55 protein-coding genes, 3 pseudogenes and 1 riboswitch (1 of these 59 cut by a window edge) are annotated in these 57,671 nt (G+C 41.3%); of the genes and pseudogenes, 11 read left to right on the top strand and 47 right to left on the bottom strand.

Translation table 11 applies throughout. From position 1 onward, the window contains the following. Nucleotides 1-463: the 3' portion of a tRNA preQ1(34) S-adenosylmethionine ribosyltransferase-isomerase QueA gene (queA, locus tag ACFSN5_RS02825; protein ID WP_165329179.1), read on the top strand. 566 nt of this gene lie to the left of the window's left edge; the window shows 463 of its 1,029 coding nt (coding positions 567-1,029); the start codon falls outside the window, past its left edge; its stop codon occupies nt 461-463. 585 nt (nt 464-1,048) lie between these two features. Here queA and ACFSN5_RS02820 read toward each other — a convergent pair. From ACFSN5_RS02820 to ACFSN5_RS02775, 10 genes are all read right to left on the bottom strand, one after another. Further along, on the bottom strand, nt 1,049-1,876 hold the full coding sequence (locus ACFSN5_RS02820) for a hypothetical protein (protein WP_165329180.1): 828 nt from the start codon (nt 1,874-1,876) through the stop codon (nt 1,049-1,051). 269 nt (nt 1,877-2,145) lie between these two features. Next, nucleotides 2,146-3,192, bottom strand: a complete 1,047-nt coding sequence (locus ACFSN5_RS02815) for a serine hydrolase (RefSeq protein ID WP_165329181.1) — start codon at nt 3,190-3,192, stop codon at nt 2,146-2,148. A 183-nt stretch (nt 3,193-3,375) separates the two neighbouring features. Further along, nucleotides 3,376-3,984 (bottom strand): superoxide dismutase SodA, encoded by a 609-nt coding sequence (gene sodA / locus ACFSN5_RS02810; RefSeq protein WP_165209274.1) that lies wholly within the window; start codon nt 3,982-3,984, stop codon nt 3,376-3,378. Nucleotides 3,985-4,151: 167 nt separating this feature from the next. Continuing rightward, nucleotides 4,152-5,192, bottom strand: coding sequence for a DNA polymerase III subunit delta (holA, locus tag ACFSN5_RS02805; RefSeq protein WP_165329182.1), 1,041 nt, complete (start codon nt 5,190-5,192; stop codon nt 4,152-4,154). A 91-nt stretch (nt 5,193-5,283) separates the two neighbouring features. Then, nucleotides 5,284-5,967: a DUF805 domain-containing protein gene (locus tag ACFSN5_RS02800; protein ID WP_165329183.1), complete on the bottom strand. Its 684-nt coding sequence runs from the start codon at nt 5,965-5,967 to the stop codon at nt 5,284-5,286. Between the two features lie 73 nt (nt 5,968-6,040). Beyond that, on the bottom strand, nt 6,041-6,952 hold the full coding sequence (locus ACFSN5_RS02795; protein WP_165329184.1) for a DUF805 domain-containing protein: 912 nt from the start codon (nt 6,950-6,952) through the stop codon (nt 6,041-6,043). 116 nt (nt 6,953-7,068) lie between these two features. After that, nucleotides 7,069-9,300 (bottom strand): DNA internalization-related competence protein ComEC/Rec2, encoded by a 2,232-nt coding sequence (locus ACFSN5_RS02790; RefSeq protein ID WP_165329185.1) that lies wholly within the window; start codon nt 9,298-9,300, stop codon nt 7,069-7,071. Beyond that, entirely contained in the window at nt 9,297-9,947 is a 651-nt protein-coding gene (locus ACFSN5_RS02785) for a helix-hairpin-helix domain-containing protein (RefSeq protein ID WP_165329186.1), read from the bottom strand. Before ACFSN5_RS02785 ends, ACFSN5_RS02790 begins: the two co-directional genes overlap by 4 nt. Before the next feature lie 622 nt (nt 9,948-10,569). Further along, complete coding sequence (locus ACFSN5_RS02780; protein ID WP_165209259.1) at nt 10,570-11,310, bottom strand: lysophospholipid acyltransferase family protein; 741 nt, start codon at nt 11,308-11,310, stop codon at nt 10,570-10,572. Between the two features lie 11 nt (nt 11,311-11,321). Next, nucleotides 11,322-12,251: a peptidase U32 family protein gene (locus tag ACFSN5_RS02775; RefSeq protein WP_165329187.1), complete on the bottom strand. Its 930-nt coding sequence runs from the start codon at nt 12,249-12,251 to the stop codon at nt 11,322-11,324. 204 nt (nt 12,252-12,455) lie between these two features. On the opposite strand from ACFSN5_RS02775, the gene ACFSN5_RS02770 reads away from it, so the two are divergent. Then, nucleotides 12,456-12,764 (top strand): DUF3270 family protein, encoded by a 309-nt coding sequence (locus ACFSN5_RS02770; RefSeq protein ID WP_165209253.1) that lies wholly within the window; start codon nt 12,456-12,458, stop codon nt 12,762-12,764. Nucleotides 12,765-13,130: 366 nt separating this feature from the next. Here the strand turns inward: ACFSN5_RS02770 and ACFSN5_RS02765 are convergent, their stop codons facing one another. From ACFSN5_RS02765 to miaA, 9 genes are all read right to left on the bottom strand, one after another. After that, nucleotides 13,131-13,958, bottom strand: a complete 828-nt coding sequence (locus ACFSN5_RS02765) for a DUF6612 family protein (protein WP_165329188.1) — start codon at nt 13,956-13,958, stop codon at nt 13,131-13,133. A gap of 206 nt (nt 13,959-14,164) precedes the next feature. Continuing rightward, nucleotides 14,165-14,593: a YtxH domain-containing protein gene (locus ACFSN5_RS02760; RefSeq protein ID WP_165329189.1), complete on the bottom strand. Its 429-nt coding sequence runs from the start codon at nt 14,591-14,593 to the stop codon at nt 14,165-14,167. Further along, a complete protein-coding gene (locus ACFSN5_RS02755) occupies nt 14,593-14,994 on the bottom strand; it encodes a DUF948 domain-containing protein (protein ID WP_165329190.1) in 402 nt (133 codons plus the stop codon). The genes ACFSN5_RS02760 and ACFSN5_RS02755 overlap by 1 nt, the downstream gene beginning before the upstream one ends. 17 nt (nt 14,995-15,011) lie before the next feature. Further along, on the bottom strand, nt 15,012-15,809 hold the full coding sequence (gene lgt / locus ACFSN5_RS02750) for a prolipoprotein diacylglyceryl transferase (RefSeq protein WP_165329191.1): 798 nt from the start codon (nt 15,807-15,809) through the stop codon (nt 15,012-15,014). Then, nucleotides 15,809-16,738, bottom strand: coding sequence for an HPr(Ser) kinase/phosphatase (gene hprK / locus ACFSN5_RS02745; protein WP_165209242.1), 930 nt, complete (start codon nt 16,736-16,738; stop codon nt 15,809-15,811). The genes lgt and hprK overlap by 1 nt, the downstream gene beginning before the upstream one ends. Nucleotides 16,739-16,837: 99 nt before the next feature. After that, on the bottom strand, nt 16,838-17,104 hold the full coding sequence (locus tag ACFSN5_RS02740; RefSeq protein ID WP_206221343.1) for a PspC domain-containing protein: 267 nt from the start codon (nt 17,102-17,104) through the stop codon (nt 16,838-16,840). Nucleotides 17,105-17,255: 151 nt separating this feature from the next. After that, entirely contained in the window at nt 17,256-17,693 is a 438-nt protein-coding gene (locus ACFSN5_RS02735) for a SprT family protein (protein WP_165329192.1), read from the bottom strand. Beyond that, complete coding sequence (locus ACFSN5_RS02730; RefSeq protein WP_165329193.1) at nt 17,680-19,812, bottom strand: Tex family protein; 2,133 nt, start codon at nt 19,810-19,812, stop codon at nt 17,680-17,682. Before ACFSN5_RS02730 ends, ACFSN5_RS02735 begins: the two co-directional genes overlap by 14 nt. Nucleotides 19,813-19,934: 122 nt before the next feature. Beyond that, complete coding sequence (miaA, locus tag ACFSN5_RS02725) at nt 19,935-20,822, bottom strand: tRNA (adenosine(37)-N6)-dimethylallyltransferase MiaA (protein WP_165209234.1); 888 nt, start codon at nt 20,820-20,822, stop codon at nt 19,935-19,937. A gap of 69 nt (nt 20,823-20,891) precedes the next feature. Between miaA and ACFSN5_RS02720 the strand changes: the two genes are divergently transcribed. Continuing rightward, nucleotides 20,892-21,068, top strand: coding sequence for a DUF3042 family protein (locus tag ACFSN5_RS02720; RefSeq protein ID WP_002962393.1), 177 nt, complete (start codon nt 20,892-20,894; stop codon nt 21,066-21,068). 136 nt (nt 21,069-21,204) lie between these two features. Continuing rightward, on the top strand, nt 21,205-21,849 hold the full coding sequence (locus ACFSN5_RS02715) for a DUF6287 domain-containing protein (RefSeq protein ID WP_165329194.1): 645 nt from the start codon (nt 21,205-21,207) through the stop codon (nt 21,847-21,849). 193 nt (nt 21,850-22,042) lie between these two features. Here the strand turns inward: ACFSN5_RS02715 and ACFSN5_RS02710 are convergent, their stop codons facing one another. From ACFSN5_RS02710 to ACFSN5_RS02700, 3 genes are read right to left on the bottom strand one after another with little or no spacing between them, the layout of a single operon-like run. Continuing rightward, nucleotides 22,043-22,747 carry a Bax inhibitor-1/YccA family protein gene (locus tag ACFSN5_RS02710; RefSeq protein WP_398600978.1) on the bottom strand — a complete coding sequence of 235 codons (705 nt, stop codon included), beginning with the start codon at nt 22,745-22,747 and terminating at the stop codon, nt 22,043-22,045. Between the two features lie 48 nt (nt 22,748-22,795). Further along, complete coding sequence (locus tag ACFSN5_RS02705; protein ID WP_165329195.1) at nt 22,796-23,299, bottom strand: HDIG domain-containing metalloprotein; 504 nt, start codon at nt 23,297-23,299, stop codon at nt 22,796-22,798. 36 nt (nt 23,300-23,335) lie between these two features. Next, nucleotides 23,336-24,076 (bottom strand): TrmH family RNA methyltransferase, encoded by a 741-nt coding sequence (locus ACFSN5_RS02700; protein ID WP_165329196.1) that lies wholly within the window; start codon nt 24,074-24,076, stop codon nt 23,336-23,338. A 56-nt stretch (nt 24,077-24,132) separates the two neighbouring features. Here ACFSN5_RS02700 and ACFSN5_RS02695 point away from each other — a divergent pair, with 56 nt between their 5' ends. From ACFSN5_RS02695 to ACFSN5_RS02685, 3 genes and pseudogenes are all read left to right on the top strand, one after another. After that, on the top strand, nt 24,133-24,411 hold the full coding sequence (locus tag ACFSN5_RS02695) for an acylphosphatase (protein ID WP_165209224.1): 279 nt from the start codon (nt 24,133-24,135) through the stop codon (nt 24,409-24,411). Between the two features lie 299 nt (nt 24,412-24,710). Further along, on the top strand, nt 24,711-25,637 hold the full coding sequence (gene yidC / locus ACFSN5_RS02690; RefSeq protein WP_165209221.1) for a membrane protein insertase YidC: 927 nt from the start codon (nt 24,711-24,713) through the stop codon (nt 25,635-25,637). 255 nt (nt 25,638-25,892) lie between these two features. Then, nucleotides 25,893-26,156: pseudogene (locus ACFSN5_RS02685) on the top strand (hypothetical protein); the annotation flags it as partial. A gap of 86 nt (nt 26,157-26,242) precedes the next feature. Here ACFSN5_RS02685 and greA read toward each other — a convergent pair. The 7 genes and pseudogenes from greA to ACFSN5_RS02650 form a co-directional block, all read right to left on the bottom strand. Further along, entirely contained in the window at nt 26,243-26,725 is a 483-nt protein-coding gene (gene greA / locus ACFSN5_RS02680) for a transcription elongation factor GreA (protein ID WP_165329197.1), read from the bottom strand. Nucleotides 26,726-26,820: 95 nt separating this feature from the next. Further along, nucleotides 26,821-28,149: pseudogene (gene mltG / locus ACFSN5_RS02675) on the bottom strand (endolytic transglycosylase MltG); the annotation flags it as partial. Between the two features lie 80 nt (nt 28,150-28,229). Next, nucleotides 28,230-28,731: pseudogene (locus ACFSN5_RS02670) on the bottom strand (endolytic transglycosylase MltG); the annotation flags it as partial. Between the two features lie 103 nt (nt 28,732-28,834). Then, complete coding sequence (locus tag ACFSN5_RS02665; protein ID WP_165209212.1) at nt 28,835-29,320, bottom strand: GNAT family N-acetyltransferase; 486 nt, start codon at nt 29,318-29,320, stop codon at nt 28,835-28,837. Nucleotides 29,321-29,381: 61 nt separating this feature from the next. After that, nucleotides 29,382-30,713: a UDP-N-acetylmuramate--L-alanine ligase gene (gene murC, locus ACFSN5_RS02660; protein WP_165329199.1), complete on the bottom strand. Its 1,332-nt coding sequence runs from the start codon at nt 30,711-30,713 to the stop codon at nt 29,382-29,384. 20 nt (nt 30,714-30,733) lie between these two features. Further along, entirely contained in the window at nt 30,734-31,378 is a 645-nt protein-coding gene (locus tag ACFSN5_RS02655; protein ID WP_165329200.1) for a hypothetical protein, read from the bottom strand. An 80-nt stretch (nt 31,379-31,458) separates the two neighbouring features. Further along, a complete protein-coding gene (locus tag ACFSN5_RS02650; protein ID WP_165209203.1) occupies nt 31,459-34,551 on the bottom strand; it encodes a DEAD/DEAH box helicase in 3,093 nt (1,030 codons plus the stop codon). Between the two features lie 125 nt (nt 34,552-34,676). Between ACFSN5_RS02650 and ACFSN5_RS02645 the strand changes: the two genes are divergently transcribed. Next, nucleotides 34,677-35,264, top strand: a complete 588-nt coding sequence (locus tag ACFSN5_RS02645) for a GNAT family N-acetyltransferase (protein WP_165329201.1) — start codon at nt 34,677-34,679, stop codon at nt 35,262-35,264. A 117-nt stretch (nt 35,265-35,381) separates the two neighbouring features. Here the strand turns inward: ACFSN5_RS02645 and ACFSN5_RS02640 are convergent, their stop codons facing one another. From ACFSN5_RS02640 to ACFSN5_RS02595, 10 genes are all read right to left on the bottom strand, one after another. Beyond that, nucleotides 35,382-36,056 (bottom strand): endonuclease III domain-containing protein, encoded by a 675-nt coding sequence (locus ACFSN5_RS02640; protein WP_165209197.1) that lies wholly within the window; start codon nt 36,054-36,056, stop codon nt 35,382-35,384. A gap of 4 nt (nt 36,057-36,060) precedes the next feature. After that, on the bottom strand, nt 36,061-37,053 hold the full coding sequence (locus ACFSN5_RS02635) for an aldo/keto reductase (RefSeq protein ID WP_165329202.1): 993 nt from the start codon (nt 37,051-37,053) through the stop codon (nt 36,061-36,063). A gap of 790 nt (nt 37,054-37,843) precedes the next feature. Next, the gene (gene der / locus ACFSN5_RS02630) at nt 37,844-39,154 is read right to left on the bottom strand and encodes a ribosome biogenesis GTPase Der (RefSeq protein ID WP_165329203.1); all 1,311 of its coding nucleotides are present in this window, start codon (nt 39,152-39,154) and stop codon (nt 37,844-37,846) included. 161 nt (nt 39,155-39,315) lie between these two features. Next, nucleotides 39,316-40,215 (bottom strand): primosomal protein DnaI, encoded by a 900-nt coding sequence (dnaI, locus tag ACFSN5_RS02625; protein WP_165329204.1) that lies wholly within the window; start codon nt 40,213-40,215, stop codon nt 39,316-39,318. Next, complete coding sequence (locus ACFSN5_RS02620) at nt 40,216-41,385, bottom strand: helicase DnaB (RefSeq protein WP_165329205.1); 1,170 nt, start codon at nt 41,383-41,385, stop codon at nt 40,216-40,218. It abuts the gene before it with no gap. Further along, complete coding sequence (gene nrdR, locus ACFSN5_RS02615; protein ID WP_004225597.1) at nt 41,372-41,869, bottom strand: transcriptional regulator NrdR; 498 nt, start codon at nt 41,867-41,869, stop codon at nt 41,372-41,374. Before nrdR ends, ACFSN5_RS02620 begins: the two co-directional genes overlap by 14 nt. 143 nt (nt 41,870-42,012) lie before the next feature. Beyond that, nucleotides 42,013-42,699, bottom strand: coding sequence for a response regulator transcription factor (locus ACFSN5_RS02610; RefSeq protein ID WP_165329206.1), 687 nt, complete (start codon nt 42,697-42,699; stop codon nt 42,013-42,015). A 90-nt stretch (nt 42,700-42,789) separates the two neighbouring features. Then, nucleotides 42,790-43,326, bottom strand: a complete 537-nt coding sequence (locus ACFSN5_RS02605; protein WP_165329207.1) for a YceD family protein — start codon at nt 43,324-43,326, stop codon at nt 42,790-42,792. A gap of 501 nt (nt 43,327-43,827) precedes the next feature. Continuing rightward, entirely contained in the window at nt 43,828-44,724 is an 897-nt protein-coding gene (gene htpX / locus ACFSN5_RS02600) for a zinc metalloprotease HtpX (protein ID WP_165329208.1), read from the bottom strand. 9 nt (nt 44,725-44,733) lie between these two features. Next, nucleotides 44,734-45,285: a LemA family protein gene (locus tag ACFSN5_RS02595; RefSeq protein ID WP_165329209.1), complete on the bottom strand. Its 552-nt coding sequence runs from the start codon at nt 45,283-45,285 to the stop codon at nt 44,734-44,736. A gap of 287 nt (nt 45,286-45,572) precedes the next feature. On the opposite strand from ACFSN5_RS02595, the gene rsmG reads away from it, so the two are divergent. The 3 genes from rsmG to ACFSN5_RS02580 all read left to right on the top strand — a co-directional run bounded on the left by rsmG (nt 45,573) and on the right by ACFSN5_RS02580 (nt 48,434). Beyond that, the gene (rsmG, locus tag ACFSN5_RS02590) at nt 45,573-46,286 is read left to right on the top strand and encodes a 16S rRNA (guanine(527)-N(7))-methyltransferase RsmG (protein WP_165209179.1); all 714 of its coding nucleotides are present in this window, start codon (nt 45,573-45,575) and stop codon (nt 46,284-46,286) included. A 17-nt stretch (nt 46,287-46,303) separates the two neighbouring features. Then, nucleotides 46,304-47,683, top strand: a complete 1,380-nt coding sequence (locus tag ACFSN5_RS02585) for a TrkH family potassium uptake protein (RefSeq protein WP_165209176.1) — start codon at nt 46,304-46,306, stop codon at nt 47,681-47,683. Between the two features lie 79 nt (nt 47,684-47,762). Then, on the top strand, nt 47,763-48,434 hold the full coding sequence (locus ACFSN5_RS02580; protein WP_165209173.1) for a potassium channel family protein: 672 nt from the start codon (nt 47,763-47,765) through the stop codon (nt 48,432-48,434). A gap of 778 nt (nt 48,435-49,212) precedes the next feature. Here ACFSN5_RS02580 and ACFSN5_RS02575 read toward each other — a convergent pair. From ACFSN5_RS02575 to ACFSN5_RS02540, 8 genes are all read right to left on the bottom strand, one after another. After that, complete coding sequence (locus tag ACFSN5_RS02575) at nt 49,213-50,043, bottom strand: energy-coupling factor transporter transmembrane component T family protein (RefSeq protein ID WP_165209170.1); 831 nt, start codon at nt 50,041-50,043, stop codon at nt 49,213-49,215. Next, complete coding sequence (locus tag ACFSN5_RS02570) at nt 50,033-51,715, bottom strand: ABC transporter ATP-binding protein (protein ID WP_165329210.1); 1,683 nt, start codon at nt 51,713-51,715, stop codon at nt 50,033-50,035. The genes ACFSN5_RS02575 and ACFSN5_RS02570 overlap by 11 nt, the downstream gene beginning before the upstream one ends. A 2-nt stretch (nt 51,716-51,717) precedes the next feature. Then, nucleotides 51,718-52,263, bottom strand: a complete 546-nt coding sequence (locus tag ACFSN5_RS02565) for an ECF-type riboflavin transporter substrate-binding protein (RefSeq protein ID WP_165329211.1) — start codon at nt 52,261-52,263, stop codon at nt 51,718-51,720. 15 nt (nt 52,264-52,278) lie between these two features. Next, entirely contained in the window at nt 52,279-53,121 is an 843-nt protein-coding gene (locus tag ACFSN5_RS02560; protein ID WP_165329212.1) for an SAM hydrolase/SAM-dependent halogenase family protein, read from the bottom strand. Nucleotides 53,122-53,301: 180 nt separating this feature from the next. Next, nucleotides 53,302-54,549 carry a serine/threonine transporter SstT gene (gene sstT / locus ACFSN5_RS02555; protein ID WP_165329213.1) on the bottom strand — a complete coding sequence of 416 codons (1,248 nt, stop codon included), beginning with the start codon at nt 54,547-54,549 and terminating at the stop codon, nt 53,302-53,304. Between the two features lie 126 nt (nt 54,550-54,675). Next, nucleotides 54,676-55,317: a phosphatase PAP2 family protein gene (locus ACFSN5_RS02550; protein ID WP_165209162.1), complete on the bottom strand. Its 642-nt coding sequence runs from the start codon at nt 55,315-55,317 to the stop codon at nt 54,676-54,678. 21 nt (nt 55,318-55,338) lie between these two features. Beyond that, nucleotides 55,339-55,908, bottom strand: coding sequence for an ECF transporter S component (locus ACFSN5_RS02545; RefSeq protein ID WP_165209159.1), 570 nt, complete (start codon nt 55,906-55,908; stop codon nt 55,339-55,341). A 120-nt stretch (nt 55,909-56,028) separates the two neighbouring features. Continuing rightward, nucleotides 56,029-56,163: riboswitch (FMN riboswitch) on the bottom strand. Nucleotides 56,164-56,705: 542 nt separating this feature from the next. Next, complete coding sequence (locus tag ACFSN5_RS02540; protein ID WP_165209782.1) at nt 56,706-57,254, bottom strand: tRNA (cytidine(34)-2'-O)-methyltransferase; 549 nt, start codon at nt 57,252-57,254, stop codon at nt 56,706-56,708. Nucleotides 57,255-57,671: the final 417 nt, after the last annotated feature.

The raw sequence follows: 57,671 nt of genomic DNA, 5'->3' as shown, positions 1-57,671 counted from the left end.
AGAAAAAATTGAGGCCAAGGGGGTAAAACTGATCTACCTGACTCTCCATGTTGGTCTGGGCACCTTCCGACCTGTTTCTGTCGATAATATTGAAGACCATGAGATGCACTCAGAATTTTACCAGCTCTCCGAAGAAGCTGCACAGACTCTGCGTCAGGTCAAAGCTTCCGGCGGTCGTATCGTTGCTGTCGGGACTACCTCCATCCGGACCTTGGAAACTATCGGTAATAAGTTTAGTGGAGATATTCAGGCTGATTCTGGCTGGACCAATATCTTTATTAAGCCTGGTTACGAGTTTAAGATTGTCGATGCTTTCTCAACCAATTTCCACCTACCAAAATCGACCCTTGTTATGTTGGTCTCAGCCTTTGCCGGACGGGAATTTGTCCTCGAGGCTTATAAACACGCCGTTGATAAGCACTACCGATTTTTTAGCTTCGGTGATGCCATGTTTGTAAAATAAGTTGGCAAAATGCGACCGAACAATTCAAAAATTTAGAAAAGAGAGTGGGACCAACTCTAAAATTGAAAATTTTAGTTCTCACCACTTCCTAATTTCTAGGCGGTGATCTGAAACGGTCTCTCCCCAGACCGTTTTTGACACTTGCTTTGCAAGCTTCATTTCCCGATTAAAAGGTCTCCCAGACCTTTTTAACTCACCCCTGCACAGCACAAAAGGTCCTCTGGACCTTTTGTGGCTGGAAATAAGAAGAACAATGGTCATCACATTGTTTAGGTTTCCCACTTTGGCCTTGTGACAAAAGGAAAATAAACCACTGTGTCAAACCGCTCTATCTAAATTAGTTAATAAGAGGCAGGACCTTTTTTCATCCTCTTGTTCCCAACCACTGTACCAAGTATTTATTCCAAAACAGAAAGATTGGACAAGTTTTTATCCAACCTCATTGTGCCTTAAATTTGAGTTAAAATTCTATCAAGCTACTTTTCGTATTTGAATAAGAAGGAACAAAACTGCTGGACTTGTACCTGCTTATGCTTACGCTTCCGCATTTTCAAGAGCATTTAAAAAGACCTCGCAGGGTCTTTTTTATTTCATCTTTTTCAAACTCCCCTTAGCTTTTTCAACCACAAAGAGAGAACTCTCTGCTTGTGATACAAGCTTAAAGAGCTTCTTGGCTAGGGCCTTATCTCCAGCTAAACGAGCATTTTCAGCTAAGAAGTAGTCACGCAGGACTTCTTCCAATTTATTGCTAGCTTGTATGTCCTCAGGGTCTTCCAAAGCTTCTCCTTTACCGACAACAGCTTCAATTAACGAAAGAAGTTGCTGGCTGTAACGTTTTTGCACCTGTTCCATATCATTTTGTACAACCAGATTATGGATAGCTTCCAAATTAGCCTCTAGATCATAGTCTTTTTTGCTAAAAGCCTTGTTGGCAAAATCGACAACATAATAGGTTAGAAGGAGCGGTGTCCGTTCCTTAGGAGATAGCTGAGCTTTCACAGGATTGACCATTTCAATAAATTCAGCCGACTTATTAAAGTTACCCCGTAAAAAAGCCAATTCTGCCTGACGGATAATGGTGCGATCCCAATTAGTCTTAAGAGCAACTTGCGATTCATAACTCAGCACTTCTTCATACTTGTCCAAGGCAAGATCTTCGGTCAAAATTTTCAAGGCATCACGGCGATAAATATTGTTTTCCCGCACATATTGGACAGCCAAAGCCAAGAGAGGTAAAAAACTCACCAAACTAAAAGCCGCTCCCATAATATTCTTGGGATTCAAGAGCCAATAAATCACAGACACTACAAATAGCAATAAAAAAAGTAAGGACCAATTGCGCACTACGGTTAAGTAGGTATACATTCTATTCTTAATATCGTCTATTTGACCGTCACGGTATGATGTCAGCATAATTTCTCCTTTTTCTTAGCAATTAAGATAAAACCTTATTGGATTTCTGAATGGATTTAAAGCAAAATCAGAATCCATTATTATTCGTTTTAAAATAGCTATATCTATGACTAGTAGAATTTCAAAATTGTCTCTATTATATCACAATCTTCCCTAAGTTGAAAAAACTCTAAAGGATAAGGCAAGCCTGCCTTTTCCCCTAGACTTGCCACAAGATTAGCCAAAGACAGTTTTTCTATGTCTCACCAACTTAAGCAAGATGGGAGATTTTAATTCATATTAACTCGGTGCCATTCATTGATAACATAGGTCAGCATCGCCAACTGATTGTAACCAGTACCATTAATTTCTGAGCTACTCTCGGTTGAACCTCCCAAATAACGGGTGTAAATGGCAATCAAGTAAGGGCTGTCTTCCATAACAATAGCATCAATATTGATGGCTTCACGGACATAACCTGGCTTTTGATAGATGGTCAAATCTTCTGGTAAATAAGTCTTATAATATTCGTTTGGGAAGGATTGACCAATACAATCCAACAAGTCTTTATACTTATCCTGATATTTAAACAAATAGTCCAACAGCTGAAGGTAATAAGAACTAGTTGTTTTATTGCCTTCGTATTGAAAGGCTGGTACATCAGGATTCGTAGACTTACCATAACGGGTATATTGACTGTAGGCATTTTCCATACCACCTAGAAGACTGGCCAAGCCGTAGGCAGGAGTGTTTTCTGAAACGACCAAAGAGCCATACTGCATCTCGGGGATGGTCATGCTACCGCCATAATTATTAACATAGGCATCATGCTCTCCCTGATACTCATAGTCCAAGTTCGTGATGTCAACCTCTTGATCATAGGTAAACTTTCCTTCAGCAACCCCATCAACAACCAACATATTGAGCGGTAGCTTATAGGTTGAACCTGCTGTCATCAATTCGGCATCATTCATGGAAAAGGTCTCATTGGTTCTAGTATTCTTATAGGAAAAGGCCACCTGTGACTGTTCAATCCCTTGCTCAGCCAGAAAGGCATTAACAGTGTCATTAAGACTCATATTGGCATAGTCATAGTATAGCCCCAACGCATTCATCCGCTCGCTATCCGCCTCCATGACTGCCTGCTTTTCTTCAGCTGACTTGTTTCTTGGCGTCACCAACTCCTGAGGATTCTTCTTAGCCTGCCTCGAACCTCTCGTCTGATGATGCTTCTGCCCTCGGATTTCCTTTTGTCCTTGCTTCAAATAAAAACTGCCTAGGATACCTAGGACAATCGCAAGAATGATCGCTAAAACAACCGTAATTCTTTTTGACATAGTTTCTCCTCACTATTATTTTAAGGGAAAATTGATTTTTTGCAAGCACTATTCAAAATTTTTTAGATTAATGACCACCAGTGATGAACTATCTGACAATATTGCCAACATAAATGCATTCAAGCTAAAAGGCCACCCTCCAAACGAAGGATAGCCTAAGGCAATTTTTTTCTATAGCCTCAATTATTTTGTAGCGGCGGCATAAAGTTCTGCTACCTTGTCCCAGTTGATGATTTCAAAGAAGGCTTTGATGTAATTAGGACGAACATTGCGATAGCTTAGGTAGTAAGCATGTTCCCAAACATCCAAAGCCAAGATTGGCTTTTTACCATCCATGATAGGAGTATCTTGATTGGCTGTTGAAGTCACTTCAAGTTTTCCTTCCTTATTGACAACCAACCAAGCCCAGCCTGAACCGAAGCGACCAGTTGCAGCTGCTGTAAAATCAGCTTTGAAGGCTTCGAACGAACCAAAGGCTTGTTCAATAGCAGCTGCCACTTCCTTGGTAATTTGAGTCTTTTCCGGTGACAGGAGTTCCCAGAAGAGAGCGTGGTTGAGATGACCGCCACCATTGTTAATCAAGGCTTGGCGAATATCAGCAGGAATCTTTTCCACATCTGACAAGAGTTCTTCAAGATCTTCTCCGATTTCAGGGTGCTTTTCCAGAGCTGCATTAGCATTAGCTACATAAGTCGCATGATGTTTATCGTGGTGAAGAGTCATAGTTTCAGCATCAATATAAGGTTCCAAAGCATCGTAAGCATAAGGAAGTTCAGGTAATATAATAGCCATAAAGGTTACCTCTTTTCTATTAATAGGGCTCACCCCTAAATAGGGCAAGGAAAAAGGAACAAAAGTCCTTAAACACTTACATTGTAAAGGAAAGGGATAGGGTTTTCAAGGATTTTGATTACTAGTTAGTATTACCGAGTTATCTGTTGCCAAATAGACATTCAACCTTATTTTTTCTTAGAACTAGCAATTTTTAAAAGAGCTACATCAAAGAGATAGGCCTTATCCAATCTTCCCTGCTTGATTTGGTAATCCGTACTAATCAAGACTGTCATGACCTCTTTCAAGAACGATAAAGTTAGAGGACGGCTATCCCTAAGGGCAAATTTAACTTGGTAGGGATTAATTTTCCGACCTAAGAGATCCGATATTTGAGCAACCATAGCTGATTCATTCTTGCCAGCTTGAGCGAGAATCTTAACTTGGGTAAAGAGGCGAAATTGCCCCAACATAATGGCAATCAATTTAATCTCATCTTCACCCTGTAGACGCAAATCCCTAACCAAATCACGGGCCTGATCAACTTTCCCTTGCAAAATATATTGGGTCAAATCAAAGAGATTATCTTGCAAGCTTTTAGGAATGGCTTGGTCAATATCAATTAGTTCAATCTGACCGCCATCTTTATAGGCCTTAAGGAAAGCCAGATTTTTCTGAATCTCGCTGAAATCAAAATTCGACTTAATCAAGAGTTGATCAAAAGCCCCCTTGGCAAAAATCAATCCTGCTTGATGAGCCAGCTTTTGAAAATGCGTTCGCAGTTCGGCTTCCTTGAGCTGACCTGCTTCAAAAATCTTAGCCTCCCGTTTAACTAACTTAACAAGCCGACGTTTGCCATCCAGTTTTCCGGGTGCAAAAATAACCAGCCGCGTTGTTTCTACTGGATTGGTCAGGTAGGCTTCCAAACTCTTGGCTTCCTTATCATCTAAGTAAGACTTTTTGGCTGTTGTCAAATCCAAAAGATTATCAAAAATCACCACCTTCTCATCTGAGAAAAAAGGCAGACTCTCTAAATCCATCTGGGCGTCGGCAAAGTTATTTTCTGAAAAATCAAAATAAGAATAGGTCAAATCACTGGGATCAAAACCAATCCGTTCCAAAAAGAGTTGCTTGAGCTGACTGTACTGTCCCAAGTCATCACCCGTTATTAGCGTAATCAAAGGGAGTTTTTCCTTGATTAAAGCATCAACTTCTTCAATTGCAATCATATATTTATTGTACCATAAAAGCCGTATGGCTCTTTTAAATAAAAAAACAGTTAGAAATTTCTTCCTAACTGCTAACAAATTTGCCTTCTATCTATTGGAAGGGACTTCCGGTGTAATTTGATTCAGAACCAACTGCAGAATTTGACTCCTGAACAGGAGCAGCTACCCCTTCTGAAAAAGCCGTTTGAACTGGCTGCTGAACAGTTGCCCCTTGCATCGGTTGTTGAGAGACTTGACCAGACATCTGCTGATTAGCAAAACCTGCTTGGCCTTGATTCATCGGCTGTTGGCTGCTTGGGTTTTGCCCTGGAAAGCCTGGCTGATAACCATTGTTAGAGCCAGTTTGGTTATAATAACCTTGATAATTGGTAAACATTGGCGCCTTGGTTGGCTGGCAAAGAAAAACTAAAAGGACAATATTCCCAATAGGAACAAAGGCAAGGAAAATCCAAGGCCAGTCATAGCCAGCATCACGAAAACGACGAATAATAATTGCAAGGTTTGGAACAAAATTTACAAGGACCCAAATCACAGCAATCACCCACATGAAAATTCCTAAGATTCCTAAGCCAACAGCACTAGAAGTGACGTCACCTGTACTATCATATTCTGCGACCATTCCTAAGCCGACAATCACAACGAGAAGAATAAAGTTCAAGCCAAAAATAGATGAAATAATAAAGTTCATCAAGGCAGGCCACCAAAAGCCTGGACGATCGGTGCGACCCGTAAAATCAGCATACTGTTTCCAATAATTTTTATACGCTTCTATCATAATAGACTCCTTTAATAAATTACAGTTATTTTACCTTAGAAGAAAGCCCCTGTCAAATTGACAAGGGCTAATTCTATTTATTAGCTTGCTCAGGAGGAACTTGACCTTCTTGAGGGGATGAATTAGGTTGTGGATTCACTGGATTAGCAACTTGACCTTGTGGGAAAACCTGTCCTTGCGGTGCTACCTGATCCTGATTTGGAGCAGTTTGCTGACCAACTGCGGCTTGACCATTGACAGGCATTCCTTGTTGCGGAGCATTAGAAAATTGCGGATGAACAGCTCCTTGTCCCACAGCTGGTTGAGACGAAGTCGGCATTTGTCCTTGCGAAACAGCTGGCCCCTGCTGAGAAACTTGTGAATTCATAAAGCCAGACTGCTGAGAACCAGCCGAAGCCTGCTGCGCTTGAATCATAGCTGGGTTAGGCTGTTGAAAACCAGCCATTTGTTGAGGTTGAGAGATAGCTGATTGCTGAGGAGTAGCTGTAAATTGATTTCCAAGAGGTGCGTAAAGAATATTCGCCTTTGGTTTTGGTTCACGGCTCGGAAAGGCCCAAAGAACAATACTCGCAATTGACAAGGCTGCCGCTAAGAACCAGCCGACCCAAGGAATAAAGTTGAGAAGTATAGCTGCTCCATACATAAAGATAAAAGCCCAATGGAAAGCCGCATCACGCAGACGACGAACACCGATAGAGAGACTTGGTACTAAAATCGCTAATTCAAACAACCCCCACAAGACAAGGATAGTCACCATCAGAGGTGAAATATCTGTCCAAATAGAGAGGCCGTCTGTTGAAAGTGCACTGTCCTCCATCAGCCTAATACGCTGACTGAAAGGAATGATTAAATCAATCAAAACAATCAAATAAAAGGCCAGTCGAATCAGATTGTTAAAGAGAAAAGGCCACCAGAACTCTGAACGTTTGGTGCGTCCTTTAAAATCAATATAGTGTTTCCAAAAATTTGCATAAGCTGTAAACATGAGCAATCTCCTAAATAAATTTGGTACCTATTAGAATAGCATATTTTAAGCTGAAATACAAACTTAACAAGATAGTTTAACAGGCTCCAATGGCAATATTTCGCTCACCTTCACAATTAGCGGACAGTTTCAAGATGCCACTTCCACAAACCACGATAGGAAATTGCCCCTACTTGATCTGTCCGATAAACAGCCATATTCTGAGACCTGAAACGCTCTAAAGTTTCCCTATTAGGATGGCCGTAGCGATTATTTTGTCCTGCTGAAATCAAGGCCGCCTCCGGTTTTATCCCCATTAAAAAATCTGGACTGGACGATCCTTTAGAACCATGATGACCTGCTTTGAGAATGTCAACACGGAGATCAGGATAGCTTCGTAATAAGTCTTCCTCCCCTTCTTTCTCAAGATCTCCAGTAAAGAGAAAATTCTTATTTAGCAAATGGCCATAGAGAACTAGAGAGTCATTATTGCCACCATCACCGATCGTTTTAGGATAGAGGACATGAAGCCAACTGCCCATAATGGCTAAATTGTCTCCTGCCTCCACTGTTCTCACTTTGACTTTCAGTACCTTGAGTCTCTTGACAAAGGAAGGCCTAGTCAAACTTCCTCGACTAACCAAAATCTCGCCAATTTTAAAGTGTCGAGCTACAGCTTCCAAGTCACCAATATGATCGGTGTCAGTATGCGTTAGAATCAGCTGATCTATTTTCCCCACGCCACGGCTATTGAGGTAAGGAATGACCGTCCTATCGGCATTGCTATCCGTATTCTCCTTTTGCCAGGCCTCTTCCTGCCCAAAAGATACTCGACCGCCCGTATCGATTAATACTGTCTTTCCCCAACTATCTCTCAGAAAAATACTGTCTCCCTGACCAACATCAAGCACCGTCACCTCATTGGTCAAGGGATGCTTAACCAAACAGGCTAAAGTCAGGAAAAGAAAAATGAGTAGATAGCGAATCTTCTTTTGCGTCCAATAATCATAGAGAAAAGCTAATAAGACTAGCATAATTAATAAGATGGTCAAACTAGGACTGCCGCAGACAGGCGGACGACCGATAAAATTATGAGTCCAAATGACCGTCTTCTCAAGCAAGATGAAAACGGGATTCACCCAGGTCAGCTTAACCAGAGGACTTAGCAAAAAAGCCAAGCTCAAAAAAGGCAGCATAAGATAATCAAAAATAAGCGAAAAACCGAAGGTCAAAAAAATAGACAATGGCTGGAAAATACCAAATAAATAGGCAAGTATAGGAAAAGCCCCTAAAGCCAAGCTAACCCCTTGGACCAACGCAGCTGCACTTCTACCTAGATCTTTAAAATCTACAACAGCTAGAATAAAAGCGTAGACAAAGCTAAGCAGACCGCCGGTTGTCAGCAGAAAATTTGGCCTTAGTAAAAACATACAAAACATACTAAAAGCTAGATTATCCAGTCGTTGCAAACCAAAATTTCTCCAAAAAGACTGGAGTAAGCTCCTAAGGACTGATGGGGCATAACCCGTCATCCCTGCATAGAAGATAGAGAAGGGAACCTGAAGGATATCCACCCAGTCTCGCCTCACTCCTAAACGTAAGAGAAATTTCCTGTAAAATCCAATAAAAAAATCAACCTGCATACCCGATAGAGCAAAGAGATGAATAATGCCGAGGCCAGTGTAGATATCTCCCATCTCAGAAAAATCCTTCCCCAGATAGCCAAAGAGGAGTCCAGTCATGTAGTGGTTCATAGGACTTGGAAAGTTCTGCTGGCAATTAACCAGAGCCTGCCGTCTTAGAATATGCAGGTGATCAAGTAAGGAAAGTCGTTTAGCTGGTTCCAAAGACTTAATTTTTTCAATAGCTACCAGTCGATAGATTCGCTCGTGTTTGAGATAGGCCCGATAGTTAAAACCATGGAAATTTCGCTGGGGTTGAGCCTTTATTAGTTTAGCCGAGACTACCAAATCAAGCTCAACTGTCACATTTTGATAAAACTGCTTTTCTTTCGGTGTTTTCAGGCGGTAAAAAACCTGGTAGATTCGTCCTTGACTTCTGGCCCGAAAACTGAGCTGATCGCCATTAACAGAGATAGTATCTGGAATCATTCTTAATTCTTGAAGCTGACTCGGAGCAGATTTATCATCATAATTCCCTTTAGCTTGATAGGCAAAAAATACCAGACCAAACACTAATAATATCAGTAAAACCTGAACACTTATTTTTAAGCCATGATGACGCCAAAGCTGAAAGAGTGTAAAAGCCAAAATCACTCCAACCAACCAATAGTAAGAGTAAATAAAATAAGTTAGCAAAACTAGCAAAAAAGCCAAGTAAATTGGCCTGATTGGGACATACTTAGTCATACGGTCACCTCAGGAGCAATTTTTTCGTAGGTCTTATCACCGATGCCAGAGATATTTTTTAACTCTTCTACAGACTTAAAGCCACCGTGCTCCTCCCGATAATCAATAATATCTTGGGCTCGCTTCTCTCCAATCCCTGAAAGAGTTTGGAGCTCTTCCTTACTGGCTGTATTAAGATTAATCTTGGCTTGACTGCTGGCTGATGTCCCTGCCTGAGTGCCAGATGAAGAACTCGTGTCTATAACTTCATCAACATCTTCACCATCAGCGGCGACGTAAACCACTGCTTGGTCCTCCAACTTTTGCGCCAGATTAACCGATTTCTTATTAGCATTAGCTGCAAAACCACCAGCCTTCTGGATAGCATCGGTCACTCGACTGCCAGCTGGCAACTCATAAACTCCCTCATTTTTAACTGCTCCTTTGACATCAACCATAATAGTAGCTGATTTTTCAGCCGTCGATAATGATGAATTGCTTCTACTGACTTGGCTAGTCTTGGAAATTTGAGGAAAATCCGATTGACTTCTGGAAGATTTTTGATGAGCCAAACTAGCAAACAACGCTAAACTAAGAATAAGTATCACAACAGCAAGCCCTGCCACCAGTTTATTTTCTTTAATTTTTTCAATCCATTCTTCAATCATAGACTTCCCCCGCTAATAATAGCCAATAACAAAATCATTCCTAACAAGACAAGAACAGCTAATAGATAAATTGTTTCTGCTTTCATAAAACCTCTTACCTATTTATCCGAAAATAAAAAATGAGAGCGGGGCAAAAATCAGTAAATCGTGATAAAATCACGACTTTGATTTTCTTCGCTCTTCTATTTTAAGGCTCAGGTCTCTGCCACTTTCTTATTTTTAGGTGGTAGGCTTTGGCAGTCTATCCCCAGACTGTCAAAGTCCATGGAGCATTTCAATTCCACCTCCGCACAGTTCCAAAGGTCCGAGGGACCTTTGGAGGTTGGAGATAAGATGAACAAAGTTCATCACATTAGTACAGGCTGGCCACTCTCATTTGTTACGAAAGGAATAAGGACTGCCAATCAGCAGTGGTTCATTGGTACTAAAGCACCTAATGAACTGTGCAGGGGAAAGACTTCTTGGCAGAGCCAACAAATCTTTCTCCAACCACTGCGCCTAACAAATAAAATTGACCAAATAAATAAGGCTGAGAACTTTTGTCTCAACCTCTTACAAAATAATTTATGCTAACAAGAATATAAACCAAATAATTAAGCCCCACTAGTTCCCAATACAAAGCTTATTTGAGATGCTTTTCTGGTGTCCAAACAAAGCTGGCTACATAACTGAAAGCCATGGTCAAAAGAACCAGAATCAGAGCAACAATGCCCAGCGGAATCCGATAAATATAGGTCAGCGGATTGAGCTTTTTATGGTTATTGTAAGTTTCATTTTGTTCATCTAACTGATCAAAAGCATCATGAACCCGTTTAGCCACCATCTCTATGCCTTCATCATTGAGACGTTTGATATCCGACACGTCAATCGGTTGACCAAAGTTCATGTCAATCCTTTCTCCCTTTAGAAGGCCAGAAAATTTTCTTGGACCACCGTAAACAACCGGCTGAATCTTAACCTTAGCCATCTTGGCAATGACTGCCACACCGCCCTTAACATCTGTTGAATGCCGGCTTCCACTTGGAAACATAATCAAAGAGCGATGGCTTTTCTTCAACATCCTGACAGGATACTTGATAGCCTCCTGGCTGGGATTATCCCGGTCAATGGGGAAAGAACCACACATCCGAATCCACCAGCCAAAGATGCGATTATTAAAAAGCTCCTTCTTAGCCATAAAAATGAATTGCTTAGGCTTGGTGGCAAAGGCTAGATAGATAGGATCCCACCAAGTCCTGTGAGGAGCAACTAAAATATAGTTTTCCTTGATATCTAGGAGATTTTCCTGATTGTGGTAATGGGCATTACCATTGACGACCCAAACTAGGAAAGAAACCAGCCAACGTAAATAAGCATAAAACATGAATGAACCTCCTACTTAACTAAGTCTGGATCAAATTCATAAAAACCAGTATCTAAATTCCGATTGGCAGGATGGAGTTTACGAATTTCTTCATCGAAGAGGAAGGCTTGGTCGGTCGACCATTGGCCAACTTCTAACAAATCACGCGCCCTAGTAAAACACTCAGCAATTCTAGTAAAATTTTCACCTGGGCAATAGATACCATCCAGTTTCCAGTGATAGTAGCCATGCTCGACCAAATCAGACAACTTAGTCATCAAATCAAGATCATTGTTGGCGAAGATGTGAGTCCCATGATTATCTTCATAGATAGAATAATGGGAATCCTTATCGCTAGGTTCAGCTAAAAAGAGATTTCTCTGCCGAGTCTTCTCATCATCAATATGGGTGAAGTTATAATAATTTTGTAGGAGGGGACGCTTGGAATGGTGGATAACGCTCGCTCCATAAACCAATATTTCTGCTGGAATTTCTAGATTCTCCGACATTTTAAAGAGCTCAGCTGACGGAATTTCTCTAGCTAAAACAGCTTCTGAAACACCTGCTGTTTTACCCCAGAAATTAACTTGACGACTAGAAGTCACCATAGTCGACGCATCATAAATCAACTTAAAAGGCCGATTGTCTCGCTGACAGATATAGATAACGCCAGCATCTCCAACCGTGATATAATCAGCTCCGATTTCCTCTAAGAAATCCAGATACTCAGGCAGAGCATCCATCATTCCCTGATGCATGAGAGCATTAACAGCGACGGTCAATTCCTTACCAGCCTCATGAACCAACTGGGCAATCTTCTTTAAATCCTTGTCTGAAAAAGTCTTAGGCAGGCGAAGACCAAAGGCCTTATCCCCTACATAAATTCGATCAACACCAATTTTTAACAGAGCTTCAACCTGTTCTAGGCTTTCTGCTGTTGCAGTAATAATAATTTTATCCATAGCTTTATTATTATATCAAATTTTCATAGAAAATCTGAAACGATTTAAAAGGTCTAAAACATCTGTGCACAACATTTTCGCATTAAAGCAAGAGTCTATAGAGCAGCCCCTTGCTAAATCTTCATGACAATTTTAATAATTTATGATAGAATACTACCTAAGTAACAAAGTTTACCCCACTACTCCAGTGGAAAGGAGAATGCTATGGCAGCCCAACGCCAACACGATTTTGATTATTATGATAATCAGGAATCACAAAATCAAACCAATCAAGCTAATCAATCACAACAAAAATATCAAGAATTTTACCAAGTCGATACGCAGAGTGCTAAATTGCGGGAATTACTTTTCTTTGCCCGCATCGCTCTCTTTTGTATCTCATCTGTCCTCCTAAGCTTCCTATTCCTCACGATGGGTTGGGGAACAGTCGTTTCCTTTAGCCTAGCTATTTTACTGGGAATTGCTATTACATCAACAGTCTCGACTTTTGTCCTTTCAATGAAGAAAAAATAAGAGTTTAAAACAGACTGATTTGAGTGCTGCACTCTTATCTACAGAATACTATCATCTTCCTTTGTAGATGACATATAAAAAATTTGATCATAACATTAAAAACGAACAAAGTTAGATTTCGAAGTCTCTAACTTTGTCCGTTTTTTTAATTTTTCCTATCAAGAAATAGAACTAAGAACCATAATTCTAAGATGAAAATTATTTTCTATATCCTAATCTTCAGAGATGACAACTGTTTGTAGTTAAGAACAAAGCCATCATAGCCGTCTGTCCCACTCCCTTCGCTCTAAAATAACGACAGCAGAGGCACTTATCTAAGAAAAAATTAGGCTACTGAATAACAGGAATTTTAAACTGATTTCACAGTTAGTTTAGATCAGAAAATTCCTGACTGTCATCACTTGTATCGCCCGCATCATCATTACTATCATAGGTAGTAGCATCACTGACATTATCAGGGGCTTCAAACTTAGAATCGCTAATCTTATTCCATTTTGAATACTTAGACTCAACCTTCATAGATAGCCGGTTAGCGCGTACCTTACTTACCATTTTAAGTTTAAAAGACTTCAGACGAAAATTCTCCTTATCAAAACTGACTTCAAATGTTTTCTTCATACTTGACTGGCTATCACCTGTCAAATACATGTTTAACTCATCTTCAAATAGAGACACCAAGTCCACATTTTGACTTTTGAGAACCAGAGTGTAGTTAGTTCCGTCATCCTTAAGCTTGAGATCATCTTTCATGGAATAAACAATATCGAGGAAATCAAAGTAATCTGGATCAACATTGTAACCATCAATGCTTTTGAGACTCCAAGGAGCATCTCGACTACCCCTTGAGTAGATATCACCGCCTCCTGGCATTTTAAAGGCTTGATACTCTTCTGAGCCATCCTGCTTCGTAGAAATAAAGCCATTAGCTCTCTCCACATCACCAGCCTGATCACCATAGTCAAGATCAGCCTCCATTTTCTGGTTTTTTCTCTCACCAAGAGAAGTCGTGCTCAAATCCATGTCAAAGTGAACAGTCTCAACCTTCTTGTTAGCTGCTTTGGCCTTTTTTATCAGCTGACTGACAGTCATTCTAGCTTGAGTGTTTTTTAACTTATCCGTTACCTTACTGTGGCAGGCACCTAAAACTAAAAGACTCGTAAAAATGAGAACTGTAATTTTTATAAACTTTTTCATCAGCCCTTCCTCCTTTTCAATTTATAAACTCCCCACTAAATACAGTCTAACATAAGCAGTAAGCCTTTTCATTAATAATTACTAACTCTTAACAAAATCAAAAAGAATCAAAATCTTAACAGTTTTCTCATTTTATCTACATTTGCGAATATCCAAGAAAATAAAAAGCCAGATAGGCTAAACATTATGCCACATCTGACTTCAATCTAATTCTCTTGACTAGTTTCATCGGACTCAGGATAGTCAATCACGATGTCATCCACCTCAGCCTGTGTGTCTGACGATGATTCTGATTTAGCCTTGACAAACTTATCACGAAAGGCCACAACTTGGTCATTGGCAAATTCAGATGCCTGAGTTGCCTTTTCCTTAGCTACGTCAAGTACATCTTCCTTGGTCAATTCACCTGTTTCAAACTTTTCTTTATAATCATTGAAAGTGTTGACGGCCAAATTCTTATATTGATTAGCCTTCTTCTTAACAGCTTGATTATAAGTCTCAGGATTGTCCTTATAGCCGTTAGCAAAATCTACAGCCTTCTCCTTTATTTCTTGCCCTTTCTTAGTCGTTAAGAAATAACCAACCGCTGCTCCGACAGCTGCGCTAGAAACTATAGTTTTTAAAAATTTTCCCATTATTCTTCCCCTTTCTTTCTACTCTTAAATAGCTTGCTGGCAAAACGCAGGGCCGTCACAACTGTCCCCGCTTTAGCAGCATTAGAACCAGCATTGCTTGCCTTTTTGCCTAAAACACGAGCTTGGCTATTGAGATCAGAGACACTGAGTGAGAGATCAGCAACCGCATCAAAGAGCGGATCAATCGTAGCCACCTTACCATTAATATCATCCACCAAAACATTAGCTTTAGCAATCAAGTCATTAGTTTGGTGCAAAGTGACATCCACATCTGCTGTCAGAACTGTCAGTGTCCTTTTCGTTTCGTCGACCGCTCCAGCTACCTTGTGCAAGACGATAGCCAAATAGATGACCAAAGCAACAAAAGCCAAAGCGATAATTAACATTGCATATCCTACCATGTTTTACTCCTACTAATTTAATTCTTATTTTGTTGATAATCGGGTTGCCGTCCCTTGGTTCGACCGTAATAGGTCATGACCAGTCCAAAGATCACCAGAATCAGAGACAGCCATTGAGATACTCGCAATCCTCCCAACATCAGACTATCTGTTCGCATACCTTCAATGACAAAGCGACCGCAGCCATACCAGATGAAATAGAACCAGGCAACTTCCCCACGTTTTAAAAGTCCTGAACGATGCCTTACACTCATAATCAGAGCGAAGCCAAACAGGTTCCAGAGAGATTCATATAAGAAGGTGGGTACCCGATAGCTGCCATCAATATACATCTGATGCTGAATGAACTTGGGCAAATAATTCAGATGGGCGACTGCCCTTCCATAAGCTTCTTGGTTGAAAAAATTCCCCCAACGGCCAAAACTCTGGGCCAGCATGACTCCAGGAGCAGCAATATCCAAAAAATCATAGGCATTGATTTTCCGTTTCCAAGAGAAAATCAGCATAACTAGAGCTCCTGCTATCAGAGCACCATAGATGGCAATACCGCCATTCCAAGTTGCCAGAAGCTCATTCAGATGGTTCTGATAATACTTCCATTCAAAAGCGACATAGTAGAGGCGCGCTCCTAAAATGGCGATAGGGAAAGCAATTAGGATAAAATCAAGGACATCATCCGAGGTCATTCCCTTACGAGGTGCCTCCCGTATGGCCAACCAGACCGCTAAAACCATGCCTGTTACAATACAGATACTGTACCAACGAATCGCTATAGGACCAAATTGAAAAACGATTGGATCAATAACAGCTGCCATCAGTCAGCACCATTTTCTGTGATCAGATTGGTTAGGCGGTCCTCAAAAGTCTTAGTCGCATCAAATCCCATCTGTTTTGCCCGATGATTCATGGCTGCCGCTTCGATGACAACTGAAACATTTCGACCGGTTTTAACGGGAATCCGAATTCGAGGGATTTTAACCCCCTGCAATTCGACTTCTTCATTACCATTACCCAGACGATCAAATTCCTTGCCTTGCTCAAAGTTTTCCAGATAAATAGAAAGCTGAACCTGAGAAGAATTTCGGACAGCACTGGCTCCGTAGAGGCTCATGACATCAATAATACCAACACCGCGAATCTCTAGCAAGTGACGTAAAATCTCAGCTGGTTCTCCCCAGAGGGTTTCTTCGTCTTTAGCATAGATGTCAACACGGTCATCCGCAACCAAACGGTGACCACGCTTAACCAGTTCTAGACCAGTTTCACTCTTACCAATACCAGAATCTCCTTGAATCAGGACACCCATGCCATAGATATCAATCAACACACCGTGAACACTGGTTCGCTCTGCTAAACAAGAATTGAGGTACCAAGAGATTTCACCAGAAACACTAGAAGTTGCTTGGTGAGCCTGAAAAATCGGAGTATCACCTTCCTTGGCTGCCCGAATCATTTCCTCAGGAATCTCCAAGTCCCGCGCAACAATTAGAGCCGGCGTTTCAGACTTGAACATGGCTTTGAGCACCGAATAGCGATTATGAGGGGTCATGGTCATCATATAGGACCATTCCTTCATCCCCATGAGCTGAACTCGCTCAGGGGAATAATAATCAAAATAGCCAGCCAACTCCAGTCCGGGCCTAGAAATATCAGAGGTGATAATTTCCTTTTTTAAAAGTTCTGGTCTGGAATAAACTGGCTCTAACTTAACCTTCTTAGCCAGCATCTCAACAGTAACTGCCATAAGTTTTTCTCATTTCTATTTAATATCCCCATTATAACATAAATGCAAACGGAAACAAAAATGCCCTAGCTTCTAATAAAGCCAAGGCAAGCTATAAAATCACCAGAACCACTTGTCATCATCAACAACTTCGGCATCCTTGCGTCGACGAGGACCAGTACCGTATTTATCACGTTCTTCATCTTCTTTGTAGGGGAGAAGGACGGCCAATAGGACATAGAGAAAGATTCCGAAACCAATTGAAAAATAGGTAAAAACAGCGTAAAGCACACGGGCTAAGGTGATATCCCATCCGAACTTATCAGCCAAGCCGGCTAACACGCCAGCAAGAATCCGCCCCTGCCGTTTCTTATAAAGACCTGTCATCATGGTTTCCTCACTTCCTAAGACTGGGTTGACTGAAATTCCTGTTCTATTTCAGACTCCCCCTCAGCTTACAAATTTATTATACTGCTACTTGCCAAAAATAAAATCAGCCCTAAGGCTGATTTATCAGAAAAAAGGCAGAAAATGAGAACTAGGTCTGCTCAAGCAAGATCAACCTGCCTTGGCATCGACCGCAACGAAACTTATTAAGGTTCACGCGTCTCTGTCGAGGGTAGGTCTGACCACAAGCTTGGCACTGGTAGAGATAACGAAAATTTTGCTCCTGAAGCTTAGGAACATATCGCAAGCCATCCACTTCTTTGAGCAGCTGTCTAAACTCCCTATCGTCATGCTTATAGCCCTTGCCAGCATAGTACAGGTGATAATGACAAAGCTCGTGACGGACAATTTTCCTAAAGATAGTCAGCTCCACAGCCTCATAAATTTTAGGATTAAAGTCCAAGTGCCCATCCTTGGGAAAGAAACGTCCGCCTGTCGTCCGAAGTCGTCTATTCCAAAACGCTCGGTGCTTAAAAGGCTGACCGAAATCCTCAAGCGAGACCTGCTTAACGTAGTCAGTTAGATTCACGTGGAGCCACCAGAGATAAATTGAGCTTCTCGCGCTCTAAGTCAACCTTAGAAACCCAAACAGTCACAATGTCACCAACGGAGACCAGCTGACTGGGATGCTTGACAAAGTTCTTGGACATTTCAGAGATATGAATCAGACCATCCTCATGGACACCAACATCAACAAAGGCTCCAAAATCAACTACATTACGGATAGTGCCTTCCAGTTTTTGGCCTATCTGTAAATCTTTGAGTTCTAGGAGATCTTGCCTGAGGGTTGGAGTCTCAAAATCATCCCGTAGATCTCGGCCAGGTTTCAGTAGGTCAGCAATAATATCCCTGAGAGTTTCCTGACCAATACCTAGTTCAGAAGCCATCTGAGCTAAATCAAGCGCAGTCAATTTATCCTTAGCTGTCTGGTCTAGCTCTCTAATTTCCAGACGATTGAAAAGTTCTTCTACAGCCAAATAGGACTCGGGATGCACGCCTGTATTGTCTAAAATATTGTCACCATTAGGAATTCGTAAGAAACCTGCCGCCTGTTCAAAGGCCTTATCTCCTAGACGTGGGACCTTTTTGATTTCTTCCCTTGAAGTTAAGCGTCCCATTTCTTCACGGAATTTAACGATATTATCCGAAATAGTCCTGTTGAGACCCGCAACATGGGAAAGGAGGGCAGAACTGGCCGTATTGACATTGACCCCAACTTGGTTAACAACCGTCTCCACAACAAAATCCAAATTTTCTGTCAGCTTTTTCTGACTGACATCGTGCTGATACTGACCAACACCGATAGATTTAGGATCAATCTTAACCAGTTCAGCCAAAGGATCCTGCAGGCGTCGTGCAATAGATATGGCAGAGCGCTTTTCAACCGGAAAATCCGGAAACTCTTGCCGTGCTAGTTCAGAAGCTGAATAGACCGAAGCCCCACTTTCATTGACAATAACATAAGAAACCTCCGGAAAATCCTTGAGCACTTCTGCTACAAAGGCTTCGCTTTCCCGACTAGCTGTCCCATTACCAATAGCAATAATCTCCACTTGATAAGCTTGTAACAAATCAGCCAATTCCTCCTTGCTCTTAGCAATTTTAGCCTGACTGGCTGGAGCTACAGGATAGATAACATGAGTGGTTAAGAGCTTACCAGTCTGATCCACTACCGCTAGCTTAGCTCCTGTCCTAAAGGCTGGATCGAAACCAAGAACGACCTTCCCTTTAAGTGGGGACACCAAAAGCAGGTGACGCAGATTGTCAGAGAAGAGTGAAATAGCCCCATCTTCTGCTGTTTCAGTCAATTCACTGCGGATCCGTCTTTCCATAGCTGGGATAATCTTGGTTCTGGCTGCCTTGGCAATAGCCTCATCAATGTAGGTATTTCTAACTTTAAAACGGACTTGATAAAAACGGATAATCTTATCCAAGTGGTGTTCGAAGCTAACCTTAAGCACACCCAACTTTTCTCCACGATTAAGAGCTAGAATCCGATATCCCTGCAGGTCTTTGACTTTTTCTGAAAAATCATAGTAAATTTGGAAAACCTGCTTGCCATCCAAACTGGTATCTTTGAGACTGGAAACCAGCAGGCTGTAGTTCCAAATTTCATTATAGGTCCAAGAACGCAGACGATTATCCTCCGACAGAGATTCTATTAAAATATCCACCGCTCCTGCTAAAGCTTTGTTAGCGGTAGGGAAATTATCTGAAATAAAATTCTCAGCCCGAACGTCTAAGTCAGGGACATTCTGCAAAATCAACCGTGTCAAATCAGCCAGACCTGCTTCGCGGGCGATGGTCGCCTTAGTCCGACGTTTTTCCTTATAGGGGAGATAGAGTTCTTCCACCTCAGCTAATTTATCTGCAGCTGCAATAGCCTTTTTCAATTCAGGGGTCAGCTTGCCCTGCTCTTCAATCTTGGCCAGAACCGTCTCTTTTCGCTCAGCTAGAGCTGTCAGAGATTTATCCTGATCAATAATCGCCTTGATGGCGACTTCATCCAGATTGCCTGTCTTTTCTTTCCGATAGCGAGCAATAAAAGGAATGGTATTCCCTTGGACAGTCAAATCTAGGACTGCTTGAATTTGCGATGCCTTAATGCCCAAATTTTGAGCAATAAGAGTAATATTAGAATTTTCCATAACGTTATTATTATACCATAAAGCTTTAAAATAAGCCGACAGAGCAGGATTGGCTGCTGTTAGTACTAGTCAGTGATTTTGTTTTGAATTTTTCTTAAGAAAAAGGCTAAACCCTAATTGGCTCAGTCTTTCTCTAAAAATTCTCCCACTGCATGCTCAACTGCCTGTTTAAAATCAGGATCAGAAATCTCATAAAAGTTGACAGCCATGCGATTTCGAAACCAAGTCAGCTGACGTTTGGCAAAGCGACGGGTGTTCTGTTTGAGCTTATCGATGACCGTCTGCAAGTCTTGTTCCCCCCTAAAATAAGGAAAAAGCTCCTTGTAACCAATAGCCTTAGTCGCCTGTGACTCTGGATAATGCTCATAGAGCCAGTAAGCTTCTTCGAGCAGCCCTTGGTCCAACATATTATCAACCCGTTTATTAATCCTATCATACAGCCTAACCCTCTCATCATTAAGACCGATTAGAAGGGGAGCGTACTCAGTCTCCTGATTAACCAAATCTTTACCAAACTTTTCTAACTCCAAGGCACGAATTAATCGTCTGCGATTAGGCTGGTCAGGCTTTTGTGACAGTCTTTGAGCTCGAGCCATCAAGTCAGCATCTGACAGTGCTGCTAACTCTTTTCGGTAGGCTAAAACAGCCTCCTGATCAACTCGTCCTCCAAGATGATAGCCTTCTAACAGACTCTGTAAATAAAGCCCTGTTCCCCCAACAATAATGGGTACCTTCCCCCGATCAGTAATTTCAGAAATGGTTGCTTTAGCTTCCTGAACAAAGTCGTAGACAGAATAGGTCTGATCAACATCTCGCACATCAATCAGATGGTGAGGAACTGCAGCCTGCTCTGCCGAACTTGCCTTGGCTGTTCCGATATCCAGTTTACGATAGACTTGTTGGCTGTCTCCGCTGATAATTTCACCATTAAATTTTTGGGCCAAACTAATACCCAAGGCGGTCTTACCAACCGCCGTCGGACCAGCCACCACTATTACTTTTGTTTTCATCTTTTTCCTTGAAAATAATCTAAAATTTAGCTAGTATAATTATAACATAAGAAAGAAGGAGAAACGATCATGGCTAAAAAACATGCTTTCGCTCGTGGCCTTGCTACTGGCGTTGTTGGAACTGCTGCAACTGTCGCAGGTGCTGTCTTTGCTGTCAAAAAGACAATTATTGAACCTGAGGAAAAGAAAGCGGCTTTCATCGAAGAAAATCGTAAAAAAGCGGCTCGCAGGCGCATTGCTCGTTAGTGAGAAACGGCCTCAAGGCCGTTTTTTTATAGCCTCATTGTTCCATCTAACAAGCTGAAAGACATTTGAAAACGTTTTACATTTCTTTCAAAAAATAGTATGATTAAAGGCAAGTACAGCAAAGGAAGGAAAGGCTATGAGAAAATCATTTCGACTACTATCGCTTGCTCTAATAGTTTGTCTAAGCATTGGTATGACTGCCTGCAACAAGTCAAATAAGAAAATCAGTCAGACAAAGACACATCAGACATCAAAATCAAAGAAATCAGCTGCTAAAGCCTCATCTCACAAAGCTTCGACCAAACAAGAGGCTAAGCCATCTTCTTCAAGCAACCAAGCAGGGAACAACTCAGACAATAAGGAGGCAGAAACACCATCTGCCAGCTCCTCCTTTAATCTCGAGGCCCTAACTAAAGGCGACTATACTAGCATTTCTGGTACCTGGGCAGATAGCAGCGGGCGAGTAGTCGTCATCTCTCCTCAAGGACGCATCAGTGTTCTAGGGACAACTGGCAGCATCTCTGTTAGTCGAGATGGTAAAGGAGAAGCTTTAATGACGGTTACCTATGATGACGGTACTAGCTTTGGTGTTCTCATGTATGGAGCTGGTCAAGCCATTCCTGACCGTCACTTTCAAAATGGCCAAGTTGATCCATCCGATACTAGCAAGGACCGCCTCGTTACAGCCTATAGCGACATTTTAGATTCAAGTGGAACGGACCAATTTAAAAATCAGGTCTTCTATAAATCCTCTGATGATTACAGCAGCCTAGTTCAATAAAAGGTTCACAGAACCAGCCTCGCCTCCTAATTCTAAGGCTCGGGATAAAAAGGTCCACAGGACCTTTTTATTATCCAAAAATTCTCTCGCTTCTACCTAAAATATTGCTAAGGACTATTTCTTTCATGTCATGTTAAAATAAAAAAGCAGTTGGCTTTCTTAAACCAACTGCTTTTATCACCTTTATAGCCGACTAATTGCGACGACCAAAGAGATTCAAAATACTCAAGAAAAGGTTGATGAAGTCTAAGTAGAGGCTGAGAGCCATAGAAATTGCCCAGCCATCGTGAACCTGACCACGTGTTTGACCGTAAACACGTTTAATCAGCTGATTTTCATAAGCAATCAAGCCAGAGAAAATCACAACGGAGGCCACACTGACTAAGAAGGACATCATGCCTGACCCCAAGAAAATATTGATAAATCCTGCGATAATAATCCCAATCAAACCAGCAATTAAAGCCTTGGCCATGCCTGATAAATCTTTCTTTGTAGTTGCACCAATGGCCGCCATAATGAAGAAGACAGCAGATGAACTAACAAAGGCACCGAGAACTTCTGCCCCTGTATAAGCCGCAATAATAAAACTCATGGTAAAACCATTCAAAGCTGAATAGATAAGGAAAATAGGCAAAGCCCAAGGTGTGTTGCGACGAGCAGCACTCGAAGCCACGAAGACCAAAACCAGCTCAAGACCGATAGCTCCCAGATAGATCAGCCGGCCACTGGTCATAATAGCAATCACATTTTCTGGAAAGACAAAGAGCATGAGAGCTGCAATGACCGCTGATAAACCAATACCAACTCCAACTAAGCTATAAATCTTGGCAAAGAAACGACTCAAGCCAGTGTCGGCCTGTGTAATAACGGGATTTGACCCCATATTATTCATATTCATATAAATATCCTCCAAATTCTTTTTCAATTTCTTTTATTTTAACAAAATTTAATGATTGTGAGAACCCAATTGTTTACGTTTAAAAATCTTACGATTTTTAAAACGTTGGCGCATAGGATAAGAGCCCTCTTTGATCGCCCAGTATTTATCAACAAAGGTCACGATATAAGATTCCTTGTAGCGAGGGGGGGCAATAGTTGCTCCCCACATATGCTTGAGGATAATATCCTTTTCCTTTTTGTTGAGGTTAATTAGCTTTCTGGCATTCTTTACTGCAATCCGAGGATGGACCCAAGCATGATTCTTATTAAATTTGGTATCTCGCCAGTCATAATAAAAGAAATCGTGTAAGAGACCACCACGAGCTGTTGACTTAGCATCCCAACCGAATTTCTTGGCAACCTTATAGCTTGTATAGGCCACATTGATGGAATGCTTCATCCGTGTTGAATAATGATGATGGGTAATCTCGTCTAAGCGTTGAAATCTAGGATTTTCAATCAAGGGCCCAACAATCTTCATAAATTCTTTATCTTTTTGATAGGCTTTCATACTGTTCTCCTTTTGCTAGTAACTAGCTGGGATTTCCTAAATAAATTGGAACATCATGATACCGGCTGCGACTGCCACATTTAGGCTCTCAGCCCGGCCTGGCATGCTAATGTGAATCAACTGATCGGCTGCCTGAGCCATTTCCTGAGAAATCCCTTGGCCTTCATTTCCCATAACCAAAGCAAATCTAGCTAGCTTAACTAACTCACGGTAGTCAATGGATTGCTCTGATAAAGTTGTTGCCAGTAAACGGACTCCAGCATTTTTTAAAGTTGTCACAAAGTCCATGACCGGACCGCGGTAGATCGGCAGATGGAAATGACTGCCCTGCATAGAGCGAAGCGTCTTAGCATTATAGATATCAGCCGACTTATCTGAGATAAAGACTGCCTGATAGCCAGCAGCATCAGCTGTCCGAATCATAGTTCCAAGATTTCCCGGATCTTGGATATCTTCCAAAATTAGGTAAGGTCCTTGCCAAGTCTCAGGCAAAGCTGGTTGTTCTAACTGAACTTCCGCAACAATTCCTTGGGGGGTAGGACTCTCAGATAATTCCTTAAGCACCTCTGGCGTCACCATAACAACTTTCTCTTGGTGACTCACTCTGTCAGCCATCTCCTCAAGGACAAAAATATGTTCAAAAACTGCACCATTCGTACGAGCTTCCTCGAAGAGATGCCAGCCCTCAATCAGATAAGAATGCTTTCGGTGTTTTTTTTGCAACAATTTTTTTGTCTTTTTGATGAGATTATTGGCTTTTGAGGTTATAATAATCATATAATTATTATAGCATATCTAGAAAAATCAATGCTCAGTCCAAAGGAGGAATTTTTATGAAAAAGGTAAAAATGATTGTTTCTGGTCGTGTGCAAGGGGTCGGTTTTCGCTATTCAACCTTTAATCTTGCCAAAGAAATAGGCGATATCTATGGGCAGGTCCGGAACAAGGATGATGGCACTGTGGAGATCTTAGCCCAATCAGCTGATCCAGCTAAGATGGCTAAGTTTATTCAAGAAATACGCAAAGGGCCATCTCCTTGGGCCAAGGTCACCTATGTAGATGTTACCATGGCTAACTTCGAAGACTTCACAGATTTCCGCATGGCAAATTAAAAAAGACACTTAGGGTGTTTAAAAAGCCGTATGGATAGGAGTGCGACAGAAAATCCTGATTTTCTAGGATTTACATCGTTTTCACTGGTCTTTAGTCCATGTTAACTAACTAGTCTCGCAAAACACTAAAATTCTTGTCCAGCCACAATTTTTTATAAAAAATCTCTAGGTCAATGGCGTCATTATGATATCCGAGGTAGGATTTTAAAAATCCGCTAAAATCCTACTAGGGAACTATTGAGTATTTGTCTAAAAAAAAGTAAAATAGAACAGTATTACTAAATTTAAAGGAACTTATTGTGAATAAAACTTCAAAACGTATACTTCTCTCAGGTATTGCCCTATCCATGCTCTTTGTCTTGTCTGGCTGTGTCCGCCTTGGTAAAAACGGCAAACCAACTGGAACAGTTTGGCATCTCTTGGGCGAACCTATGGGACACCTTATCACCTTTTTTGCTAATAATCTCGGACTAGGTTTTGGACTGGGAATCATCCTTGTTACTGTCCTAGTGCGCTTACTAATTCTTCCACTTGGGCTCCATCAATCACGTAGTGCTGCCTATCAAGCTGCTAAACGTGACTATCTGGCTCCCATCTTTGAGCCTATCAATAAGAAAATGAAAGAAGCGACAACTCAGGAAGAAAAAATGGCTGCTCAAACTGAGCTCATGCAGGCTCAAAGAGAAAACGGCGTCAGTATGCTAGGAGGCATGGGCTGCCTGCCACTTTTGATTCAGATTCCTTTCTTCTCGGCTATGTACTTCGCAGCTCGCTATACCCCAGGAGTTCTTAAGTCTGATTTCCTTTGGTTCAATTTGGGCCATCGTGATATTCCTCTGATGATTATCATCGCTGGCCTCTATCTGGTTCAGTCTTGGCTGGCTGTCAAGCAGATGCCAGAGGAGCAGCGCAAACAGGCCGGTATGACCATGTATATGACCCCTATTATGATGGTCTTCTTCGGACTGGCACAACCCTCAGCTGTTGTCCTCTATTGGTTCGTTGGGGGTATTTTCTCCATTATTCAACAGCTGATTACCAACTTCCTGATCAAACCAAAACTTGCTAAACAAGTTGAAGAAGAATTCAAGAAGAACCCGCCTAAGGCGCCTAAAGCAGCTAAAGCAGCTCGAAAAGATGTGACGCCACAAAATCAAACGAATAAAGCTATTACAACTAAAAAGCAAAATCGCAATGCTGGTAAACAAAACCGTAAGAAAAAATAGCTTAAAATACAAAGATCTGTCCCAGTTATAATGGGGCAGATCTTTTTTATTAGCCAAAAAGAGAGAGACTGCGACTTCTCACTCAAAAAATCTGGTCGTCTATAAGATGACGTGCCAGAAATTAATAAACGAAGTCTGGATTTCCCTCATTTAATGATTAAGCTCAAGTAAAAATTTCTCAGGATCCTTTCATTCCCATTTCTGGGTAGCTTTTCAAGATGCTCAGGATGTTATTATCTAAGTATTCTGCGCTTGATGTTGAAGACTAATACCATAATCATACCTAGGCTGTTTCTTCCACCAATCATCGGAATTAAAGACCAACATATCACCTTGGATAAAGCCATTCAACACGATACACCTATCGAAATTGTAGCTACACTAGATTATTATCCTCCTAAATGAAAGCACTGCAGGAGAAATCTAATCAAGTATGACTTCCAAAAACCGTCTAAAATTCCCTTTATCGCCATTGCCGGTTGCCGGTTTCTCAGCCTCATTCGTTTGAAAAAGAGAAGACGGACTGCGTCTCCTCTCATGTCTAGCTATAAGTCACCCACTACAGTTGATTGATAATGAGCCAAAGTTCCAAACTCTTCAATGAGTTATTGAGTTTTTTCAACACTGACAATTTCAACATCATAACTACCTGCTGGCGATTCAATTGTAGTCCTATCACCAACTTTTTTGCCAATCAGAGCTTGGGCAATAGGGCTTTCGTTGGAGATTTTACCAGCGAAAACATCAGCACCAGCAGCTCCAACGATAGAATAGGTATCCTGATCCTTAGTACCAACTTCTTGAACAACAACTGTTTTACCAATAGCAACTTCATCAGAAGCCACGGCATCGCTGTCAATGATTTCGGCGTAACGAATCTTAGTTTCAATAATTTGAATTTGACCTTCGACGAAGGCTTGTTCATCTTTAGCTGCATCGTACTCGGAATTTTCAGATAGGTCACCATAAGAACGGGCAATTTTAATCCGCTCGATAACTTCTGGACGACGAACTAATTTGAGTTTTTCTAATTCCTGCTCAAGTTGTTCCTTTTCTGTTTGAGTCATAGGGTAAGTTTTTTCTGCCATGATTTTCTCTTTTCTATTTTTTATTTTGGTCAGGGGTCTGACACAGAAACAGAGTCCGAGAACTTTCGTCACAGACTCTTGTTTGAGGCTCAATTTTAATTTTTGTTCTCTGAGTCCTGTTCGCTACTATCCGAAACTTTTTTATTAACATAGGTATCAACATTCTTTTGGTGATCCTCATAAGTCTCAGAATAATAGACATTGCCAGTTTCAACATCAGCAACAAAGTAAAGATATTTTGTATCTGACGGATTAACAACTGCTTCAATCGCAGATAAACTTGGACTATCGACTGGGCCGGGAATAACTCCCTTATTCTTATAATCATTGAAAGGCGAATCAATATTGGTATCAATATTGGCATCTTCCTTCAAGGAAGTCTTATCACCAAGTTTACCTAAAGCATAAAGCACTGAAATATTAGATTGCAAGGGCATATCAGCATCCAAACGATTATAGAAGACACTAGCAATATTGCGACGGTCTTCATCCGTTTGCCCTTCCTTTTCCACCAGAGAGGCCAGCGCTAACATCTCATTAACATTGTACTTAGACTGTTCAATCTTATCATAATATTCACTTAGATAGGAATCCATAGTTCCTAGCATCTGATCCACAAGATCTTCAAGACTGACATCCTTAGTGTAGTTATAGGTTGCTGGAAAAAGATAACCCTCTAATTGATACTTGACCTTATCAGATTCTGGCAGGTCTGCCAAGAGCTTAGGATACTTTTCTTTCATCTTTTCGATGAAATCCTTATCCTTCATTAAGTTGAGGAATTTTTTAGAGCTGTATGGCGTTTTATCCGTCTTAACTTTAGTATTAGCGTTATTCTCAACAGCCTTACCAATTTGCTCGAGAGTATAACCTTCTGGAATAACAATCTTACCAGCATTAGGATCGGTTGGTTCAGTCGTCCCTCCATCCTGAAGTTCCTTGATAATATCATCAATACTCATGCTGGCTTTCAAATTATAGTAACCACTCTTGAGATTACTGTAATTTTTAAACTTGGTATAATAATTGAAAACATTGGCATCTTTAATGATACTCTTTTTTTCAAGGATTTGGCCAATCTGTTTACTGCCAGCTCCCTTAGGAATTTCAACCGTTACATACTTAGTTGACTGAGCATCCAGCGGAGCTAAACTAGCATTGACATAATAATAACCAAATCCGCCGCCTGCTAAGAGAGCGAGCAAGATAAGACCGATAATCCAAGTACTGATACGACGAGCCAAACGTTTTTTCTTTTTTTGCTTACGCTTGTTATCCTTACGACGGGAAGAGAGCTCCGCTTCTTCCCAATCTTCTTCATCATCCAGCTCATTATCTTCAATTGTGTCATTGTCATAAGTATTTTGAGACAACGACGACTGATTAGATGAGACTTTTACTTCTGAGTCACTTTCGGAAGCAAAACCAGCTTCCTGCTCCGAAACAGAAGAAAAATGGGGCTCTGTCTCAGACTTCTGTGACCGACTTGATTGTTCTTCAGACAAGTTTACTGTCGGGCTAGCCGAATGAATATCTTGTATAGGAATAGGGACTGTAAAACCTGATAGATCTACATCAGCAATCTCAGCAGCTTCAGAAGCTGCCGTTGAAACAGTGCTAGCATAAGCACTACTCTCTTCCAGCGGCTCTTCATCAGTCAAGTCCTCACCCAAAGGATTGAGCTCATTGAGCTCTCTGAGATGCTCCTTCTCGCGAATTTTCTTAATGGCCTGAGCCTCAGCCAGGGCACGTTTTTGCTCTTCCTCAGCTGACTTAGCTGCCTGCTCCTCCTGCTTTTTCAGTTGGGCAGCAGCTTCCTGCCAATTAAAATCGGGATCAATTTCACGATTGCCGTCAGCATTGAGACTTTCAACAATCGATTTAACGATCCCGTCATCTTGGATTCCTTTTAAGCGATTGGCTTCTTCTAATTCGTTCAAAATCTGTTCCTTAAAGCTCTTGTCACTGGCTACAGATTTTGACTTATCATCCTTAAAATCGGTCAAAGCTCATCCTCCTCATAGTTATCAGTCGCCATTATATCTTAAATTAATGGTAAATGCAAATTTTATAAGTTTTATCACCAAGCTGCAATAGAGGAAAAAAACTTTAACGATTTTCCCAAACTAGGTTGTACCAAGTTTGACCACCATGCTGGGAATCTGACAGACCTTCATCACGAAAGCCATTCATCTCATAGTAAGGAATCAATTCAGCATGACAGGTTAGACTAATTCCCTGCCGTTCCTGAGCCAGAGCTAGATCTTTAAGAGCCGCTAGAAGAGCTGTTCCCAACCCTTGTCCTTGGTACTTAGGGGCCACTGACAAAGATTGGATTTGGATAAAACCACCAGCTGCAGGATTAGGGTCAACGTGTTCAAAGAGATCATCGGTCAGATAGCGATCTGCTTTGGCTGGACCAACTAAATAAGCCACCACACGCCCAGAAAGTTCAGCGACTAAGAAAGTATCCGGAATGATAGCAATCCGCTCTTGCAGAGCTTGAGGACTTGCCGCTTCTTCTTCAGAAAAATTGGCTTCCTCAATATCAAAAATTTCCCCAAAATCATCCATTCTAACCTGTCTAATTATCATAAAAATCTCCTATAAACTAAACGAAAAACTGGGCAAACCCAGTTTTTGACTATTAATACTTTTATTGGGTATTGGCAGCTAGGTTAGCCACCAATTCTTCAAAAGAGCGTTCATAGAGCTGGATATCGCCAGCTCCCATAAAGACATAAACAGCATTGTCATGGTCTAAAAGAGGAGAGACATTCTCAACTGTCACAATCTCTGCTGGCTTCTTAATCTTAACAGCTAAATCTTCAACCTTAACTTGGCCGTTGTCATGCTCACGTGCAGACCCATAAATCTTTGCCAAATAAACGCTGTCAGCTTCATTTAAAGCTACGGCAAATTCATCTAAAAGAGCAATCGTCCGCGTAAAAGTGTGAGGCTGGAAAATAGCCACGATTTCTTTTGATGGATACTTCTGCCGAGCGGCATCCAAGGTAGCAATAATTTCAGTTGGATGATGGGCAAAATCATCTATAATGGTAGTATTATTGATAATTTTTTCCGTAAAGCGACGCTTAACGCCAGTGAAAGTCTTAAGATGCTCAGCTACCAACTCCATATTAAAACCGGCAACATAGAGATTTGCAATAACCGCTGTAGCGTTTAAGATATTGTGACGGCCAAAGGCCGGCACATGAAAGTTTCCCAAAATTTGGCCCTCATGCTGAACCTTAAAATCGGAACCATGAGTCGTACGAACAATATCACAGGCAATAAAGTCATCATTGTCTTCAAAACCATAGTAGTAAATGGGAGCATTAGAAGTAATTTTTCGCAAGTAAGGATCTTCGCCATAAACAAAGAGACCCTTTTGAACCTGTTTGGCATAATCATCAAAGGCCGAGAAGACATCATTAATAGAGGTGAAATAATCAGGATGATCAAAATCCACATTAGTAATGATAGAATAGGCTGGATGGTAAGGCATGAAATGGCGCTCATATTCATCAGCCTCAAAGACGAAGTATTGGCTATTCTTAGAACCACGCCCCGTTCCATCACCAATCAAGAATGAAGTATCAGTAATATTTCGCAAGACATGAGCCAAAAGACCTGTGGTCGATGTCTTCCCATGGGCACCCGCGACACCGAGACTGGTAAATTGGTTCATGAAGTCACCGAGGAACTCATGGTAACGTTTGAAAGCTAAGCCGTGATGCAGCGCATAAGCCACTTCAACATTATTATCTTCCCGAAAAGCATTCCCTGCAATTAATTCAACATCAGCTGTGATATTTTTTTCATCAAAAGGTAAAATCTTAATGCCAGCCTGTTCTAGCCCCCGTTGGGTAAAATAGTATTTCTCAACATCAGATCCTTGAACCTTGTAGCCCATTTGATGCAACATCAAAGCTAAAGCGCTCATTCCAGAGCCTTTTATTCCAATAAAATGATAGGTTTTTGACATAGTCTTCTTTTCTCCTTTGCCTACTCCTCATCCATCATCAAATTTAATTCTTTGGCAATTTGATGAGTGCGACGCTGTCTGCTTTCTTCCTGATTATAAATTTGACTGCGTTTTAAAAAGTCATAACTATTCTTTTGACTTTGTTTAGTAGAAGGATTCTTAGGCTCCTTATAAACTCTAGGTAATTCTGCTAAGATATAATGATCTTGATGGAGATTTTTGCTAAAACGAGCTAATTCATTATTAGGCAAGTCTTGACCGGCATCTGCCAACCGACCATTAAAGAAAAGGGTCGGTTTTGAATTGGTCGACTTGGTAATTGTTCCAGCAGATTCTCGACGCTGAAAACTTGGTTTACTCGGCAACTTCGCTTCTTTAGCAATAAAAGATTGGCGCTTGCGCTTGAGATCTTGCTTAGCTTCCTGCCGAGCTAATTCAGCGTAAGACTGACCAGCCTTTCTATCACTGAGCGGACTTTGACCCCTTTTGGAAGCCGTTACAGTGGAAGTATCATTATCGGGCTGGTCCTGAAAGGTCTTATCCTGATAGTCTCCATGAATATTATTGATTAAATCTTCATTATCGTACAAGTGCATTTGAGGAGCTGCTGCAATTACCGACTCATCATCTGCTACGAGTGGAAACTGGCGATTTTTTCTAGCCATAAGTATCCTTTCCCCCAATTTTTTGAGCATGACTCTAACATTTCTATTATACCCTAAAAAGGTAGCATGTCAAAAGGATATTAGTCCTTGACACCTAAAATTTCTTTGATTTCTTCGATAGTCATATTAGCCCGACTCTCATTACCATCCAGGACAGTTGTCACCAAATTTTTCTTGGAATCCTGTAATTCAAGGATTTTTTCTTCAATGGTTCCTCGAGTAATCAGGCGGTAAACTTCTACTTTTTCTGTTTGACCAAGGCGGTGGGCCCGGCTGATAGCCTGCATCTCTACCGCAGGATTCCACCATAAGTCAATCAGAATGACGGTATCCGCCCCAGTCAAATTGAGGCCAACACCACCAGCCTTTAAAGAAACTAGGAAAACATCTTTACTGCCATTATTGAAGGCCTTGGTCATTTCCTGTCTTGCTTCAGCTGGGGTGGAGCCAGTAATCTTGTAACTGGTCATACCCAGTTTAGATACTTCTTCCTCAGCAATATCAAGCATATCGCGGAATTGCGAGAAAACAAGGGTCCGGTGGGCACTTGCTTGGATTTGACTGAGTAACTGGCGCAAACTCTCAACCTTGCCACTAGCTCCCTGATAATCCATAAAGAGAGCCGGCGTATCACAGATCTGCCGCAGACGGGTAATTCCAGATAAAATTTGGATCTTTTGACGATTGAGTTCGGCATCACTGGACTGACGGACATTCGCTTGGATCTGTCGCAATTGAGCCAGATAAATGGCTTTCTGCTTATCTTCCAATTCATTATAGTGGGTAGTTTCTGTCAAATCAGGTAACTCTGGCAAAACATCTTCCTTCTTGCGCCGCATGACAAAAGGCTTGATATATTGGGCTACCTGACTGGCTTCCATTTTTGAAAATTCCTTCTTACTTGGAAGTAGCCCAGGTAAAACAATCTGAAAAATAGACCAGATTTCTAAGAGCTTATTTTCAATAGGTGTCCCCGATAAGGCAAAACAATTTCCGACTTCAAAAGCCCGTAAATGTTGGGCAATCTTAGTCTGAGTATTTTTCATAACCTGAGCTTCGTCTAAAATCAAATAATCATAGTGGCCAGCTTGATAGCTATCAAAATCTTGCCGGAAAGAGGTGTAGCTAGTAATCGTCACCTGACGATTTTCAGCTATCGTAGCCAGCCGCTCCTGTTTAAGCCCATAAGATACAACCACATCAAGCTCTGGAGCAAACTTAGTAAATTCATCCTTCCAATTATAAATTAGGCTAGATGGTGAGAGTATCAAGACTTTAGAGTCCGATTTCATCTTACCCGTCAAAAAAGCTATGGTTTGCAGGGTCTTACCTAACCCCATATCATCTGCCAAAATACCGCCAAACCCATAATAGTCAAGCATCGATAGCCATTTAATCCCTGCTAATTGGTAATCACGCAAGCTGGCTTTAACTGCAAGTTCAGGTAATTCAAAAGCTTCTGGATGCCTCAAATCGTAAGCCAATTGTTGAAAGTCCTTGGAAAAATCAACCCGCTCAGAATCCTTGAAGAGTTCTGACAACTGGAAGGCCGCCAAATTATCCAACTGCAGGTGACCGTTGGCTATTGGTTTGGCCCGCAGAGCTTGCAGAGTTTTACTAACCTTTTGAGTTTCTTCATCAAAGACAACCAAATGTCCCTTATCACTGATATAGTAGGCCTCATTCTTAAAAAGGGCTTGTAAAGCCTGACTAATATCTCCCTCATAGATTGAAGAAAAATCAAAAGAAACATCTAAGAGGCCTTTTTCAGTAGAAACCTTAATCTGAGGCCTTTCGTAGGCTCGCAAATCATCTAAATCTGAACTCAAAATCACCTGACCCAGACGCTCTAAGTGAGGAATAGTCCTCATAAAGAAATCATAGAGTTTCTCATCATAGACTGGCTGATGGCGAGCAGAGAAATGCCCCACAAAACCTTCACTAGTCAGAACCTGACTGATACGTTCTTCTCGCTTAAAATTACTAGTAAAAGGAAGGGCTTGCAGCTCTTCTCGACTACCGACTTGAATCCCATCATAGTCATAGATAAGATTTAGTAAAATCTCACCATTTTCAGACAAATCAAGCTTAAAAATGGGTTTAAAATCTCGAATTGCAAAGGATTTAGGAGCATCTATCTGGCCAATTTCAGCAAAATCTAAAAGACTTGCCGCTAGCTTCCCTTGATCCTCCAAATCAAAGTGAACATGCTTATTCAAATCCTGATCAATCATCAAACTCTTAATCGCCTTAACCAAGCGTCTTTGCTTAGTATTAAGATGATAAAAGGTCTGTCGGTGGAGCAAATAGGTTTGATCAAAGTAGGCCTGACTGGCTTTTTCAGCGATAACCATTTCTAAAGATTGCCGATGAACAAGAATCTTAAAATGAAAGAGATTATCTTCTTTTGTTAATTCTTTAAAATAAAGATCCTTATAATCTCGTCCATTAAGGTTAACATGGAAATCATAAAGATCCTGCATCAGTTGAATCCCTTCCTCGAAGAAACCCCCAGGCAGAGCCAAGTGACGACCACGATTAGGTAAAAGAAAATCCAAATGATTGAGGTCTTCATCAGGAATCAGCCGCAAAAGAAAGTCGAGAAATTCCTGACTAGGCTCATCAAACTGCAGGTATGAAATTGGCTCAAAATAATTCTTTCCAATTTGATAAGCATCTTCGCGCTTTAAAACCTGCAGAAAGTTTTTGATGTCTCGTACAATGTATGAGCGTTCATCAGGAAGACGGTTAATATGGATAGTCCACCAAATAGCAGACGAATACAAATCTTGCTCACCTGAAACGGACAAACGATATTTAAGGCTATCATCCTCATTAACCGCCAAACCATCTAAAAAGAGACTACCAAAGGAATGTAACCTCTCCTGTTGCTTTTGACTAGCTGCTTCATTTTTCAACTGGTCGACTATCTCCCTGCCAGCAGAATCATTTTTCAGATAAAATTCTATGGCCGCCAAATGTGAACAATAGTTCTTTTGAGCAAATGTAGGGCAAGAACAGCTGACCTTATCATCATCAAAAGAGAACTGGATGGCGACATCAGCCACTTCTGCCTTGATAATCTTATTCGCTGTTGATTTAATGTTGACTTTACCCGCTTGAGACAGGGCGATACCTTCATTGCGAACCCGTCCAGGAATCAATCTTGCCATAATTATCCATGTCCAATCTAAATTAACTTATCCTTTTATTATAACAAAATGAAATAGCATTTTCATAAAAAATAGTTTAGAGACAAAGCTTATGCTATACTAGAAGAAAACGAAGGGAGAGTGCCTTGTCAATAATCATCCAAAACGCTAAAGAAGCTGACCTGCCTCAGCTCCTAGCTATTTATGCACCTTATGTCGAAAAAACAGCTATCAGCTTTGAATACCAAGTTCCAAACCTGCAAAAATTTAGCCAGCGTTGGCAAAGCATTAGCCAAACCTATCCTTATTTAATAGCCAAACAGGACGACCAAATTCTAGGTTACGCCTATGCCTCGCCTTTTCACCAACGAGAGGCTTACCAGTGGCTGGCAGAAGTCACTATCTACCTAGACTCCTATGCTCAGGGCCAAGGAACCGGCCGGCTTCTCTACCAACATTTAGAAACTTGTCTCAAAGCTCAAGGAATTTTGACCATTCTGGCCTGCATCGCGACAACTGAGCATCCAGATGACTATCTCACCAATAAAAGCTTAAACTTCCACAAGCATCTAGGCTTTAAGGAGATCGGGCATTTCAAAAATTCAGGCTATAAATTTGAACATTGGTATGACATGAAATGGCTGGAAAAAGACTTAGTGAAGAAAAACGACCAACCACAGCCTATTAAAAAGTTTCGAGAAAGCAAACTTTTCAGGGATTATGAGCAAGACTAGAGAAGCCGGCGTCCTGTCAATCAGCATAAAAGAGTCTGGAACCCAAAGCGGTTCCAGACTCTTTGACATAGACACATTAGATAACACTCTCCCTTTATCTTGTTAATGCTCTACTGCTTATTTTTGTGTTGAATTGGCATTTATCTTTGCCCAGTCTAGACAGTCCCCCATTAAAAAACTGTCCTGAAAATTATCAATGGGATGAAAATAGACTTTACCAAACTCATCAATCAAGCCGTGAAATTCTTGGGCGTCCTGATAAGTAAAAGGATCTGGCAGTCTTGACAGCTGGCGGTTCAAACTTTGGTAGCTGGTCAGTCCCTCGACACCTAAGAGACTAAAAAGCGTACGAGCATACTTGTCTGCTATAAATTGCGGCTGATCAAAAATATAAGTCAGCAGCACATCAGCTGTTTCAGGACCAACACCATGCAGCTGGAGAAGAGTGTTACGCAGGGTCTCACCGTACTGCGCCACAATGGCCTCAGAATCTTGATCATAAGATAAGTACCACTGAATTAATGTTTTAATCGCCTTACTCTTATTCTTCATAAAGCCGGCTGGCCGAACCAGTCCCTCCAAATCTTCCAGCGGCAGCTGCCGAATACGGTGGAAATCGTAATCAGTCTGGGCTCTAATCAGCTGTGACGCACGAACAGCATTGCGCTCTGTTGTATTTTGAATCAAAATAGCTTCAATAATAATTTGCTGCTTACTGTCAGCTGGCCACCAGTTGGTCGGCCCCATGTGAGCCAACATCTTTTGATAGAGGTCGTATAGGGTTAAATTCATTTTATTACAAAGCTCCGACAACCTTGTGGGGCAGGTAATTTTCATCCAAGTAGTCCATATCTTCCTGAGTTAAGTGAAGGTCAAAAGCTCCCATAAAGTCATCCAAATACTTTTCCTTAGTGACACCGACAATAGGTGAGTGGATACCTTTTTGCCACAACCAAGCCAAGGCGATTTGCGTGCGGGTGACATCATATTGGTCGGCGAGTCCAGCGACCCGTTTAACAATCGCCATATCTTGCTCTTGTGTACTGTCGTATTTGCTTTGGGCCGTTGTATCCGTCTTACTGCGGGCCGTATCAGCTGTCCAGTCGCGCACGACACGGCCTGATGCCAAAGGACTGTAAGGAGCTAAGCCAACGCCTGTCTCCCGACAAAAAGGTATCATTTCACGCTCATCTTCACGATAGAGAAGGTTGTAGTGATTTTGCATGACAGCAAACTTGGTCCAGCCGTTCTTTTCAGCAATGTATTGCGCTTTTTGGAATTGCCAAGTATACATAGCTGAAGCTCCTAGATAGCGAACCTTACCGCTGCGTACCAAATCATTGAGAGCGGACATAGTCTCTTCAATCGGTGTCTGATAATCCCAGCGATGAATGTAGAGGATATCGATATAATCGGTTCCTAATCTCTTGAGGCTACGCTCAACTTGATGGAAAATCGCCTTTTGTGACAGACCATGGTTGTTGGGCTTACTTTTACCATTAGGTAAATCACTGAAAAAGCATTTGGTTGCGAGCACGACATCTTCACGATTAGCAAAATCACGAATAGCTCGCCCTAGGTACTCTTCACTGCTGCCGGCCGCATAAACATTAGCCGTATCAAAGAAATTAATACCTAGATCTAAAGCCTTCTTGATAATGACACGGCTCTGGTCCTCATCAAGAAGCCAGCCCGAGTGAAATCCCCGTGTGGCATCCCCAAAACTCATACAGCCTAAGCAAAACTTAGAAACGTCCAAACCTGTTGCGCCTAATTTTACATATTCCATGATAATGACCTCCTTTAGGAATTTCATCCCCATTTTACACCTTGAAGTCCGCTATCAGTCAAGTTAAAACTTTAAAAACAGGCAATTATTTCTAACAGGATTTGAAGCACAAACATTGATAATAACAAAAGTAAAAGACCGAGAAAGTCAATCCCAGTCCTGTCTTACAGTCACGATTGAACTCATTCAATCGAGCCTCCATTTTAAAAGAAAGCAATTGGTTAAGTTCGACAGCGCATTCCATAGTAATTTCTTGACCAAGGGTTCAAAGAAGCCCACAACATTTTTTCGATTACTTCCTGCTCTATGTGCTCGCTGCTTATCAGATAACAGAGCCATTTCTCAGAACTCTTAGGAGCCTTAGCTTCGTGCTGTTAAGAAACAGACGATTGTAGGCATTGCAAAAGTAGCAAGTCTGTGAAAGAATGTCCGTGAGAATATCATTAGATGTAAGCTTGGCTTAATAGAGCTATCCAACTAGCTTTTCACAGTTCAACCTGATCATCCCACCCCTGCGCTAGCGATCGATTTTGACATAATAGCCGATTGCTACGAGAAACATTGTGAATCATTTGAGCACCAGTAACCTGCTTCTTCTTGCTGTTATTTTATCAGAACCTCAATAATTCCTGACTATTTTAAGTAAACAAATGGGCCGTCTCCACTAATTTACTCAATCTTTACGCTTGACCAATCAGCACGCATTTGGTGTTACTAAACCGTTGATACTATCCGACAATGCAAATACAGTTGCAAAGAAGCATCTTTCGGCTTCCAGCTTCACTTGAGCTTATTTTCGCTTTCGAGCAATCAAATGAATAGGTGTTCCTTCAAAGGTAAAGGCTTCGCGTATTTGATTTTCTAAAAAGCGTAAATAAGAAAAATGCATAAGTTCTTCTTCGTTGACAAAGATAACAAAAGTCGGCGGCTTGACCGAAACCTGAGTTGCGTAAAAAATTTTCAGGCGCCTGCCCTTATCAGTCGGCGTTGGATTAATCGCAACCGCATCCATAATCACATCATTAAGCACAGCAGATGGAATCCGCGTGTTTTGACTCTGACTAATGCGTTTAATCAGTTCCGGCAACTTGTACAGGCGCTGCTTTGTTTCCGCAGAGACAAAGACAATTGGAGCATAACTCAAGAATTGAAAATTATCCCGAATATCTTTTTCCCACTTGCTGGTTGTATAGTTATCCTTCTTGATGGTATCCCACTTATTGACCACAATGATAATTCCCTTACCGGCTTCGTGGGCAAAGCCAGCAATTCGTTTATCGTAGTCTCTGATACCTTCCTCGGCATTGATAACCATGAGGACAACATCCGAACGGTCAATTGCCCGCATCGAACGCATAATGGAGTACTTTTCGGTGTTTTCGTAGACCTTCCCAGATTTCCGCATACCTGCAGTATCAATCATGGTGTACTCTTGGCCCTCATCATCAACAAAGTCCGTATCAATAGCATCCCGCGTAGTTCCAGCGACAGGGCTGGCGATTACCCGCTCTTCACCCAGCATAGCATTGATAAGGCTGGATTTCCCAACATTAGGACGGCCGATTAGGCTGAACTTAATAATATCAGGATTATCATCGTCTTCTTCGACTGGAAGACTTTCAACAATGGCATCGAGAATATCACCAGTCCCAATGCCGTGAACAGAGGAAAGAGGGTAAGGATCCCCTAAGCCCAGTGCATAAAAATCATAAATATCGTTACGCATCTCCGGATTATCCACCTTGTTGACGGCCAGAATAACCGGTTTGTGGGTGCGATAAAGGATCTTGGCTACATATTCATCGGCATCTGTCACACCTTCCTTGCCGGAAACAACAAAGACGATGACATCACTTTCAGTCATAGCAATATCCGCCTGATGCTTGATCTGTTCCATAAAGGGAGCATCGACATCATCGATACCGCCTGTATCAATAATAGAAAACTGGCGATTAAGCCATTCCGCTTTAGTATAAATTCGGTCTCGGGTTACCCCTTCCACATCTTCAACAATGGAAATGCGTTCACCCGCAATCCGATTAAAAAGGGTCGATTTCCCCACATTAGGACGACCCACAATAGCCACAGTTGGTAAGGCCATTTGTTTTCCTTTCTTGTCTGACTTATAGGTAAAAGAGTCAGTTATTTATAAATCTAGCTCCTAGGGAGCCAAGCAATGCTTTCCGGTAAAGGAATTTAGCTAGGCGAAACAGGACCAAGTCCCTTTGCCCAGGAGCCGTTTCCCTAGCATTCCCTTCAAAATCATCGGCGATTCTCACCTAAAAGGTGAACATCCTTAGCTAGGTAGCGAACTCTTTCCATGACTCGCTTAGCCTGCCAAGACTCATCAGTTCCCTTGATATTACCAAACTTGGCTTCCAAATTAGCCAAACTATAGTTGGAAGTGAAGAAGGTCGGCAATTCTTCCAACATCCGATGCTGCAGAATTACTTGAAGAATTTCATCCCGAACCCAAGAGGTGGTCTGTTCAGCCCCAATATCATCTAGGATAAGAACTGGGACCGCCTTGACAGCATCAATCTCCTCCTTGACACTGCCAGAATTGATGGCATTTTTGATATCAATAACAAAGCTGGGATAATGCAGCATGGTCGTCTCAACAGCCTTTTTCTCGGACAGCTCATGGGCCATGGCTGCCAAGATAAAAGACTTCCCAATTCCCATGTCTCCGTAGATATAAAGTCCCTTTTGATCCGAACTTGGATAGTGATCAACAAAATTGACCAAATACTGAAAGACATCTGAACGCGACCCCGTAAGATCAACATCCTGAAAGGTGATGTTCTTATAGGATTTAGGCAAGCTGACTACATGGATGCGATCGTCGATAGCCTTTTGCACCTGAGCCTGCTTGAGGGCCTTGGTTTCCTTGTAGGAAACATCAGCATAGCCTTCATTCATAGTTAAAATGGGCTCATAACCTTTGGCAATGTAGCTGCTGTCGCCTGTTTGAAATTTCCGCCGCTCCACCAAGAATTGATTGAACTTGGGGAGACTGCGCTTGATTTCTATCTGACTTAGCTGGTGCTCTGAAATAAAACTAGCTACCGCCTGATCTGCCATAATTTGATTGGTCAAGTCGTCTAAATTAACCTGACTGGCATGTCCTGTCCGATTAAGGGCTTGTCCGATACTTTCCATCTAGTCACCTCCTTTTTCTAATCGTTGAAGCATTTGCCGCTTCATTTCATCTAATTTTGCCTGTTCCTCAGGACTAGTTTCTTCCTTATAGTCTGGATTACTCCAATCTGGTACACTGGAGGTTGTCTGCTTAGCTACCCCTTGATCTTTACCTTTAGGATAACCTTGACTATGTTGGCCGAGCACTGTCAAAGCAGACTCTGCACTAATCGCCTTTTTTGAGGAAACAATATTCGCTAAGCTCATCATAGCATTCCTGCCCAAAGTAGCCGAGTTATTACGTTTAAAATAATAGACAACCATGATATTGATGACCTCATCAAGGAAATCCATCTCTACCAAATCTGCCAAGATTTTCTTTTCCTTGGCAGTTGTTGCTACAGCCCCTAGGCCAGTTTTAACTTTAGCTAAGAAATTCTCAGGGGTAGAAGCCTTGGCTTCTCGAATAATGACTTCTTCTTCATGACTAAATGCAGCAGATTGAGATTCTTGTCCTTGCCGCAGCTTAACAACAATCCGTTTGGGCAAAATCTTATGATGGCTAGACGTTTCTTTAGCTAGCTGATAAACATCAAACCAGGTCAGCTGGAACTTTTCAGAAATATTATTGAGAGCAATGACATCCTGCTTTTCATTAGCAAAATAAAGGCCATCGAGAGTCATCCGCTGTCTGAAACTTTCCAAATCAAAATTGGTTTTGGTCTGCACAGGATGTAGTTCAACTTCTCCCTTATCCGAAAAGACTTCAGAAAATTTCTTAGAGAGATTACGCAAGTGACTGCCATCTTCCATTTCCAGTTCTGCTACCGCTACATCGCCGATATAACTCTCCAATAAGCGACGATAAACGGGATTAGCTAGAAAAACTTGTGCTGTCAAGGGCTCTCTCAGCTCAATGACATAGTTGGAAAGATCTTGATAAAGTGCTACCAAGTCCATCCCAGTTAAGACCGCTAGAGCTGCTTCAAAGCGAGGCAGATCAAAGAGGGTATGATTGAGGATTTCAGCGAACTTATGAATTCTTCCTCCCCCATCATAAAAGCTGGTCAGATATTGATAGACCACTGCAGCATCACTGCCTATAATAGGCAGGTAGAGCCTGATCAAATTGGTCATATCCCTGCTGACCTGATTATTTTTCACAAAAGAAAAATCATCAATTGGTTTCATCGTTTACCTTATTTTTCTTATTTTTACTACGAACACGATTGGTAATTTGCTGAAGGAGATTCTCGATTTCATCGACATCCTTGAAGGAACGATAAACACTGGCAAAGCGGACATAGGTAATTTCATCCAGATCAGCCAGCTCATCCATGACCAGATTGCCAATCACCTCACTAGACACTTCGGAATCGTATTCACTGCGGATTTTCTGCTCAATCCGACTGATAACATTCTCAATATCAGTGCTGGAAACCGGCCTCTTTTGAGCACTTTGGATAATACCATTGAGAATCTTATCACGAGAGAATTGCTCCCGAGTTCCATCCTTTTTCACAACCAAGAGGGGCACTTCTTCAATTCGCTCAAAGGTAGTGAAACGAGTCCCACAATGGTCACATTCACGACGCCGACGAATCGTATTGCCATCTTCAGCCTGACGACTGTCAATGACGCTAGATTTATTATTATTACATCTTGGGCAACGCATAAAAACACCCCAATCTATCATATTTTAGTAATACTTTATTTTACCATACTTTAGGACATAAAAAAAGGATTGACTCTCCCTGCCAAACCTAATCTTATCCCATTTTTACGCTAATTTTCAGTCTAACCTGTCTAACTTTTTCCCTAACGTTCTCGAATGACATAGCCCAAACCTCGAACAGTTTGGATATAAGATTCATGACCGGGAATGTCAATTTTTCCACGGAGGTAACGAACATAAACATCCACAACATTAGTCTCAACTGTGCCATCACTATAACTCCAGACATAGTCCAGCAATTCCTCACGTGTCATAACCGTATTGATATGTCGCAATAAAGTCGACAAAAGAGCAAACTCTCTTTTTGTCAACGCTATGGCTTCTCCTCTGCGAATAACCGAACGGCTGGCCTCATCCATAATCAAATCCTGATAAGCTGTTTGATTGGACTTAGGAGGCTTCCGCTTCAGACCTTTGCGTTGAAAAATTTCATCAACCTTGTCCAGAAGTTCTTCCACAGCAAAGGGCTTAATCAGATAATCATCAGTCAAACCATCTGTCTTGGGTAAATTTTCCGCATCTTCCCGATTGACCATCAAGACAATAGGAACCTTCTTGACTTCCTTGATGTCTTGCATGAGTTTCAAGCCATCCCGATCTGAGAGTTTGAAATCAATAAAAATCAATTCAAAATCTCTTTCTAATGCCATTTTCAAACCAGAACGACCATTTTGACTAACAAATGCTTGATAGCCTTTTTCCTGTAACTTCAAGGACACCAACCTTGATAAACTTTTCTCGCCTTCGATTAATAGAATGCGTTTTGCCATTATCCACTACCTCCTTCTTTTTCTTAGCTAATCCACATTTTCATCTGAGGCCAGCTAAATCACCAAATAAACTAAACATTCGATTCTCTACTAATCTGGGTCAAAAAGACCATCCAAAGCAGCAAAGGGATTGTTAGCTTCTTTATTTTTCTCCTGTAATGCCCGATATTGCGATTCTGTTAAAACCGACCAGTCATTACCCGCTGGCAGACTATCATCCGCAGCCTCCTCCTGCGTTAGAACCCTGAGCGGAATATTGAGTAGAATATTATCAACAACGCTCTCTTCTAGATCAATGGTATCAGTTTCCAAAATCAGAACCATATCTTCATCAACCAAGTCTTTCTTAGCCTCAGCCTGACTGGCTTCAATAAATACTTCTGAAACAAAGTAGCTATTATCAAAAGCGACCGGTTCCATTGAACGACTAGACGGTAAGGTCAATTGATAAGTTAAATCATAATTGAGCAAAAAAAGCCCATCGTCAAAACCTACCAATCCCTTGGCTTTAACGTCTTTAACATCAATAATCTCCGAATTTCGACTTAAAAGCAGCGACTTAATATCTAACTCTTGGTCGAAATGAAGTCCTTCTGGATTCTTCTTTAATTCTGCAATATTAAACATCTTTCTCCTTAGTATGACCGAACGAAACTAACAAGTGGATTAGGACCTGCTGCTTCTCACTTATTAAACAAAATAAGACAATCGTTTCTTGAACATCTGCCTGATACAATTTTACCCACCTAGCCTAGCAACCTTACTGACCTAGTCACTTTACTAACATAGACTGAAGTAAACAAATATCGCAACTCACCTACCGCCATAGCATTGATTGCTTTGGTTCGTGTCGCGAGACAAAGTGCAGGCGGCTGAAGTCAACGACCCAATGTTTTCATTTTCAAAGGGTATTGGATAATAATCACTAGGATGATCTCGATTCTCCCAAAAATGATTGCTCTTAATATAACAGAAATAGTTTTCAATCTCTTTACAATAAAACAAAAATCGCCCTACACGGGCGACTTGATTTGTTATATTCAAGATAAAAGGACGCAACCTCTAAATTTTATCCAGAGTTAGCTCACGCAAGTCTTATCCGTTATCCCTCTTTCGAGAGCAAAACTTTTAAGCTGCCTCCAGTCGCGCAATTCGATCCGCAATCGGTGGGTGAGTAAAGAAGAGAGCCTGCATCCCACCTTTCTTTTGAGGGTCGTTGATGTAGAGAGCTGCGCTGGCATCATCCACATGCTGCTGCATAGGCTGGGATTGATCTAACTTTTTAAGAGCGTTGATAAGCCCTTGTGGATTCCTGGTCAACTCTACCGAACTGGCATCCGCCAGATATTCCCGCTGGCGAGAAATAGCCAACTGAACCAGACTGGCAGCCAAGGGAGCTAAAATCAGAGCTACCAAAGAAAAGACTAGCAGGATAATTCCTAAGCCGCTGCTATCACGATTGTTGGAACGTCGGCTGCGACCGCCACTCCACCACATCATGCGGCCACCGATACTAGAAATCAGAGTGATTGCAGAAGCTAGAGCTACTGCAATCGTAGAAATTCGAATATCATAATTGCGGATATGACTGATTTCATGCCCGATCACCCCTTCTAATTCTTCACGGTTTAAGACTGCAAGAATACCAGAAGTTGCAGCTACAGCAGCATTTTCTGGAGAAGATCCTGTTGCAAAGGCATTGAGGGAAGGATCGTCCACAACAAAGACTCGGGGCATAGGGACTTGAGCCACCATAGCCATATCCTCAACAACATGGTAATAATCAGGATATTCCTGGGCCGTCACTTCACGAGCATTATTCATGGACATAACGACATTGGTCGATTGAAAAATCATGGAAACGGCGTAGATAGTTCCAATGATGAGGGCGATGATCGTTCCTCCAACTAGACTGTCCAGCCAGAGATAGCCAACGGCCGCCCCAATTAGGCTCAAAAGCGCAAAGAAAAGAATCAGTAGCACAAAGGTACGGCGCTTATTGGAAGCAATCTGTTGATATAACATAGGCAATTCCTATAGATTAAAATCAACTTTTGGAACAGCCTTTTCGCTCTCAGCTGTTTCCAAAAACTGAACAGGTTTGAAGCTAAAGATAACAGCCACTAGATTACTAGGGAAAGTTTGCAACTTAGTATTGTAGTTAGCAGTTGTATTGTTATAGAGTTGGCGAGAATAGGAAATTTTATTTTCTGTATTAGTCAGTTCTTCCTGCAATTTGACAAAGCTGGTATTAGCCTTCAAATCAGGATAGTTTTCTGCTACCGCAAAAATCCCAGAAACCTGTTTCGTAAGAGCGTCACTGGCCTGCATTGTTTCAGCAGGAGATTTTGCTTGCGTCACCTGTGCCCGTAATTCCGAAATCTTCATTAAGGTTTTTTCTTCATAGGCTGCATAGCCTTTTACTGTTTCCAGCAAATTTGGAATCAAGTCGTTACGACGTTTGAGCTGCACATCAATTTGACTCCAAGCTTCTTGAGTCTGCATCCGCAAACGCACCAAGCCATTGTAACTGATAATGACCAAAAGTACTAAAACTGCCACTAAGGCAACTATAATCCATAACATAAATTGTCCTCCATTTTAAAACATCATCTAAACTCTTATAAATTAAACTAAGTTCAAATCAAAAAAATCGTCCGGATGATCAACAAGAAAAATTCTCAAATCCCTCCACGATCATCTTTATTATAGCAAAAATTGCTAAGAGGAGATAGTCGGACAAATGGATTTCTTTCACTCTCATCAAAATCCTGACAAAACTGACAGCAGAACAAGTAGGCTTAGTCTTCTTTTATTGAGCTTTGAGACCTACAGTGGTAAAATAAAGCTATTATTCAATTTGAGGGAGAAAAATGACACCACAAGAATTTTACGAGTTACTAGCCAGCCAAGGCTTTACCCTATCAGAACAGCAGAAAAAGCAGTTTGAAGACTACTTTGAATTGCTAGTGACTTGGAATGAGAAAATCAATCTGACAGCTATCACTGATAAGAAGGACGTCTATCTCAAGCACTTCTATGATTCCATCGCACCTGTCCTACAAGGGTTAATCAAGAATCGTCCTCTTCGCTTATTAGATATCGGAGCTGGAGCTGGTTTTCCCAGCCTCCCTATCAAGATACTTTGTCCCGAGATTGAGGTGACCATTATTGATTCTCTTAATAAGCGAATTAACTTCCTTAATGAAGTTGTAAAAGGCTTAGGGCTGACAGGAGTCCATTTCTTTCATGGACGAGCCGAGGATTTCGGACAAAATAAAGATTTTCGCGCCAGCTTTGATATTGTCACTGCCCGAGCTGTCGCCAGAATGCAGGTTCTCTCTGAGCTAACCATCCCTTTCCTTAAGATTGGCGGCAAATTATTGGCCCTCAAAGCCACTGCCGCTGATCAGGAACTGGACCAAGCCAAGCAAGCTCTTAGCCTCTTATTTGCCAAGGTTCAATCCAATAACACTTATCAACTACCTAATGGAGACAGCCGCACTCTCATAGTCCTCGAAAAAAAGAAAGAGACTCCCAAGAAGTATCCTCGAAAGGCTGGTCTTCCAAATAAGAAGCCCCTCTGATTGGAGTCCTTTTACCTATGACAAAGTTTAATGTTATTAGAAATTTATCTGTTGCTCAGCAAATTAGCGCCAGCTTTATTTCTGTTATCCTGATTGGCAGTCTGCTTTTATCCTTGCCAATTACACAATACGATAATGCCCCTGCCACAAGCTATTTAGACCATCTGTTTAACACAGTGTCCATGGTTTGCGTGACCGGACTTTCTGTTTTTCCTATTGGAGATGTTTATAATGGTTTGGGACAATTTCTCGTGATGTGCCTGATGCAAATCGGAGGATTAGGGCTGGTCAGCCTGATCGCCTTTAGCTATTATAGTATTAACAGACGGATGTCCCTCAGACAACAGGAAATCCTTCAATCTTCTATCGGCAATAATTCCAGTGCTGATCTCAGGCACTATCTTTTTCGGATTTACAAAATCACCTTCGCTATCGAATGTCTCGCCGCCCTAACCTTAATGATTGATTTCGTTCCAAGGTTTGGCTGGCAGAACGGTGTCTTTAACAGTTTCTTCCTAGCTGTTTCTGCTTTTTGTAATGCCGGTTTTGATAATCTTGGCTCAACCAGCTTGATTCATTACAAGCTCAACTGGATTGTCAACTTAGTCGTAGCCTTTTCCATTATTTCGGGTGGATTGGGTTTTCGCAATTGGATGGCTCTGATTGACCTTGCTAAATCTTGGTTCAAGGCGTCTCCCCATAAACTTAGCCTCCTCAAGAGGAATTTAACTATTCAAACTCGCTTGGTCCTCACTACCACAGCAATCATCCTCGTCATTGGTACCCTGCTGGCTTGGATTTTAGAGCAAGATAATCCTGGCACTATTGGAAGCCTAAGTTTCTATCACCAAGTTCTCGTCAGCTTCTTCCAGACAGTCACTATGCGGACAGCTGGCTTTGCAACAATTGACTACACCAAGGCTGGCAATGCTGTTAACTTTATTTTTATGATTCAAATGCTAATTGGTGGGGCTCCAGGTGGTACAGCCGGAGGGCTCAAAGTCATCGTAACCGCTATTACCTTCCTTATCTTTCGATCGGAATTTTTGGGACAAACTCAAGTCAGCGTTTATAACCGTACTATTCCAACTCGTATTGTTAAACAAACTTTGACTATCCTCATCTTCTTTTTTGTCATTTTAGTCATTGGCTATATTTGTTTGCTAGAATTTGAACCAAATATCTCCCCTTTTAGGCTGTTCTTTGAAGCCTGCAGTGCTCTCGCAACTGTCGGTGTTTCGATGGATGTTACCAGCCATTTATCAACAGCTGGTCGTTGGGTCATCATGGCTTTGATGTTTTTTGGGCGAGTCGGGCCAATCACTGTGCTTCTTAGTTTAAGACAAAAGTCCAAGCAAACAATTAATTATGCCCGTGTTGACCTTACTCTGGGTTAAAAGGTGAGAATACTAGGTGCTTCTATCTAATACTGGATAGAATGCTTCCGTCTAAATTTTATTTTAAGAGGAATTTTTTATGTCAGAAAAAATTATTGGTGTTTTAGGTTTGGGAATTTTTGGGGCCACTTTGGCTGAAAAACTAGCCAAGTTTGGTGAAGAAGTTATCGTCATTGATAACAAACCCAACCATGTACAAGATATTGCCGATTTAGTCAGCAAAGCCATTATAGGCGATATTACCAATATTGAGACTCTCAGGGATGCCGGAATTGACCAGTGCCAGCAAGTTATCATTGCAACAGGAAACAACCTAGAAAGCTCCGTCTTAGCTATCATGCATTGTAAAAAGCTGGGGGTTCCCTACATAGCCGCTAAAGCTAAAAATGAAACCTTCGAAGAAGTACTCTACGAAATCGGTGCCAATCGTGTGATCTCACCTGAACGAGAATCTGGTCGCACACTCGCTTCAACCCTGATGCGGCATCGTATTCATAATATCTTTTATCTGGAAGAAGGGGTTTCTATCGTAGAATTTGAATTACCCGATAGTTGGCAGAATAAAGAGCTAGCCAAACTCAATCTGCGTGATAAATATGATCTCAATGTCATCGGCTATCGGCTCCGAAAAGACGCCAAACTAAACACAGACATTAATCCTGACACTATTTTCCCAGAGCAAGCGACCATCGTTGCAGTCGCTAGTTCTGATACCTTTGAAAAGTACGACTATCTCAACTACTTAAAATAAATAAAAAGACAAAGGGCCCTGACCATGAGTTGATGTACTATGGTCAAGGCTCTTTGCCTTTAGGGTCTTATCAATCATCCAAGTTGTTAGACCGATAGAACTGCATTCCCTAAGCTGTTGGGAAAAACGTATTTGAACATCAGCTCAGCTATATTCAACAACCATTTAAAAATGATAGATCAAGCAATGGATGATAGAACAAACCTGAGGCTGGGAAAAAAGTATCCCAGCCTTCTATTTTTTTGCAGTAATAACAGTTTGACACAGTGATTGGGAGTAAGATTTCTTGGCTATGCCAAGAAATCTTACTCCTGCACAGTTCATGAGGTGCTTTAGCACCAATGAAACACTGCTGATTGTTTTCCCTTTTGCCACAAGGTCAAAGCGGAAAATCTAAACAAATAAGATAAACAAAGTTCATCACATTAGGTACAGGTTGGCCGCTGTCACTTGCATGGTAGTTAAACAGTCCAGTGACTGTTTAAGGGGGCACCTGAAAATAGGAATGCGCCCGACATAAGTACCGCAATCAACCACTGCGTCAATTTGGTAAATCTAGAATAATGCTAACGAGTTTGGACTTTTTATACGTAATCTTCAGGGATTACAATGCTTTGTGGGTGATTGCACAACAATCATCGCGGTTTGTCCCAGACTCTTCCTACAAACGATAAAATAGACTAATATAGCTACAAATACTTCTTAAGGCGTTATTAACCATCACCAATCCTAACGACAAAGGCAGAATCAACCTTTGCTTTTAATGAGTATAAATCGATTAAGTCCAAGGATTATAAAACCGCCCATGATTCCAAAATATTAAAGCTAGACTGCAAAGCAAAATAATAAAAGCTAAAACTAGAACCCACCAATCTTTTCCAGTCATCGGCTGAGCCTGATACCAAGTCCGCTTCTTATACTTTCCAAAACGCCGCAATTCCATTGCTGTCGCTATGGTATCAATCCGCTCTAAAGAACCGAAAATCAAAGGAATGACAATCTGTAAATTGCCTTTAATCCGACTGACTAGATTGGCCTTCCTAGACAATTCCAAGCCACGCGCTTCTTGTGACAACTTAATCATACCGAATTCCTCTTGAACATCGGGGATATAGCGCAAAGCTAGACTAACAGAATAGGCCAATTTATAAGGCAGACCAATTCGATTGAGACTGGCAGCAAACTGACTGGGATGGGTAGTCATTAAGAAGAGAATCGCCAAGGGAACTGTGCAAAAATATTTAAGAATCAGATTAAAAAGGTAAAAAAGCTCCTGACTGGTAACATAGAATCGTCCCCAGCCGGCAAATAATAGCGTTTTAGCCCCATAGATTTCCTCCCCATAGGACGGAGCAAAAAGGTAGACCATGAGTAAATTAAACAAGGCAATCAAAAAAACTACTGTCATAGCAAAAGAAATATCTGCCCATTTAATCTTAGCCCAACGAAAGAGAAATACAGCACAAACGCCAAGCATCAAAATAAAGCGAGTATCATAAGTAGCCATGCAGGCAATGGAGACTAGAATGAAGAAAATCATCTTGCTGCTACCAGATAGCTGGTAGAGAAAACCCTGGCCTTGACGATAACCAATAAATTTATTTGCCACCAGTAAGCTCCTCCTTCCTGTGACGGTAAAACTGACTCAAAGCCAGAGGATCCAGTCCTAGCTTATCAGCCAACCGAAAGATGCTGGTTTCCTTCAAGTTAGCCTTCCGTAACAGATCTCGATCCGAGAGAACTTCTATAGGAGATTTATCAGCCAAAATCTTTCCATCTGCTATCACCAAACAGCGGTCTGAATAATCCAGCATCAATTGCATATCATGGGTAATCATGACAATCGTTTGCCCAGCTTGATTGAGCTCATCCAGAAAATCCATGATTTCAGTATAATGCTGCATATCCTGACCAGCCGTTGGTTCATCCAACAGAATAATTTCCGGTTCTAAAACTAGAATAGAAGCAATAGTAACTCGCTTCTTCTGTCCATAAGATAAGGCTGAAATCGGCCACTGACGAAACTCATAAAGCCCACAAGTTTTTAAACTGGCAAAAACTTTTTCCTCTACTGCTTTTTCCCCAAGTCCCCGCAGACGCAATCCCTTAGCAACTTCATCAAAAATCATGGTCTGACTAATCATCTGATTAGGATTTTGCAGGACATAACCAATTCGGCTGGCCCTTTCCTTGATCGAATCATTCGAAATATCCTGTCCCTGCCAAAGAAATTCACCATCAGCTTCAACAAATTTGGTCAAAGCTTTGGCTAAGGTGGACTTTCCAGCACCATTTTTACCAACAAGAGCAATGCGTTCTCCTCTTGCTAGGTCTAGGTGGATTGCTTTCAATATAGGATAATTGAATCTATAGCCAAAACTAAGCTGATTAACACTTAAAAGAGGCTCCTTAGGCTGACTAGACCGACTAATCCCTTGTCCGGCAAAATCAATCTGAGGAAGATTCATATTCTCTAAATCTGAAAGAGACGATAAACTTGCCACATCCAGTCCTAACTGACGTAAAACCGTGATGTAAAGAGGCTCACGAATGCCATTCTCAGCCAGAATTTCTGAGGCTAAAAGTTGATCCGGAGTCCCTTCAAAAAGTACCTGACCATCGTTCAGCACAACGACCTTGTCCACCGAGCGATAAAGGACATCTTCTAAACGGTGCTCAATAATTAAGGTCGTCGCACCAGTCTCCTGATGGAGTTGGTCAATAAGAGCAATGGTATCCTGACCAGATTTTGGATCTAAATTAGCTAAAGGCTCATCAAAAAGCAAAATTGGACTCTCATCAATCAGTACCCCTGCCAAACTGACCCGCTGCTTCTGACCACCGGATAAATCTTGTGGACGATAATCCAACAAATCCAAAAGTTCTAACCTATCTGCCCAGTTATGAACCGTTTGAATCATTTCTGCTTGTTGGCAACAGTCATTTTCTAAAGCAAAGGCCACATCTTCCGCTACGGACAAGCCAATAAATTGACCGTCAGTATCCTGCAAGACCGTGCTGACCAAGTGAGATTTTTCATAAATGGAGCTATGAAAAGCAGGCCGACCATTAATCATCAAACTACCAGTACTCTCTCCCTGATAAGTATTGGGAATAATACCATTGATAGTCTGAGCCAGAGTTGATTTGCCACAACCAGACGGTCCGATAATCAGAACCTTTTCCCCCTTTTCAATAGTCAAGTTAAGAGACCTTAATGTCGGCTCCTTTTGGGCATCATATTTAAAAGAAAAATCCTTAAATTCAATAATTGGCTTCATAATCAATCTTTTGAAAGACTTCCCGACTGAACTCGGGTCTTAGCATAAACAGTCAACAGTATAGTGCCACCGATTGCAATCGTCAGAACATTAGCCGTCCCGGCAATAAATCCTTGAGCAAAGAGATAGGACCAAGCCTGCTTATACATCAAGCGATCGCCAAGCGGACAAATGAGCCCGTAAGCGATATAAACGGTAATGATCTGAACCAAATTGAACCCAATCAATTCTTTAAGAGCAAATTTCCCCTTACTGACATCATAGAAACGGCGGAAAAAACCAATACCTAAACCAATCAGACCGCTGGCCAAAACCCAGGCCCAGGAGATATTACCATACTGAATCCCATCCTTTAAGGCATGGCCAATAAAGCCGATAAAAAAGCCTGCTACAGGTCCAAAAATAATCGAAAATAGGGCTTGCACCGCATATTGCAACTGAATACTGGTATTTCCAAAAATCGGAATATTGATAAACATACCAATAATTACGAAAAGAGCTGCACCAATTCCTGTTGCTACAACAGTTTTAATAGAATGATTTGTCATAGAAACCTCCTTCAGTTAAATCTTTTTAATTTCAATACGCCACTGGGGGCCAACCCCAACATTGTAGGCTTTGGCAAAGGACCCCTGATTGATGGCCAGCCCAACACGATACAGTGAATTAATATAAATAATCGGTTGTCCAATCCGTACATCCGCAAATGATTTCCCGTAGGTTACCTGATTTTGGTATACCAACATATCATTATTGAAAATAGTTACCTCAAAACGGTCACCAAATTGGGGATTCAGAGTATTGAACTCGTCATTTCTGATGGACGTCCAAAGCGATCCGAACCTGACATCTAAGATATCAACGGCTCCACGAATCAGATTCTTCTCAAGCACAGTCTTAACAACTGGCAGTTCAACAATTCCCTCAACCGAAAGTTCTGGCCCAACATCCTCAAAAGCGAGGTGCCCCGAAGCTAATTTAGCACCAGTATAAGCATAAACATCCCGACCGTGGAAAGTGTAGGAAAGTTCCGTATTTTCACGACGATTTTTCAGCTCAGAAATTTCACGAACGGCCTTGATGCCGATATGTTTTTTTATATAAGATAGAGTCCCATTATCAGGGGTAACGATATACTGATTTTTCTCTGTCAGAGCAACAACACTTTTGCGATCAGACCCGACGCCTGGGTCGACAACAGAAACAAAGGTTGTCCCTTCAGGCCAGTATTCCACCGTTTGAAAGAGACGGTAGGAGCCTTCAAAAATATTATAGGGGGTAATATCATGAGTCAGGTGATGAATTTTCAAATCATCAGCTTCCTGCAAAGCAACCCCAATCATAGCCGAAACAGCCCCGTCAACGAGACCAAAATCTGATTGTAAGACCAATAAATTATTTGCCATAGATATCCTTCTTCTTTTCATTCTTGCTGCCCTTCATTATAGCATATTTGATCAACTCATCAGCTTAGATTTTTTCTATAACCAGTTATAATAATCTCTCAGTAGACTAGCTAATTCCCAAAGTAACTTAAGAAAAGAGCCCTGACCGTGATCAGAGCTCTTTTCTTAAATTAAATATAGCTAAAGTTTAACTCTTTTATCGGCCGATTTTTTTCTTCCCCAAGCTGACAGTTCAGCAACCGCAGTAAAGAGAACATCGGTTGAAGAGTTGAGAGCAGTCTCGCAGGAATCCTGAATAACACCAACGATAAATCCAGCTCCAACCACCTGCATGGCCGTATCATTATCAATTCCAAACAAGCTGCAAGCAACTGGAATTAAAAGCAATGAGCCACCGGCTACCCCAGATGCCCCACATGCTGAAATAGCAGCCACTACACTCAGAATCAGAGCTGTCGCAAAATCTACATGAATCCCCAGAGTTGAGGTCGCTGCCAATGTCAAAACATTGATAGTGACAGCGGCCCCAGCCATATTGATCGTAGACCCTAAAGGAATAGAAACCGAATAAGTATCTGGGTCCAAGCCAAGATCCTCACAAAGCTTCATGTTGACCGGAATATTGGCAGCCGATGAGCGAGTAAAGAAGGCCGTCACACCAGATTCTCTCAAACAACGTAAAACTAGAGGATAAGGATTGCGACGCATCATGATAACAGCAATGATTGGATTGACAACTAAAGCAACAAAGGCCATAGTACCCACTAGGACAAGGATTAAAATACCATATCTGGAAAGAACACTAATCCCATTCTCTGAAATGGCGGTAAAAACCAAGCCTAGAATCCCAAAAGGAGCTAGATTAATAATCCAGCGAACAATCTGTGAAGTTACCTCAGCAATCGTATTAAGTAATTCCTTGGTATGCTGACTGGCTGTTCGCATGGCAAAACCAAAGACAACTGCCCAAACCAAAACTCCGATATAGTTAGCTTCAACTAGAGCGTGGATAGGATTATCGACCATCTTCAAAAGCAAAGCTTGAAAGACAGCTCCCACCCCTTTAGGTGATTGAGAAAGGCTTGAAGCTGCCTTGGTCGCTGCACCAGATAGAGTCAATTTGATAGGAAAAAGATAATGAGAGATAACAGCAGTTAGGGCAGCGGCAAAGGTACCAAACATATAGAGACCGATAACAGTGGTCATATTGGATTTTTGTCCTTCACGTGTTTGTGACAGAGCGTTAGCGACTAGGGCAAAGACCAAAAGAGGGGCAATAGCCTTCAAAGCACCAACAAACAATTTTCCTAGGAGACCAATGATAGTAAGCTTGGGAAGGACCAAACCAAGAACAGCACCACAGACAACACCAATGGCAATTCGTTTCAATAAGCTGGTGCGATTCCACGTTGATAAAATTCGTTTCAATATTCTACCTCTTTATAAAGTTAAAATTTAGTATGATACATGAAACCATCTTAATACAAAAGACTGAACTCGTCAATACGGCTGGGAAAATTAAGGATACAAAAGAGAAGATCCGAAGATCTTCCCTCACTTTTGTTTATTTTTGAAGCGCCACTCAAAGCGAAGCTCATCGTAGAATGGATAGACTAAATTTAAAACACCGTAGCCTAGGATAAAACTGGCAAGAACATCCGTTGGATAATGTACTCCCAGATAAATCCTCGACAGACCGATAAGAAAGATAACTAATCCTAACAAAAATTCTACAAGGTAACGAATAACTTTTTGTTTAATCCGCTGACGGGCGATAATAATCATACCACCAACGATCAGCATCAATACTAGAGAATGCGCACTGGGAAAAGAATACCCTGTTTCTACTACCAGATGCCGAATTGATGGACGAGGGCGCTGATAAAGATTTTTTAAAATTACTACTAAGACAAAATCAATGATCCCCAGCAGAGTCAAAAAACCAGTTTCTATATACCATTTCCTGCCAATCATAAAACCAACAATCACTACAAATATAATCAGTAAGCTTGAAGAATGCGTTATAGTCCTAAAGAAGGCTGTCAGAAGAGCCGGTAAATCCCCTCGAACAGCAGATTGAATAGACTTATCGAACCCTTGCAGGGAACGAGGGTCAAACTTAACGATATAACCTAAAATAACAAAGAGCAGGGCTGCAAAGCTAGCTCGAATAAAATATTTTTGTCGATTATGCATAAAGATATTATAACACAGGGTCTATAATTTTGCTATGAGCGGTCTGATGGCCAAGTAGAGTAAATAAAAGCTGACTGCAAAAATTACCCCTTCAATGAGATTAAAAGGAAGGACCATGGCAAAAAGGTAGTTCGCCATTCCCAAAATAGCCTTAATATCAAAATTAGCAAACTTAGCATAGAGAGGAGCTGCATAAATATAATTTAGAATAATCATGGCAGCCGTTAAACCTAGTGTCCCCAAACCAGCTCCCAGACAATAAGATTTAAGTGTCTGCTTTTTTTTCCATGTCAGCCCCAGCGTTGCTATAAAGAGACTGAGAGCAATATAGTTCATTGGCAAACCAATCAAGGTACCAATACCTCCGTTATTTAAAAGCAATTTTAACAAAGTGCGGAAAGTTAGAACTGCAAAAGCACTCTTGAGGTCAAAGATAGCAAGTGCTAGAAGCACTGGTAAAATTGAAAAATCAACCAGCAAAAAGCTAGCCCCTGGAATCAGCGGAAAGCTAAAATACATGAGTAAGAAGGACACCGCCGAAAGAATGGCAATATAGGCCAAACGACGCGTCGATTTGATAGATGTTGACATAAAAAATTCCTCCAATTTTTTCCAAATTGAAGGAGGCTAAGTCATTTTAGAACAAAAGATCTAGGTACCTTAGCCCTTAGATGAGCCCAGCTACCTTAGAGTTCCTTTGTAGCACAAAAAACTTGTCTCCTCCCTTCCAGACTGTACTGTCGGTTGTGGAGTTCCACCACATCAACCTCGTAAGGTTCGCGGACTTCTGCTTCTTTGGAAGCCGTCACCGCCGGTCGGGAATTTCACCCTGCCCTGAAGACATTCTAAGCATAACAAAAAAGGCCGACAAAAGCAAGATTATAAATCTTAAAAACTTACTTAATCTGGTCAAGTATTGTCTAGCCTATAAAATTTTTTCAAATAAGGTAAAACACCTCTGACACAAAAGCGAAACAAGCCATACTTTTAATTTTGAATTTAACTTTATGGTTTTGGAAGAAATATTACCTACGAAAATTGTCATTCAAGAATTAAAGAAACATCTGGGACAGTCCCTTATGAGTGTATTTCTTCATAAGGGACTGTCCCATTCTCAAGTTAAACTGGTCCCCATCTAAGAACCACTCATTAAGCCATCATCTCTTTGACAAAAGGAGACTAGAATCGTTTTTTTATCTTACCTACTTTATCAAACGAACTATTACTTTATGGGTAAGGGACTTTTAATTATCCCCATTATCATAAACTAAAACAAAAAATCTCGGACCGCTAAGTCCGAAATTTTTGCTAACCAATTTAGAAATGAATCGATTCTGAAGCAGATAACCTTGTTCAAATTCTCATTTGAACACTAGTGATCACTTATCTTATTTCAATTTGTCATTTTCGTAGGTATGAACTAAATCCAGATGGCTGAAATTCTGCTGCCGCAAGGCTTCATAGACAATCATGCAGACAGTGTTAGAAAGATTGAGACTACGAACATGCTGATCATTCATAGGAATCCGCATAGCTTTCTCACTATTCTTTCGCATAAAGTCCTCTGGCAAGCCTTTGTCCTCTCGCCCAAAGATGAAATAATGATCCTGATCATCTGCATAATCGATATCAGAGTAAGTGCTTTCAGCAAACTTTGACACCAGATGGACAGCCCCTTGACATTGAGCTAGAAACTCCTCTAGGCTATCGTAGAAACTAATATCCAACTTATCCCAATAATCCAGACCTGCTCGCTTCATCTTACGATCATCGATAGGAAAGCCCATAGGCTTAATAATATGCAAGGGGCTGTTAGTAGCTGCACAAGTACGAGCAATATTACCCGTATTAGCTGGAATTTGCGGCTGAAAGAGAACCACATGATTGCGACCTTTGGTCTCATGATAGTTTTCCTGAATGAAGGGCTGAACGACCATAACTACCTCACAAGATTTTTCCCGATTTTTCATTACCATTTCATTTTTTCACAACTTACAAAAAAATAACCACGCTGCCCGGAGTCAAGCTCAGCAAACAGCATGGTTGGTGGTGGCTCATTAACTTAAATCATAACAGGTTTGATTTAAATCAACGATTCTCTACAGTTTAGTATAACACTCTATAGCTAGAAGTCAACACTTACTAAATAAAAATTTTAAAATATTACAAAAAGGATGACTCTTACACTAGTTTCAGAAAATTCTTCTTTACAGTCCTAAAACTAGTTCATTTCAATCTTATTTCAAGATTTATTATTTTAAAAAAAGGGGTGATTTTTCTACAAAAAAAGAGTAAGATAATATATTAGCTTAAGCCTTTTTGGGCTATTTTAAAAAGCTAAAGAACCGATTTTT

The organism is Streptococcus tangpeifui (assembly GCF_044503215.1).
GTDB lineage: Bacteria > Bacillota > Bacilli > Lactobacillales > Streptococcaceae > Streptococcus > Streptococcus tangpeifui.
This window is presented reverse-complemented; position numbering and strand designations above follow the sequence as displayed.

Coding starts and splice junctions, on each gene's coding strand:
- ACFSN5_RS02820 (WP_165329180.1), bottom strand. CDS start 1,876: ATGCTGACATCATACCGTGACGGTCAAATAGACGATATTAAGAATAGA.
- ACFSN5_RS02815 (WP_165329181.1), bottom strand. CDS start 3,192: ATGTCAAAAAGAATTACGGTTGTTTTAGCGATCATTCTTGCGATTGTC.
- sodA (WP_165209274.1), bottom strand. CDS start 3,984: ATGGCTATTATATTACCTGAACTTCCTTATGCTTACGATGCTTTGGAA.
- holA (WP_165329182.1), bottom strand. CDS start 5,192: ATGATTGCAATTGAAGAAGTTGATGCTTTAATCAAGGAAAAACTCCCT.
- ACFSN5_RS02800 (WP_165329183.1), bottom strand. CDS start 5,967: ATGATAGAAGCGTATAAAAATTATTGGAAACAGTATGCTGATTTTACG.
- ACFSN5_RS02795 (WP_165329184.1), bottom strand. CDS start 6,952: ATGTTTACAGCTTATGCAAATTTTTGGAAACACTATATTGATTTTAAA.
- ACFSN5_RS02790 (WP_165329185.1), bottom strand. CDS start 9,300: ATGACTAAGTATGTCCCAATCAGGCCAATTTACTTGGCTTTTTTGCTA.
- ACFSN5_RS02785 (WP_165329186.1), bottom strand. CDS start 9,947: ATGATTGAAGAATGGATTGAAAAAATTAAAGAAAATAAACTGGTGGCA.
- ACFSN5_RS02780 (WP_165209259.1), bottom strand. CDS start 11,310: ATGTTTTATGCTTATTTACGTTGGCTGGTTTCTTTCCTAGTTTGGGTC.
- ACFSN5_RS02775 (WP_165329187.1), bottom strand. CDS start 12,251: ATGGATAAAATTATTATTACTGCAACAGCAGAAAGCCTAGAACAGGTT.
- ACFSN5_RS02770 (WP_165209253.1), top strand. CDS start 12,456: ATGGCAGCCCAACGCCAACACGATTTTGATTATTATGATAATCAGGAA.
- ACFSN5_RS02765 (WP_165329188.1), bottom strand. CDS start 13,958: ATGAAAAAGTTTATAAAAATTACAGTTCTCATTTTTACGAGTCTTTTA.
- ACFSN5_RS02760 (WP_165329189.1), bottom strand. CDS start 14,593: ATGGGAAAATTTTTAAAAACTATAGTTTCTAGCGCAGCTGTCGGAGCA.
- ACFSN5_RS02755 (WP_165329190.1), bottom strand. CDS start 14,994: ATGGTAGGATATGCAATGTTAATTATCGCTTTGGCTTTTGTTGCTTTG.
- lgt (WP_165329191.1), bottom strand. CDS start 15,809: ATGGCAGCTGTTATTGATCCAATCGTTTTTCAATTTGGTCCTATAGCG.
- hprK (WP_165209242.1), bottom strand. CDS start 16,738: ATGGCAGTTACTGTTGAGATGCTGGCTAAGAAGGTTAAGTTAGAGCCA.
- ACFSN5_RS02740 (WP_206221343.1), bottom strand. CDS start 17,104: ATGACAGGTCTTTATAAGAAACGGCAGGGGCGGATTCTTGCTGGCGTG.
- ACFSN5_RS02730 (WP_165329193.1), bottom strand. CDS start 19,812: ATGGAAAATTCTAATATTACTCTTATTGCTCAAAATTTGGGCATTAAG.
- miaA (WP_165209234.1), bottom strand. CDS start 20,822: ATGAAAACAAAAGTAATAGTGGTGGCTGGTCCGACGGCGGTTGGTAAG.
- ACFSN5_RS02720 (WP_002962393.1), top strand. CDS start 20,892: ATGGCTAAAAAACATGCTTTCGCTCGTGGCCTTGCTACTGGCGTTGTT.
- ACFSN5_RS02715 (WP_165329194.1), top strand. CDS start 21,205: ATGAGAAAATCATTTCGACTACTATCGCTTGCTCTAATAGTTTGTCTA.
- ACFSN5_RS02710 (WP_398600978.1), bottom strand. CDS start 22,747: ATGAATATGAATAATATGGGGTCAAATCCCGTTATTACACAGGCCGAC.
- ACFSN5_RS02705 (WP_165329195.1), bottom strand. CDS start 23,299: ATGAAAGCCTATCAAAAAGATAAAGAATTTATGAAGATTGTTGGGCCC.
- ACFSN5_RS02700 (WP_165329196.1), bottom strand. CDS start 24,076: ATGATTATTATAACCTCAAAAGCCAATAATCTCATCAAAAAGACAAAA.
- ACFSN5_RS02695 (WP_165209224.1), top strand. CDS start 24,133: ATGAAAAAGGTAAAAATGATTGTTTCTGGTCGTGTGCAAGGGGTCGGT.
- greA (WP_165329197.1), bottom strand. CDS start 26,725: ATGGCAGAAAAAACTTACCCTATGACTCAAACAGAAAAGGAACAACTT.
- ACFSN5_RS02665 (WP_165209212.1), bottom strand. CDS start 29,320: ATGATAATTAGACAGGTTAGAATGGATGATTTTGGGGAAATTTTTGAT.
- murC (WP_165329199.1), bottom strand. CDS start 30,713: ATGTCAAAAACCTATCATTTTATTGGAATAAAAGGCTCTGGAATGAGC.
- ACFSN5_RS02655 (WP_165329200.1), bottom strand. CDS start 31,378: ATGGCTAGAAAAAATCGCCAGTTTCCACTCGTAGCAGATGATGAGTCG.
- ACFSN5_RS02650 (WP_165209203.1), bottom strand. CDS start 34,551: ATGGCAAGATTGATTCCTGGACGGGTTCGCAATGAAGGTATCGCCCTG.
- ACFSN5_RS02640 (WP_165209197.1), bottom strand. CDS start 36,056: ATGAATTTAACCCTATACGACCTCTATCAAAAGATGTTGGCTCACATG.
- ACFSN5_RS02635 (WP_165329202.1), bottom strand. CDS start 37,053: ATGGAATATGTAAAATTAGGCGCAACAGGTTTGGACGTTTCTAAGTTT.
- der (WP_165329203.1), bottom strand. CDS start 39,154: ATGGCCTTACCAACTGTGGCTATTGTGGGTCGTCCTAATGTGGGGAAA.
- dnaI (WP_165329204.1), bottom strand. CDS start 40,215: ATGGAAAGTATCGGACAAGCCCTTAATCGGACAGGACATGCCAGTCAG.
- ACFSN5_RS02620 (WP_165329205.1), bottom strand. CDS start 41,385: ATGAAACCAATTGATGATTTTTCTTTTGTGAAAAATAATCAGGTCAGC.
- nrdR (WP_004225597.1), bottom strand. CDS start 41,869: ATGCGTTGCCCAAGATGTAATAATAATAAATCTAGCGTCATTGACAGT.
- ACFSN5_RS02610 (WP_165329206.1), bottom strand. CDS start 42,699: ATGGCAAAACGCATTCTATTAATCGAAGGCGAGAAAAGTTTATCAAGG.
- ACFSN5_RS02605 (WP_165329207.1), bottom strand. CDS start 43,326: ATGTTTAATATTGCAGAATTAAAGAAGAATCCAGAAGGACTTCATTTC.
- htpX (WP_165329208.1), bottom strand. CDS start 44,724: ATGTTATATCAACAGATTGCTTCCAATAAGCGCCGTACCTTTGTGCTA.
- ACFSN5_RS02595 (WP_165329209.1), bottom strand. CDS start 45,285: ATGTTATGGATTATAGTTGCCTTAGTGGCAGTTTTAGTACTTTTGGTC.
- rsmG (WP_165209179.1), top strand. CDS start 45,573: ATGACACCACAAGAATTTTACGAGTTACTAGCCAGCCAAGGCTTTACC.
- ACFSN5_RS02585 (WP_165209176.1), top strand. CDS start 46,304: ATGACAAAGTTTAATGTTATTAGAAATTTATCTGTTGCTCAGCAAATT.
- ACFSN5_RS02580 (WP_165209173.1), top strand. CDS start 47,763: ATGTCAGAAAAAATTATTGGTGTTTTAGGTTTGGGAATTTTTGGGGCC.
- ACFSN5_RS02570 (WP_165329210.1), bottom strand. CDS start 51,715: ATGAAGCCAATTATTGAATTTAAGGATTTTTCTTTTAAATATGATGCC.
- ACFSN5_RS02565 (WP_165329211.1), bottom strand. CDS start 52,263: ATGACAAATCATTCTATTAAAACTGTTGTAGCAACAGGAATTGGTGCA.
- ACFSN5_RS02560 (WP_165329212.1), bottom strand. CDS start 53,121: ATGGCAAATAATTTATTGGTCTTACAATCAGATTTTGGTCTCGTTGAC.
- ACFSN5_RS02550 (WP_165209162.1), bottom strand. CDS start 55,317: ATGCATAATCGACAAAAATATTTTATTCGAGCTAGCTTTGCAGCCCTG.
- ACFSN5_RS02545 (WP_165209159.1), bottom strand. CDS start 55,908: ATGTCAACATCTATCAAATCGACGCGTCGTTTGGCCTATATTGCCATT.
- ACFSN5_RS02540 (WP_165209782.1), bottom strand. CDS start 57,254: ATGGTCGTTCAGCCCTTCATTCAGGAAAACTATCATGAGACCAAAGGT.